The sequence below is a fragment of the Halomonas sp. JB37 genome, assembly GCF_002332255.1.
Lineage (GTDB): Bacteria > Pseudomonadota > Gammaproteobacteria > Pseudomonadales > Halomonadaceae > Vreelandella > Vreelandella casei.
Genome location: NZ_NRGW01000001.1, coordinates 2,123,283 through 2,180,953 on the forward strand (window position 1 = coordinate 2,123,283; position 57,671 = coordinate 2,180,953).

The following is a 57,671-nucleotide window of genomic DNA, read 5'->3' on the forward strand; positions in this document are numbered from 1 at the left end:
CCAGCCAAGGTCATTTGCTGGTCGCTGATGAGCAGCCCGCCCTGGACCGCGTTCTGGAGCAGGGAGCCTGGACGCCGGTCGCGCGCTTTGGCAATCAAAACAATAGCCAGTGGCAGCTGCGCTTAGAACGTGCTGATGCCAGCCGCTTTCAGGTCATCCACTGCGCGGATGAGCACGGCCAGGATGAAGATGCTGTCGTTGAGTGGCCGTTAACGGGAGAGCATAACGCGCGTAATGCGCTTGCCGCGCTAGCAGCCGCGCACCTGTGCGGGGTTGATTTAGCCCGTGGTTGCGCTGCATTGGCGCGGTTTGAAACGCCCAAGCGGCGCCAGGAAGTGCGTGGTGAAATCAATGGTATTCAGGTAATTGATGATTTTGCCCATCACCCCACGGCCATTGCCGCCACGCTCAAAGGGCTACGTGCCGCCACTACCAAAGGCCGCTTGCTGGCCGTTATTGAGCCACGCTCAAATACCATGCGTTTAGGCGCGCTACGCGAGCGTTTGCTTGAAAGCGTTGCTGATGCTGATGCCGTGTTTTGGTTTCAACCCAGCGGGTTGGACTGGTCGATGGAGGAGCTTGTCGCCGAACAAGATGGCCGTGGGCAGCTATTTAGCGAGATCACGGCGCTAGTAGAGGCCGTGGTTAGTCAGGCGTCACCGCTAGATCGTATTGTGGTCATGTCCAACGGTGGTTTTGAGGGCGTTCATGAGCGCCTGCTTGCCGCGCTAACAATCGCCAAGGAGAGCCAAGCGTGACAAACACAAGCGGTACATCGTTCAAAAAGCCGATTACGGTGGCGCTGACGGGCGCCTCGGGGGCGCAATATGGCTTACGCCTGATTGATGTATTGGTCGCCGCCGGTCATGAAGTATGGGTTATGGTGTCAAAAGCAGCCCACATGGTGATCGCAACAGAAACGCCTTTCTCACTCCCCGCGCAGCCCCAGCGTTTAGTGGAGGCGCTCAGTGAGCGCAGTGGGGCGCAGGCTGGGCAAATACGCTGCTTTGGGCGTGAGGACTGGATGGCACCCGTGGCATCCGGTTCAGGCGCGCCCTCAGCCATGGTCGTTTGCCCGTGCTCCACTGGATCGCTGTCAGCTATCGCAACAGGGGCCAGTAATAACTTGATTGAGCGGGCCGCGGATGTCGCTATTAAAGAGCGGCGCACGCTGGTGCTGGTGCCGCGCGAAAGCCCGCTGTCGCCCATTCATCTTGAGCACATGCTGGCGTTGAGCCGCCTGGGGGTGGTCATTTTGCCTGCTGCACCAGGATTTTATCATCGCCCTCAGAGCATTGATGATCTTATTGATTTTATCGTAGCGCGTATTCTTAACCAGCTGGGCATTGAACATACTTTGCTCCCTCGCTGGGGCGAAGCTGGTAGTGCGGCGACTCCTCCTTCTGCACAGGAAGATTTATAGATGATGTCTTGGGCGACACTTTCGGTTTTTGTGCCAACGTTTCTCTTTGTTTCACTAACGCCAGGGATGTGCATGACGCTCGCCATGGTGCTTGGGATGACCCAGGGCGTTAAGCGGACGCTATGGATGATGATCGGGGAACTGGCGGGCGTGGGCTTAGTCGCCGCCGCCGCCGGTGCGGGCGTTGCCGCGCTCATGCTGCGTCAGCCTGAATTATTTGTGCTGTTTAAATGGGTTGGGGGCGCCTATCTCGGTTATTTAGGCATCATGATGTGGCGCTCGCGTGGGCGTATGGCGATTCCTAGCGAGCTGGATGCCGGCCCACCGGCCAGCCGCCTTCAATTGGTAACGCAAGGGTTTGTCACGGCCGTAGCCAATCCTAAAGGATGGGCCTTTTTTATGGTTTTGCTGCCGCCATTCTTGGACGGTGGCCGCCCTCTGTTTGGCCAGCTCAGTCTTCTGATTGCAGTGATTTTGACTATCGAGTTTGCGAGTATGCTGGTCTATGCCACTGGCGGCAAAACGTTGCGCAACGTGCTGGGTAAAAGCGGCAACGTGCGTTTGCTAAATCGCATAGCCGGTACGCTGATGATTGGCGTGGCCCTGTGGCTGGCGCTGGGTTAGCTAATACCTGGTCGCTAAACCGGTGGCAGCAGTCCTACGCGGGCGCTAATAAGTACTAAAGATGCCACACATAGCAGCAGCCATGGGCAGGGGCGTAAACACGCTCGAGGCTGCTGCTGCCAATGAAGCAGTGTCAGTGCACATACCACCAGCCCTAATAATGCCCCGCCAACAAGATCGCTAAACCAATGCACCCCCACCACCAACCGCGATAGTGCCATCGGTAGCGCAAAAGAGAGGGCTACCCAGTAGGCCCAAAAACGTTGTTGTCGCGGTAGTTCGGCAGCAATAAAAGCTGCCGCCAGACCCAACAGAACCACGGCCGTTGATGTATGGGCGCTGGGATAAGAAAACGAGCCCATTAAGTAGTCCGGGGTGCCTGGGCGAGGACGAGCAAACAGCTCCTTAATCAGTGTGTTGAGCATCGCTACGCCGCCTAATGCGCCGCTCCAATGCAATAGAGCATCCCACCTATTGCGCACCAGCATCCAGATTGCCCAGGGCAGCGTTAACGCGATAATACCGTAGGTGTCGCCGATTCGAGCAAAAACATTCGCGATTATGTAGGTGATATCGCTGTGCAGCCATACGAACATGCGCTGAACGAGTAAATCCATTTCCAGCGGGCCGTGATGATTGATAACCAGCAATGTCCAGCCAGACAAGCTGCCTAACGCGATCACTAGCAGCAGCAACGACGCCAGCGGGACATCGCCCGCTTGGCTCATTGCAAGCCAAGGACGTCGTAATAGCGGGATGCGGCGAATACTTCCGGCAATGATGCGATAAAGCCGACCATGGCGCGACGCCTGATGCCGGCCCCAAGAGAAAATAACCGCCAATACAATAATGATAAACGCGAGTATCACTAAGCCCGCTTCTAAGCCGGGCGGTAGATTTAGATGGTGCTGCCAAGCGCGCCCAAGCAAATAGCCGGGCAGTATATAGGCGGGCGCCCAAAGCGCTGCTGAGATTATGTTGGCCAACACAAAAGTGCGCGGCGGCATGCGCATCATGCCTGCCACTAATGGAATGATGGGCCTCACTGGGCCTACAAAACGGCCAATAAAAACGGATGAAACGCCATAGCGCTTAAAGAAGCGCGTACCCCGATCTAGCCATTCAGGGTGCTGCGACAGTGGCCAGCGCTGAGTCACCTGCTCGCGATGTTTAAAACCCAGTGAAAAGCTAATGCCATCGCCTAAAACGGCGCCGATGAAGGCCGCGCCTATCAACCATGCCAGGGCAATATCCTGATGGCCAGCTAATGAAGCCATCGTGGTTATTAACATAACGCCAGGTACTAGCAGGCCCACTAGCGCTAGAGACTCGACAAGTGCAATAACGAGAACTAGGCAAAGTAACAGCGGTGGGGATAACGTTAAAGACTGTAGCGTATCAGCGAAGGACACAAGCCTCTCCAGCTAAATGTTTGAATAATAAGTAAACGGAGGCTAAGCGTGCGCGATAGCCGCGCCGCGTGCTTCTAAACGGCTTAAATAACGTTCGAAACTTTCTACGCGAGCAGGTATGCAGGCTGCAATACGTACTTCAAGTTGCCCTGTTTCGACCAAAACACACCGAGAAAGTGCCCGCTGTAAGCGTTCACGGACCAATAGTGCACCGCTTTCACTGGTATCTGGCAGCACAAGCCAGAAAGTAGCATTGCTCGTACGCCCCAGAACATCATGGTCGCGGCAGCGGCTGTGAACCTCACTGCACAGAACGGCTAGCAGTGCTGTTTTGGTGCGCTGGCCAAACTGCTCCTCGGCCATATCTAGCTGGGGAAGGTGCAATACTAACAGGGCTAGCTGCTTATTAAGCATCTCTGCGCGCTGGTATTCACTATGCAGCCGCTCTTTAAGCGTATCAATATGGTAAGCGTTACAGTCGCTGTCGTTTGGGTCGGTGGCGCGTAGCAGTGCTTGGCGACGGGCATGCTCCCAGCGCGGTAAGGCGAGAAGAAGCGTTAATGTGACGTAGCCCACGACATTCGAAGGTGATGAATTAGCCACGGCAGGTAATAGCCACCACAGCGGCCCTGCGATTATGTTGATGGTAATCGCAGCCGACAGTGGCAATAGCAAAAATGCAGCGATAACAGGGAGGCCTAGCCAAATAGGTGACACCTGCGGCTGATAGTAAAATGCGCCAAGTACTACGGCGTAGACACTGCAGAGTAAAATCATGCGGGGTAGGTAAGCCGCTAGCTTTTGCCCCATGTGCATCAAAAGTGCCGATATGAGTAGCAGCGTTGTAAAGGTAGGAATTAATAAATCACGATATTCCCCCATCGCATAAAGCCAAAGCGCATAGCTTGCCATCAGTACAATGCTTGACCCGTAGGCTTGCGCCATTAAGCGTCTTGGGATGCGCTGCTGTGTCATGTTGTCTCTCGCGCTATCGATTGCTTGCTCATTTGCGCTAGCGTAGCGGCATCGATATCCGTTAATCCAAAATGTTCGCTCGTTGTAACATCTGGCAGCGCAGTTAGCAGTATGCGGCGCCGGTGTGCTGTCTCTTGCACAGAGCGGGCAAGCAGTATCGTGACCAACGTTGTGTTGTTGATGCGATAGACGTTTTCGAACGCGTGTGTCAGGTCGCACAGTTTATGTGCAGTGGGCCAAAGCTGGTGGCGTTTCACATGCAGAATAAATATTTCGGCGTGCGTTCCCTCGCGTTGACAGCGCCGCTGCTCCCGAGGGATATCACGAAGCAGCTGCTCCTCAGCCCATAGATTTAGACCTGGTATCAAGCGTAAGCGTTGGCGAATAGCCCCGTTCATATCGATAAGTTGCTGTGCCCGCGACAGGGCGATCAAACTGAGTATTATCACGCTAGCTAACAAGAGTATGAGAGTCGGGGTGTCCAACTGAGGTGCCACCATTGCCGTACTAATCAGCGCAGCACTTAGAGTAAAGGCAGTGCCCCATCTGCGTTGCGGTAACATCAGCATGGCAGCCCACGCCCAAATTAAAATGCTGCGCTGCTCTGGTGCTGTGGCTATTAACCCCATCAATAGTGCGCCGGGTACTATTTGCCATGACAGCCCTCGTGAGCGGCGGTGGCTAAAGTCGAGCACTAGCGCAGTGATACACAGCCAGCCGACGGAAAGCCAAAGCACTATGCTGGCAGCGTTGGACGGGGCGGGTGCCCAAAACGCTAAGGCGGCGGCAGCGGCGAATAGATTGGCTCGTAATAGGCCGATTTTGTACTTGCTTTGCATGGTGGCTTATTATTCGTCCTGAGTAACCTATCGTCCTGAATAATCTGGCGCGCTTAGGCAAATGGGTGAGCGCAGGATGGTAAACGTACGCTGTATACATTAGCGCCTTAGTCATCCTTAGCATAACGTCCAAAAGGCGTAACATCTTTATCAGCGTGAAAAACGGCAACGCGAGCATGCTTGCCGGCCTTGAAGAAGCAGTATTAGTTGACGACCCTAGCCAGTGCTTAGGGCACCTATAACCGAGTATGCGCGACGACGCGCGGAGACAGCATGAGCGTTTCAACACCGTTCCAAAGCGGGGCCCTTCAACACCTTTCTAGCGGTGATGTGCCCGCCTACATGCAGGCACTGGGGCAGGCGGCTCGGCACGCTGCCAGTGAGCTGCGGCGAGCGGATACTGGCTTGAAAAATCGTGCTTTATTCGCCATTGCCGATCGCTTAAAGGCTGCACGCGCACGCATTTTAGACGCCAATGCAGCAGATTTACAGCGCGGTCGTGAAAACGGTTTAGAGAGCGCGCTACTAGATCGTTTAGCGCTGGACGATGTGCGGGTTAGTAGCATGATTGAAGGCCTTCATCATGTGGCAGCGCTGCCTGATCCGGTGGGCGAGATTGACGATATGCAGTACCGACCCAGCGGTATTCAGGTGGGTAAAATGCGCGTGCCGCTAGGCGTTATCGGTATTATTTATGAGTCACGTCCTAACGTGACGCTGGAAGCCGCAAGCCTGTGCTTGAAGTCGGGTAATGCCTGTATTTTACGCGGCGGGTCGGAGGCTAGTGCATCCAACGCTGCCATCAGCGCTTGTATTCAAGCAGGGCTTGCGGATGTAGGGCTGCCCGCTGGAAGCGTGCAGGTGGTTGCCACGACTGATCGCGCGGCCGTCGGTGAAATGATCAGTATGCCCGAGTATGTTGATGTGATTATTCCGCGGGGCGGGAAATCATTGATTGAGCGTATCTCCCGTGAAGCGCGCGTGCCGGTGATCAAACATTTGGACGGCGTATGCCATGTGTACATTGATACAACGGCGGATCCCGCTAAAGCACTAGCGATTGCTGTCAATGCCAAAACACATCGTTATGGCACCTGCAACACGATGGAAACACTGCTGGTGGATGCGCCGATTGCAGACCTGCTGTTGCCTGAGCTAGCGCGCGCTTATGGCGAGCATGACGTTGAGCTGCGTGGCTGCCAGCGTACGCTGGCGCTATTGCCCCAAGCCATTGCTGCCACGGATGCCGACTGGACAGCGGAGTATTTAGCTCCGATTCTGGCCATCAAAATCGTTGATGGCATCGAGGAAGCCATTGCGCACATAGAGTTTTACGGCTCCCATCATACCGATGCGATTGTCACTCAAGATTACTCGCTGGCACGACGCTTTATGGCTGAAGTTGATTCCAGCTCAGTGATCGTCAATGCATCAACGCGTTTCGCCGACGGTTTTGAGTACGGCTTAGGCGCTGAGATTGGTATTTCAACCGATAAGCTTCATGCCCGTGGCCCGGTAGGGTTAGAAGGGCTTACAACACGTAAGTACGTGGTGTTTGGTGACGGGCAGGTGCGCGAGTGATTAGGTGGAATAATAAGGGGGTGAAATGAGCAGCCACGAACCTCGTGTTGGTATGCTTGGCGGCACATTTGACCCCGTTCATCTGGGCCATTTGCGTAGTGCCGTGGAGCTACACGAGGCGCTGGCGCTTGATCAGTTGCATATGATTCCAGCGCAGCAGCCACCGCTGCGCGGACGCCCGCAGGTATCTGCCCAGCAGCGCTTGTCACTGTTACAGGTGGGTATCGGTGACACCCCAGGACTTGTCGCGGATGACCGTGAGCTGCAGCGCGGCGGGCCTTCCTACAGTGTCGATACGCTGGCCGAGCTGCGAGCCCATTATGGCGAGCATGCCCGCTTAGTAATGGCCATTGGCTATGATGCCTTCCTGCGGCTTGCGCAGTGGCATCAGCCTGAACGCATATTTGCACTGGCCCACTTGGTGGTCATTGCGCGGCCTGGCTACAGTGACGCGTTGCCTGAATCATTAACGGAACTGGTGGGGCAACGTGGAGTCGATAGCGTAGAACAATTGATGCAGAGCCCCCGCGGGGGATATTTATTCCTTGAACTGCCTTCATTGTTGGCAATTTCCGCCACGGGCATTCGCGAGTGTTTATATCAAGGCAAAAGCGTGCGTTATTTGATGCCAGAGCCCGTTGAGCAGGCCATTAAGCACCACGGACTTTATCAGCAGTGAGATATAGCGCTGGCAGTCAGCAAAGAAGCCGTTACAATGGCCGGCTTTATTGACCGGTTATCGAACGAGGTTGTCTTTAGGAGTCATGCACATCGATACATTGAAAAGCCTAGCGGTTGACGCGCTAGAAGAGCTAAAAGCACGTGACATTACGCACTTGGATGTTTCCAAATTAACCGAGGTCACTGACCTCATGCTGATTGCCAGTGGTACATCTACTCGGCACGTAGCCGCGATTGCCCAAAACGTGGTTGAAAAAGCCAAAGCGGCCGGGCTGCGTCCTCTGGGTGTTGAAGGTGGCGATAATGCTGACTGGGTGCTTGTCGACCTAGGCGACATTGTAGTGCACGTCATGATGCCTGAAGCGCGGCTTTTGTATGATCTAGAGCGTCTTTGGGCTGATTTGCCGAGCGACTCTAACGCTATTGACGAATCGCTTGAACGCTTCCGCGAGCGGGCCAGTATGTCATGAAAATTCGGCTGTTAGCCGTGGGTAACAAAATGCCTGCCTGGGTAGAAGAGGGCGTGGAGACCTACCGCAAACGGCTGCCGCGAGATTTTAATCTCGAGATTGAAGAAATTGCGCTTGGGCAACGTGGCAAAAATGCCGACATTGCAAAAGCGCGTGCTCAAGAAGCACAGCGGATTCGCGATAAGCTGCGTGGTGATGAGTACGTTGTTGCATTGGAAGTGAAAGGTAAGCCGTGGACCACCGAGCAATTAGCCCAGGAAGCCGATGATTGGCGTATGACCGGGCGCGATATTGTTCTGCTGGTCGGTGGGCCCGATGGGCTTGAGCCTTCGCTTTCGGCGATGGCGGAAAAAGCCTGGTCGCTTTCCCCTTTAACGCTACCTCATCCTCTGGTTCGTATTATGCTGGCTGAGCAGCTATATCGTGCTTGGACACTGCTAGTGGGCCATCCCTATCACCGCTAAAGATTGAATGGTGGGCAACCACTGTTCTCGACTTGCGGCGCTCATTATTCGATTTGAGAGTCATTTTTGCCATGCTCAAGCGCCCCAACACGCTTAAAAACTCCGAGCAAGAGCTGCGTATTTTTCGAGTCAGGGCGCTGATCGCTATCTTAGCCGTGTTGTTACTTGCCTGCCTATTAACGAGCCGATTGGTCTACTTACAAATCGTTCAACATGATTTGTACAGCACACGCTCTGAAAATAACCGTGTACGCGTGGAGCCACTGCCGCCCAACCGAGGTTTGATTTACGACCGTAATGGCGTTCTGCTGGCAGAAAATCGTCCGACCTATAACTTAACGTTGGTGCGTGAGCGGGTCGATAATTTAGATGAAACGCTGGCGCTTTTAGTCGACCTGCTCGAGTTGCCTGAAGAAGAGATTGAGGCATTCAATGTTCGCTCGCGTCAGCGTCAACGACCTTATCAGCCCGCGCTATTGACCAGCGATCTTAGTGAAGAGCAAATTGCGCGTTTAGCGGTTAATCGCCATCGACTACCGGGTGTAGAAGTGGAGGCCCAGCCGCTGCGCTTTTATCCCGATGCTGAAGTCATGGCCCACGCATTGGGCTATGTGGGACGTATAAACGCCCAAGAAATGGAGACCCTGGATGCGGGCCGCTATGCGGGCACGCATTTTATTGGCAAAACGGGCATCGAGCGCTTTTATGAAGAAGAGCTTCACGGCCAGGCGGGCTTGCGCAAGGTAGAAACCAATGCCCGCGGTCGAGTACTAAGAGAGCTGGGGCGAACCGACCCTGTGCCAGGCGAAAACCTGACTTTAACGTTGGATAAATCGCTTCAAATGCTCGCGTATGAGCTGCTTGATGGCCGTCGCGGCTCTATCGTCGCTATCGCGCCTGCAACGGGCGAAATTCTGGCGATGGTGTCCACACCAGGGTTTGATAGTAACCAGTTTGTCACCGGTATCGATGTGGCTTCTTATCGCGCTCTGCAGGAAAATCTTGATCTGCCTTTGTTTAACCGCGCCATTCGTGGCCACTATCCACCTGGCTCTACAATTAAACCTTTTTTAGCGCTGGCGGGGCTTTCCGAGGGCGTGATTACACCTGACAGCACGATTAATGACCCTGGCTACTATCAATTGCCTAACGATACGCGCCGCTACCGCAACTGGCTGCGTTGGGGGCACGGGCGGGTAGATTTAGAGCGAGCGTTAGCGGTATCTAATAACACTTACTTCTATACCTTGGCCCATGACTTGGGTATTGATAGCCTGCATGATCGCATGAGTGACTTTGGTTTCGGTCGGCGCGTGGCGTACGACGTTCAGGGCGAAAGTGGCGCTCTAATGCCTTCTCGGGATTGGAAGCGTGGGCGCTTTAACCAGCCCTGGTACCCGGGTGAAACCCTGTCAGTAGGCATCGGGCAGGGTTATTGGCAGGTGACGCCTTTGCAGCTTGCTAGCGCCACTGCGACGCTGGCCAACCGCGGCCACTGGGTTAGGCCACGGCTAGCGCGCCAAATTGGCGATACACCTGTTCCCCGAGACCTCCCAGACACCTTGGACGATATAACGTTGGCCAACGATGGCTGGTGGGATCGCGTTTTCAGCGGTATGGAAAAGGTGTTAAGCGGTAGCGAAGGAACCGCTCGCCGCACCGGCGCTGGACTTGAGTATCGTATGGGCGGTAAGTCAGGCACTGCGCAAGTGTTTTCGCTAGGTCAAGACCAGCGCTATAACGCGGATGAGCTAGCAGAGCGGCTGCGTGACCACGCGTTGTTTGTGGCGTTTGCACCGTTAGACGACCCTCAAATCGCTGTTTCCGTTATTGTTGAGAATGCCGGTGGCGGTAGTACGCATGCTGCCCACCTGGCGCGGGCCATGACCGATGCTTGGCTTCTAGAGGATGAAGCGCCTGACGTGGAAGAAGTGCGCGAAGCGCTAGCGGATGATAATGCCAATGTGGAGGGAAACTAAGCCATGCCGTGGCATTTTATAGCTCGATCAATGCGTGGCCATCCCGTCCGTCCGCCGGATAGCGGTATTTCACGGCGTAAAAGTATTTGGGAGCGAATCCATCTTGACCCTTGGTTACTGGGGCTACTGCTCGTCTTGATGGGCGGTGGTTTAGTGGTTCTTTATAGCGCCTCTGGTCAGTCTCTTGACTCTGTCATTGCTCAAGGCGTGCGTTTTTGCCTAGCGCTGACGGTGATGGTGATTATTGCGCAGTTCTCTCCGTCGACTTTTCTACGCTGGGCGCCACTTGGCTACGGGATCGGTGTAGCAATGCTATTGGCGGTTGATTTAGTTGGCGATGTGGGGATGGGTGCCAAGCGGTGGTTGGAAATTCCCGGCGTGATTCGTTTTCAGCCCTCCGAGATGATGAAATTAGCGGCTCCTATAATGGTGGCGGCCTACCTTAGCCGCTGTGAACTACCGCCGCGCCTGCGCGATATCATCGTATGTGGTGTGATTATTGGGGTGCCGGTAGTGTTAACGGCGATTCAGCCAGACCTGGGAACCTCGCTTTTAGTCGCCAGCGCGGCGTTAATTGTGGTGCTGCTAGCAGGCTTGTCGTGGCGATTGATAGGATTTATTGCCGTACTGGGCGCCGCGGGCGTTCCGGTACTGTGGATGAATATGCATAATTATCAACGTCAACGGGTACTAACGTTTTTAAACCCTGAAAGCGACCCGTTGGGTTCGGGTTGGAATATTATTCAATCGACCACGGCCATTGGCAGTGGTGGAATATGGGGTAAAGGCTGGCTTCAAGGCACTCAGTCGCAGCTAGAGTTTTTACCCGAGCGGCATACGGATTTCATTATTGCCGTATTAGGAGAAGAGTTCGGGTTGGTGGGGATGCTGGTGCTGCTGTGTTTGTATCTGCTGATCGTGAGTCGCGGTTTATGGATGGCAAGCTCTGCTCAGGATACCTTTGGTCGCTTGGTCGCAGGCAGCATTATATTGACGTTTTTTATCTATGTGTTTGTCAACATGGGCATGGTGAGCGGAATTCTGCCTGTTGTAGGCGTGCCGCTACCGCTGGTGAGTTATGGTGGCACCTCAAGCGTGACCTTGTTAGCGGGTTTCGGTATTCTCATGTCTATACATGCCCACCGTCGGCTGCTGTCGCGTTAGAGATAATGTGCAAGGCTCCACTTGTGCTGTTCGCGCGCGTTGCTCGGGAATGGAGGCCTCAGGAATGAAATGTTCAGGAGTAGAAAAATGAACGGGATTCACGGCAGGACGAGCAGCTATTTTTTAGCAGCGCTGATGTGCTGGGTAACGCCAGCGGCGCTAGCCGACGAGCCTTCGCAGGCGTCTCAACAGCAGGTTGCTCCGCAGTACAATACGGATAGTCAAGCGCTGGTAGATGAACTCGTCGCAGAGGGCCTGCCAAAAGCGTGGGTGGAAGAAGCGCTGGGGCAGGCGAGTTACACGCAAAGCGTGCTAGATGCTATGGAAGGAGCGGCGGAGCGTCGCCTGCGTTGGTACGAGTATCGCAATATTTTTATGACCGAGCAGCGTATTCAAGAAGGCGCTGAATTTATTAACGCTCATGCTGATGCTTTAGCACGTGCCGAAAGCACCTACGGAGTTCCCGCAGAAGTTATCACCGCCATTATCGGTGTTGAAACGTATTACGGGCGTCATAAGGGGCAGCACCGTGTGCTAGATTCGCTTGCGACGCTGGCGTTTTATCACCCCACAAGAGGTGCGTTTTTTCGTGGTGAACTGGCCGCTTTCTTACGCATAGCGTATGAGCAGCATGTTGATCCCGCTGAGTTACAGGGCTCTTACGCTGGGGCTATGGGTTACCCGCAGTTTATTCCTACGAGTTATCAAGCCTACGCCGTCGATTTTGATGGCGATGGAATTCGTGACCTGTGGGAGAATCCAGTCGATGCTATAGGCAGTGTTGCTAATTACTTCGCCGTACATGGTTGGAAGCAGGACGCGCCTATCTATCACCTGGCCAGTGGCCCCGACGTATTGCCCGTCGAGCTATTGGATGAACTTTCGTTCAATCAAACCTCAGCGCCTACGGTGAGTGTTGCTGAGCTCTCCGCGCACGGCATTGAGCCTAACGAGCCGTTAGACAGCGATTTGCCGGTGATACCGCTGGCACTTGAGTTTGCTGATGGTGAAACGCACTATCGGTTTGGTGAGTATAATTTTTATGCTATTACCCGCTACAACCATAGTCACCTGTATGCAATGGCCGTGGCTGAGCTATCAGAAGCGATTGCTGAGCGATATGAGGACGAGGAATGAATGCTCATTTATCAGCGTTACGATTAGCGAAAATGCAGCTTACAGTGCCTCTGAGAGCGGGCGGTGTACTCGCCATAATGGCATTGGTTGGCGGCTGTGCGAGCAACAACGTTCAGCGTACTGATACGCCCAGCTCAGCCAATCAAGCTGCCGCTACGGCCCCAGCGCCAACGGCTGCCAATACGGCTGGAGGGCGCTACGCGTTAACGGGCGATGCTTACCCGATTGAGCCGCCGGATGTTGCCAAAGTGCCGGATGCAGAGCCGCGTATTGAGCAACCCTCAGCAGGTGGTAACCGTTCGACCTATGAAGTGTGGGGCAAAACGTACCACGTATTGCCTGATGCGACAGGCTACGAAAGACGCGGTACGGCGTCGTGGTATGGTGAAAAATTTCATGGCTATGCCACCTCAAACGGGGAAATTTACGACATGTATAAAATGTCGGCAGCTCACCGTTCACTGCCATTGCCTACCTATGCGCGCGTAACAAGTCTCGATAGCGGCCAGTCGATTATTGTCAGGGTTAACGATCGCGGCCCGTTCCACAGTGATCGTGAAATCGATTTGTCCTACGCGGCAGCGGCTCGGCTAGGCTTTCTCGATAACGGTACGGGGCTTGTGAAAGTGGAGGCTATTGATTCCGAACGTTGGGTCGCTGAACGTGGTGGGGCAACCCCGGAACGTGTCGTGAGTCAGGTGCCCGCGACTCGTCCGTCGCCTAGCGTTGCCACGCAGCAGCCCGCTGCACCCGTGCCCGCTGCTCCTGTTCAAACAGCGGTTGCTCAAGCGCCTGTTGTTCAAGAGCCATCGGCACCTACGACAGCCGGTGATAGCAGTGGGGCTATGTATCTACAGATTGCCGCTTTGGGTAGTCCCGAAGGTGCACAGCAGTTACAGCAACGGTTGGAAGGTGAACAACCGCACTCAGTGCGTATAATGAACGACGCGGATATGTATCGAGTGCAGGTGGGCCCTATTGCACCAGCGCAAGAATCTCAAGCACGTGAAGCGTTACGTCAAGCGGGCTTCCCTCAAGTGTTTGTTGTGCGATAATTCACTGCCTATCTATTTCTGGCGGCGCAACTGACGCGCCGCTGTTTTTTCCAAGTAAGCTTTCAAGTAAGTGAGAATGACGTTATGAACGTGTTTACATCCATTGGCCGCTCTGCACGGCTGTGCCTTTTTGCTGCCATGGCAACTGTTACTTTGCCTGCCGCTGCCCAGGTAATTCCTCAGCCACAAACAATTATTCCGGCGGCACCACAGTTAGCGGCAAGTTCGTGGATACTCATGGATGCCAATAGTGGTCGCATATTGGCCGAGCATAACTCGGATGAACGCCTTCCCCCGGCCAGCCTGACCAAGCTGATGACCGCTTACTTGGTTGAGCGCGAGCTTAATCGAGGCACCATCAATCTGACCGACATGGTTAATGTCAGCGAGAACGCTTGGCGCACCGGCGGCTCGAAAATGTTTATTGAAGTAGGCGACCAAGTTTCTGTCGATAACCTGCTCCACGGTATCATTATCGTTTCAGGCAACGATGCGAGTGTGGCCATGGCCGAGCATTTGGCCGGTGGCGAAGCGCCTTTTGCAGACCTGATGAATCAGCACGCCACGCGTTTGGGCATGAACGACACTAACTTCCAGAACGCTACTGGTTTGCCTGCTGAAAATCATTACTCAACCGCCCATGATCTGGCGCGCTTGTCACGCCATATCATCAATGATTATCCTGACCATTATGAAATCTACTCGCATCGCTCCTTCGCCTTTGGCGGCATTGATCAGCCCAACCGCAATCGCTTGCTGTGGCGTGACACCTCGGTAGATGGGCTTAAGACTGGCTGGACAACCGAAGCGGGTTTCTGTTTGGTATCTTCGGCAAAGCGTGACGACATGCGTTTGATTTCTGTTGTCATGGGCACCAATTCTGACGAAGCGCGTGCTCAGGAAACGCAAAAGCTGCTTAGCTACGGCTTCCGCTTCTTTGAAACGATGAAGCTTTACGAGCGTGGCGCTGTTCTCGCTACGCCGCGCGTTTGGGGTGGTGATATTAACGAACTGCGAGTCGGCGTTGATGAAGAAGTCTTCATGACTCTGCCGCGCAATCGTAATGAAGAACTTCGCGCTCGCCTGAATCTTGATCCAGACCTGAAAGCGCCGATTGCCATTGGCGACGAGGTGGGTACGCTAGAAGTGCACCTGGGTGATGAAATCGTGGGCGAGCGTCGTTTAGTCGCTTTGGAAAATGTTGAAGAGGGTGGGCTGTTCAAGCGTCTGTTTGATCAGGTTCAGCGCTTCTTTAGCGGTCTGATCAGTAACTTTACCGACTAGTTTGACGTTGGTATGTTCGCTGATTAGTCCAAACGTATATTGACGATGAAAGGTTTGCTATGAAAAAAGGTGTCCCTCAGGGAGTCCGCGATTTGCGCCAGCCGGCAGTGCTGGAGCCGCCTAAAATCACCTTTCCCTGTGATTATTCATTAAAAATCGTAGGAGACGCCGCGGACGATTTTCCGGCCAGCGTATGCCAAGTCATTGTGCAATACGCTGCTGATTTCGATGCGACCACGATGCAGGTGGTTGACAGTCGAAACGGGCGTTTCCAGTCAGTGCGTGTGGTGATTAGAGCAACGGGTGAGCAGCAAATAAAACAATTGTTTGATGCTCTAAAGGCTACCGGTCGTGTCCATATGGTGGTGTAATCGTGCAAGATTCGGCGCCGATTGAGCTACATCGTTTAGGTCGCCAGCCGTATCTTCCGATATGGGAGGCGATGCGCTCGCTGACCGATACCCGAGATGAGCATACGCCTGATCAATTCTGGCTAGTTGAGCACGACCCTGTATTTACTCAGGGCCAGGCAGGTAAGCCGGAGCATTTGCTAATGCCCGGCGATATCCCAGTTGTGCAGACTGATCGCGGCGGTCAGGTCACCTACCATGGCCCTGGCCAAGTGGTGCTTTATCCGCTTTTAGATGTGCGCAGGGGTAAGATCGGTGTGCGTGATTTGGTGACCGCGTTGGAGCGCGCGGTGATTGAGGTATTGAGCAGCTATGGTCTTAATGCATATGCCAAACCTGACGCGCCTGGCGTTTATGTTGCTGGCGGGGCAGGTGAGCAAAAAATCGCCTCGCTAGGGCTGCGTATTAGACGGGGTGCCAGTTTTCATGGGGTGGCGTTAAACGTGGATGGCGATTTATCGCCTTTTCTGCGCATTAATCCGTGTGGTTATGCCGGCATGCCGATGGCGAAATTGTCAGATTTTGTGACATTACCTGATGAGCACTGCGTAGGCGATCAGTTGGCGCAAGCGTTAGCGGCTCAGTTAAAGCGCCGTTTATTGCTCGTTGAGCCGTTGCCAGCACACTAATTTTTTAGGGCTTTTGTCTAGAACCGTTATGTTCTAGATACATGATTTCTCAATGCTATAAATTGCCGCTGTACCGGGAGCCTAGAGGTTAGCTTTCAGTACAGCGGCTTTTTTATGCCTAGCCTACATTGAACGTAGGAATACGATTGGGATCGGGTTCTTGATGCTGGCCGGGAATGGCTGCAGGTGAGGCAAGGCCTAGGTTATTCTTTTCAAAAACGCGGTCAGCGCGATAGCTTGAGCGCACGAGCGGACCTGATGGAACTTCCATAAAGCCCTTTTCAAGACCAATCTCACGGTAGCGATCAAATTCTTCTGGTGTTACCCAGCGCTCTACCGGCAAGTGGTTTTTGGTTGGGCGCAGATATTGCCCAAGCGTCACAATGTCGACACCTATTTCACGCAGGTCGTCAAACGTTTGTAAGATCTCTTCGTCGGTTTCACCTAATCCCAGCATTATGCTGGTTTTGGTGATGATGTCAGGACGGTAGCGCTTGGCATGAGCAAGCACATCAAGAGTTTTACGATAGCCTGCACGCCGGTCACGTACGCGCCCCGTTAATCGCTCAACGGTTTCAACGTTTTGGGCAAATACCTGTAGCCCGGAATCAACGACGCGCTCAATTGCCGTGAGTTCGCCATCAAAGTCGGGTGTTAACGCCTCAACGACAACGTCCGGCGTGCGCGCTTTAATAGCGCTTACGCAGTTGGCGTAATGCGTTGCACCACCATCGTCTAGATCATCACGATCTACCGAGGTCAGTACAATATAGCGCAGCCCCATCAGCTCGACTGACTTAGCCGTGTTTTCAGGCTCTTCAAGATCCAGCCATCCTTGTGGGTTGCCGGTGTCTACTGCGCAGAAGCGGCATGCGCGTGTGCAGACGGACCCCATCAGCATGATAGTGGCCGTGCCGTTGCTCCAGCACTCGCCCATATTAGGGCAGTGTGATTCTGCACATACGGTGCTAAGTCGATGCGTGGCGACGTTTTTCTTCACCGCTTCAAAGCGTTCGCCACCCGGGATCTGAGCTCGTAACCACTTTGGCTTGCGCTCAAGAGTAGGGGCTTCTGCCTGCTCTTTGCGCTGCTTCATGCCATCCTTGATTACCGACATGCCATGTTCATTGCGGAATTTTTCACCGCTAGACACGCGCTGCGAGGGAATCTTGCTCATAGGGACAGAGCCTCTCTATTGTGCGGTAGGCATGGTGACGGAGGGGGCGCTCACCTCTCACCCAGCCTGCCAGTTGATGCGTAACTCGCTGGATAATTCTTTAACCTAATGGGCGCTAATGTAACATATCTCGCCGTCAACAGGACACCGATAGGGACTACTGCCAGCTCAACCCCAATCGGCCTGCGGGCTGGCGTGCTAAGGGGCAGATGCCCAGTTGAAATAACCGGAATGCTGCACAGGATAGTCCTGAAAAAAGAGGCTTGAAAATAGCCTTAAAAATAGTGCCGGCATTTATTTTGGGCTAAAGATCGACGTCATACAGGTAGTGTCCTAAACTATGTTGCGTTGCAGCATCATTGCTTTCGGGTCTGATGCTTGTGCATCTACCCAATGGGGGAACCTATGAATTTTTTGGCAAATCCTTTGCTTTCTAGTTCCACGCTTACGCCTTTATTTGATCCGTTCGGATTTGGGCGTGCGGCCTTTGATTACTGGCGCGATAGCGTTGAGCGCAGCGTTTTGTATTTAGATGTAATGCGCGAACGCGGCAATCAATACCTTGAGCATATGGAGCAAACTAAGCCCAGTGTGCTGGGCTTCGATACTGAAGTATTAATGGATGGGCGCACGCTGCCACGGCCCACTAACTATGAACTACTGCGTGTACTACCTCACGAAGGTACCGAAGTTGATCTACAAAAGCGTCCCTTTGTCGTTGTAGACCCGCGCGCAGGGCATGGGCCAGGCATCGGTGGTTTTAAACCTGACAGCGAGCTAGGCGTCGCGCTGAAAGCTGGCCACCCCTGCTATTTTATTGGTTTTCTGCCGTTCCCTGAGCCCGGTCAAACCGTTGAGGATGTAGTCGAGGCAGAAATCGCTTTCTTGCGTCATGTTATAGAACTGCATCCGGAAACCACCGAAAGACCCATGGTCGTAGGCAACTGCCAGGCGGGTTGGCAGCTTATGATGGGGGCTGCCTTAGAGCCTGATGTGTTTGGGCCTATATTGATTGCCGGCGCGCCGCTTTCTTACTGGGCTGGCGAGCACGGTAAGGCACCCATGCGTTATACCGGTGGAATGTCGGGCGGCAGTTGGATTACCGCGTTAACGAGCGATATCGGCGACGGGATGTTTGACGGTGCCTGGCTGGTACAGAATTTTGAGCGCCTCAATCCAGCAAACACCCACTGGAAAAAGCAATATCACCTTTACGACAACATTGATACCGAGGCGGGTCGCTACCTTGATTTTGAACGCTGGTGGGGTGGTCACGTTGTGTTGGGCGGTGAAGAAATTCAATACATCGTCGATAACTTGTTTGTCGGAAATCGGCTTTCGACCGCACAGTTAGTGACTCACGACGGTCGTCGCATTGATCTGCGTAATGTTCGCTCACCGGTCGTTGTTTTCTGTTCAAAAGGCGATGATATAACGCCACCGCCTCAAGCCCTGGGCTGGATTCGTGATCTTTATGAAGACGAAGATGATCTTATCGCCAATGAGCAGACCATCGTCTATTGCCAGCACGACACTACGGGCCATTTAGGAATTTTTGTATCGAGCAGTGTCTCGCGTAAAGAGCATACCGAGTTCACCGCCAATATGGATTATATTGATGTGATGCCACCGGGGCTGTATGAAACCACGGTGACGCATACCGATGATCATCACGACCCGGCGTTAATCGAGCGCGATTATTTGCTGGAGTTTACACCCCGTAATTTTGCAGAGCTTGATCGGGACGTGATGCATAAGCCGGAGGATGACCGACGTTTTGCAACGGTTGCGCGTGTATCCGAAATTAATCTGGGCATGTACCGCCTTTTCCTTCAGCCTTGGCTAAAAGCGAGCATTACGCCGGAAGCCGCGCGCTGGATACGCCGCATGCACCCCATTCGTTTGGGCTATAAGCTATTTTCTGACCGTAACCCATTGTCAGTGCCGTTGCCGGTAATGGCGGAGGTGGTGCGCAAGAATCGTCACTCTGTCTCTCAAGACAATTTGTTTAAAGCACTTGAGACCATGGGCTCAGATCAGATTGTGACTAGCTTAAACAGCATGCGCGATTTACGTGACGCCAATACCGAAAAAATGTTCATGAATATCTACGGTCAGCCATTTTTGCAGGCAGCTGTGGGTCTTCATGGCGATGCCCACGTACACCGTCGCCGCCCTGGTGCAGAGCCTGAGCACCGACGCTTTGTTAAGCAGCGCCAGGAAGAGATTCGTGAAAAAATAGCGCAAGGTGGCGCTCATGAAGCAGTCATGCGCTCGCTTATTTATGTACTCGGCGGCGCACCCGCGACAGATGAACGTAATTTCAAGCGTCTGCGCGCCTCGCGATCTGAGCTTGAGCCCGGCATTAAGCTCAGTGAGTTTAAGCGTTTGGTACGCGAGCAGTTCTTCATATTGAAGCTTGATCGTGAGCAAGCGTTAAATGTGTTGCCTGGACTGCTCAACGGGCTGAGTAATGCCGATATTAGCGGCCATGTGAAGCAGCTTGAGCATGTTTTCGCCGCCAGCGGTGAGCTTTCAGAACGTGCAGCAGAGCGCTTCGCACAGATTAAAATGCTATTTGATAAAGCAAGGCCAGCCAAGCCCGCCGCCGCCCCGGCAAAAGCGCCCGCTAAAACGGTTGCTAAGCCCAAGTCTGCCGCTAAACCAGCCGCTGTGGCTGAGCCCACCACGCCAAAGCCAAGTGCCGCTGAGCGTGCACCCGCTAAATTGCAATCGGTTAAGCCATTAGCTAGTGCCGAGAAAAAGGCAGCCAGTAAATCAGTTGCGAAGCCTGCGAATGGCGCGGGTAAAAAGACACCGCCCAAACGCTAAATCAGTCGCTTAGCTCAACGCGCCCTCGCCTATTTGGTGGGGGCGCGTTGTTTGTTTCAGCACTTTTTGGGTTGCCGTAAAGCCGAGGGCAGTCTAGTGTCTAGCTACTCTTTATCTGAAATTTAAGGATTCACACCACTACTTAGTTGCTACTGGCGCTTAGCCAAGGGCTGGGGTAGGGTAGGCGCATTTTTTCATCCGTATCTTTTTAATGGCCTGTTTCCCGGCGATACGGCACCGAATTCAGAGCACGCGCTAGAGTCAGCCCGTGCATTAGGAAAGTGGAGCACTATGGGCAAGTCACTGGTCATCGTCGAGTCGCCAGCTAAAGCGAAGACGATTAACAAATATCTCGGCAACGATTTCATCGTGAAGTCGAGCGTGGGTCACATCCGTGACCTGCCGACCAGCGGCTCAGGTAAGGCAGCCTCCGACCCTAAGGAGCGCGCTCGCCAGGCCGCAGCGACACGCAAAATGTCGGCGGAAGAGAAAGTTGAGCATAAAAAGCGCAAAAGCCAAGATCAGCTAATTCGGCGTATGGGCATCGATCCTAATAACGGTTGGGAAGCTCACTACGAAGTGCTGCCCGGAAAAGAAAAAGTCGTTGCCGAGCTGAAAAAGCTGGCTGAGAAAGCTGATGCTGTCTATCTCGCAACGGATTTGGATCGCGAGGGGGAAGCCATTGCATGGCACCTGCGCGAGACCATCGGGGGCGATAACGACCGCTACAAGCGCGTGGTGTTTAACGAGATCACCAAAAACGCGATCCAGGACGCGTTCAAAGCACCTGGCGTGCTTAACATACCCCGTGTAGAGGCACAGCAAGCGCGACGCTTCCTCGACCGAGTGGTGGGCTTTATGCTCTCGCCGCTGCTATGGGCGAAAGTGGCACGGGGGCTGTCAGCTGGTCGAGTGCAGTCGGTAGCCGTGCGCTTAATTGTTGAGCGTGAGCGCGAAATCCGTGCGTTTATTCCTGAAGAGTTTTGGGATGTTCACGCTGACTTAGCCTCACCAGAGGGCGAGCTAGTGCGCTTCGCATTGGTGCGCCAAGACGGCAAAGCGTTTAGGCCTACCTCTGAAAAAGATACGCTGGCGCGTATTGAGCAGCTTAGGAAAGCCAAACTAGCGATTACCTCGCGTGAAGATAAGCCCACCAGTTCAAAGCCCACGGCTCCCTTTATTACCTCTACGCTGCAGCAAGCGGCGAGTGGGCGGTTAGGCTTTTCGGTTAAGAAAACCATGACCATGGCTCAGCGTCTCTACGAAGCTGGCTACATTACCTACATGCGTACTGATTCCACCAATTTGTCGAAAGACGCCGTGGAAAGCGTGCGTGAGTACATTAGTGAAGAGTTTGGTGAGCGCTACCTGCCGGAAGCGCCTAATCGTTATAGCAGTAAAGAAAGCGCCCAAGAAGCTCACGAAGCTATTCGCCCTTCAAGCGTTGAGCGCAAAGCAACCGATTTAGCGGGCATGGAGCGTGACGCAGAGCGTCTTTATGAATTGATTTGGCGCCAGTTTGTGGCTTGTCAAATGACCCCCGCGCAGTATCTTTCAAGCACGCTGAGCGTTGAGGTCGATGGCTATGAGCTGCGTGCCAAAGGCCGCGTGCTCAAATTTGATGGCTATACGCGGGTAATGAAGCCCGGCGGTAAAAATGAGGACCAGACCCTGCCTGACTTGCCGCAGGGGACGCCCATGGCGCTGGAAGCGCTTGATCCGCTGCAGCACTTTACTAAGCCTGCACCACGCTATACCGAAGCAAGCCTGGTTAAAGAGCTTGAAAAACAGGGCATTGGTCGACCTTCAACCTACGCCTCTATTATTTCGACGATTCAAGATCGCGGCTATGTGAAATTAGAAAACCGGCGTTTTTATGCTGAAAAACTTGGTGATATTGTCACCGAACGGCTAAAAGAATCGTTCCCGGATTTGATGGATTTCTCGTTCACCGCTCGTATGGAAGATAGCTTGGATGAAGTTGCCGAAGGTGAGCGCAACTGGCAGGGTTTGCTAGACGACTTCTACGGTGAGTTCCGTGAAGAGCTTGCTAAAGCAGAGAGCGATGATGGTATGCGGCCCAATCAGCCGGTGCCGACAGACATAGATTGCCCTAGCTGCGGTCGTCATATGCAGATTCGAACGGCTTCTACGGGCGTTTTCTTGGGCTGTAGCGGCTATAATCTGCCGCCAAAAGAGCGCTGCAAAACGACTATCGACCTTATTCCGGGTGAGGAGGCCGTTGCCGAAGACGCGGGAGAAGACGCTGAAACCAACGCGCTGCGGGCGAAGAATCGCTGTCACAAGTGTGGCACGGCCATGGACAGCTATTTAATCGATGAGACGCGCAAGCTGCATATCTGTGGCAATAGCCCAGACTGCGATGGCTACGAAGTCGAGAGTGGTAAATTCAAGATTAAAGGCTACGATGGCCCGGTGATTGAGTGCGATAAATGCGGCTCTGAGATGCAGCTTAAATCAGGCCGGTTTGGTAAGTATTTTGGCTGTACCAATGGTGACTGCAAAAATACGCGCAAGCTATTGAAAAGTGGCGAAGTGGCGCCGCCCAAAATGGATCCGATTCCGATGCCGGAGCTGGCCTGTCAGAAGGTTGACGACCATTACGTGCTGCGCGATGGGGCAAGCGGTCTATTTTTAGCAGCCAGCAAGTTTCCTAAAAATCGTGAAACGCGGCCGCCGTTAGTCAAAGAATTGAAAGCGCATGCTGATGAGCTGCCAGAGAAATATCACTTTATTCTCAAGGCGCCTAGTGAAGATCCTGATGGACGCCCGGCTCAGATTCGATACTCTCGCAAGAGTAAAGAGCAGTTTGTGATGACCGATGAGGAAGGTAAGGCCACTGGCTGGAAAGCCACGTTTGATGCCGGCAAATGGCACGTGGAGGATAAGCGTAAGTGAGTGCGCAGTCCCGAACCAATCAATTGCTCTATCAGGCTGAGCTGCTAGCCACGTTATCAGCCGGGGATGACGAACATGCCACGGCGAGACAGATGGCCCAGGAGGAGGGCGCGTTGGCGCTCTTTGAGCTGGCTTTAGAGTCGCTGTTGCGTGAAGTCACTGAGCATGCACGGTTGTCAGAACATGCTTGGCGTATTCTGCTAGCAGAAGATGGTGTGAATTTAGCAGAGCTGCAACGCCTGCGCGATTTAAGAGCCCATCCTGAGAGCTGGTTACACTGGCTCGTGGCCCAGCTTGAGCGCTTGCACAGTGACGATGGGGCCGCACGGCGTACGGCGCACAATCCCGCGATGATTGCAGTGGGTAGCCCAGTGAATTTACGCAAGCAGCTATTGGATAATCTCCAGGCAGCAAAGCGAGAAATAGGCGCTCTGCGGGAAACTAGCTTGGAATGGTAGGTCTACTAAAATAACGAAAAGCGCTCATTGCAGTAATGCCTTGGTGAGCGCGGTTATTCACTGCGCGTTAGCTGTATTGCGCGTATGACGAAAATACTAACGGCGAATGTGGGAATAATGTATAACAGCCACCAGATGAGCCTTGTGGGTCAACCACAGGCTAACGTGTTTCGAGAGCTACCATGATGCCTGTCAATCGCCGTCGTTTTCTCGCTATGGCGCTGAGCTTTCCCGCCGTTGCGAGCGCTGCTGTGAATTCGCCTAGTCCATCAGGCGTCCCGGATCTCGTTGAGGCGATGCTCACGCGTGCTCATGTACCTAGGCACAGCAACGAACTATGGGTGTTGATAGATGATCAAGAGTCTACGCTAAGCGTGTTTCGTGGCAATGCCTTACTAGAGCGCTTTGCGCCGATATCGTTAGGGCGGGCGGGGGCAAAAACGCAGCGCGTACGTGGCGATAGTGTGACCCCTTTGGGCGAGTTTCGTATCAATCGTTTTAATTACGAAAGCCAGTGGCGCACTTTTATGGCCATTGACTATCCAACGCCGGCCCATGCACGCATGGCATTGGAAAGTGGGGTTTACTCCCAAACGGATTATGAAGACTACTTCGAATACTACCGCCGTTACGGTCACCCATCCCAAAATACGGCGCTTGGCGGCGCTATTGGTATTCATGGGTTGGGTGGCGCGGATCCCGATATTCATGGGCGCTATAACTGGACTCAGGGGTGTGTTGCCGTTACCAACGAGCAAATTGATCGCCTCGCAGAGCTAGTGGGTGTTGGCACCCGTGTAGTGATCCGTTAAGCTAGCGCCGTTGTAAGGAAGTTCGAGGTTTTTAAATAAGTGGCTATAGACAAGCGCTGTGGACTATTATAAAACAGCGTTTGACTTGTGTGCTTAACAGCACAAGTCATTGAAAAGAACCTGCACCGCAGGTAGACAAATTTAAGCTAAGAGCTTAGCCTTACCTTTGTCATACCCTTAACGTAGTACCCAAGGACGACTCAAGGAGAACATTATGACTCTGAAAAATACTCTGAAAATGACTGCTGCTGCCGCTTCTCTGGCAATCCTAGCTGGTTGTGCTTCTACCAGCGCTCTGGAAGAAGTTCGCATGACTGCTGAGTCTGCACAAGCTGACGCTGCAGAAGCACGCAGCATGGCTTCACAGGCTATGAACACTGCAAACCAAGCCCAGCGCGATGCGCAGGCTGCTCTGCAGATGTCTGAGCAGAACCGTGAAGAAATGAACCGTATGTTCCAGCGTTCCATGCAGAAGTAATTCTGCCTGGACTGTTGGGGAGTCAATAGACTCTTTCAGCGGTTGCTGTATGTGTAGATTGTAATGCAAGAAGCTTTGCACACAGCTACACAAAAAAACCCCGCCTCGGCGGGGTTTTTTGTTGCTGCGCTATCAGCGCATCAAGCTTTTTCTTCGCTGCTAGGTGCTGCTGTGAGCTCAATTTCGTCGATAAGTTCGACAGGCTCGGGTTTTATTTCAGGTGCTCCGGGGCCAAAGAGGGCAATAAATTGGCCGTCTGGTGCGTCAACGGCACGCTCTATCTGCTCTGGGTCGATCTCTACTTGATCTTCAGTTAGCGCCGTAACGCGATCAATTGCGTTGCGTATCGGTTCGAAATCACCCACGTTTTCTTCAAGTTGAGGGAAGGACTGCACGAACAGTGTGCCGTCGGCTCCCCAGCCTGCTTTAAAGGGTGCATCCATCAGGTTGACCTGAGTGCCGCTAGGCAGGCGCTCATACAGCGAGGCGATATCTTCAGGGTACATGCGAATACAGCCACGGCTAGCACGCATGCCTACGCCGTCTGGCTTATTGGTGCCATGAATTAAGTAGCTAGGCATCGCCAGAAGGATGGCGTGCTCGCCAAGCGGGTTGTCAGGGCCTGAGGGCACAATTGAAGGCGCAGGATCGCCACGTTCAGCCGCTTCGCGGCGCATCGAAGCTGGCGGTGCCCATGCAGGATCTTTTACCTTAACGGTTGTGCGAGTGATACCAACCGGGGTTGCAAACTCTTCCCGACCTACGCTAATCGGGTAGGTTTCAACGATGCCCGGATTGTTGGCCGGGTAATAGTAAAGACGCAACTCAGATAGGTTGACTACGACGCCTTCACGAGGTGCTGGGGGCAAAATATACTGAGCCGGAATAACGACCTCGGTACCTGCGCCAGGAACCCATAGGCTTACGCCAGGATTGGCCATACGAATTTCTTCATAGCCAATATTGTGACGTCGAGCAATATCAAGGAGTGTCTGGCTAGAGTCTTCGACGACGACCGTATAGCGTTCCCCGACGATGTCGCCGGTTTCAGGTAGGCGGAAGTGGCCGCGGGGCAGCTCGTCTCGGCTAGCAACTTGTGATGCGCTGTCAACGGCATCGAGGTTGATTTCTTGCGCTTGTTGGCTGTCTACCTGCTCGTCAGCGGATTGCGCAAAAGCAGGGGTAGCCAGGCTAGCTGCAAACAGCACAGCCAAGCTGGTGGGGCCCCAGAGATTGAAAGTATGTCGAATGTTCATAGTCGTTCCTAATATGTTAATTTACTGCTGATGCGCGTTTTGGTGACCAGTAGGGCATAGCTATTGACAAGTTTGCCCCAAGGTTCACGCCGCCGCTACTTTTTGATTAAGCGTGCTGAGTAAGTTTTCTAGCTGCTGAAAACGCTTATCAACACTTTCCATAGGTAATTCAAATCTTAAGGTGTCTGCGCCATCCAGGCGGTAGTGTTTTGGTGAGCGTTGAATAAGTGTCACCAGCGTCATGGGGTCGACCTGAGTGCTGCTCTCAAATAGCACTCGACCACGGCTTTCGCCGGCTTCTATTCGGCTGATGCCTAGCTGCTCAGCGCGATGGCGCAGCTTGGTTTGCCGAATGAGGTTTTTCAATGGCGCGGGCAGCAAGCCAAAGCGGTCAATAAGCTCAACCTGCAGTTCTTTAAGCTCGCCATCGCTCTGCGTATTGGCAATCCGCTTATACATCACTAGCCGCTGCTGCACATCGTGAATGTAGTCGCTGGGAATGAGGGCAGGCAGATTAAGGCTAATTTCGACACCGGTATTGAAGGGAACATCGATATTGGGGGTTTTGCCGGCACGAATCGCCTTCACGGCTCGATCAAGCATTTCCATATAAAGCGTGTAGCCAATGGTTTCCATTTGGCCGCTCTGCTCATCGCCTAGCAGTTCACCTGCTCCGCGAATTTCCATGTCGTGGCTAGCCAGCGTAAAACCCGCCCCTAAATCATCCGAAGCGCTGATGGCCTCAAGACGTTTTATCGCATCGCGCGTCATGGCTTTTGGTGTAGGGGTCAAAAGATAGGCATAGGCTTGATGGTGGCTGCGGCCAACTCGTCCCCGTAGTTGGTGTAGTTGGGCCAGGCCAAATTTGTCAGCACGCTCAATGATGATGGTGTTTGCGCTAGGCACATCAATGCCTGTCTCAATAATGGTGGAGCAGACCAATACGTTAAATCGGCGATGGTAGAAGTCCGACATGATGCGTTCCAGGCTGCGCTCAGGTAGCTGGCCGTGGGCAACGCCAACGCGTGCTTCGGGTATCAGTTCGCGGATCTTTTCGGCGGTGTTTTCGATCGTTTTAACTTCGTTATGCAGCACATAGACCTGGCCACCACGCAATATTTCACGCAGCAGGGCTTCTTTTATCACGCTGTCGTCATGCTGCTGCACGAAGGTTTTGACCGAAAGACGGCGGGCCGGCGGCGTGGCGATGATCGATAGGTCGCGGATGCCGCTCATGGCCATGTTCAGCGTACGCGGAATAGGCGTGGCGGTCAGGGTTAATATGTCGATCTCAGCGCGTAACGTTTTTAGCTTCTCTTTTTGGGCAACCCCAAAGCGATGCTCCTCGTCGATAATGAGCAGGCCCATTTTAGGTAGCTCAACACTTTTCGAGAGCAGCTTGTGAGTGCCGATCACAATATCGGTTTGACCGTTTTTAATGCTTTCCAGCGTCTGAGAGACTTCTTTGGCACTGGTGAAGCGGGAAATCAGGCCAATATTGACGGCAGTATCGGCAAAGCGATCGCGGAAGTTCTCAAAATGTTGGCGTGCGAGCAGAGTGGTCGGCACCAGGACGACCACTTGCCGGCCGGACTGCACGGCTAGAAACGCCGCGCGCATAGCGACTTCTGTTTTGCCGAAGCCTACGTCGCCGCACACCACGCGGTCCATCGGCTGTGGCGACGTCATGTCGCTGATCACCGCCTCAATGGCCGCATGCTGATCGGGCGTCTCCTCAAACGGGAAGTTGGCTGAGAAACGTAGGTAATCCTCCCCGGGGGCTTCGTAGACCACGCCCTGCTGAGCTTCCCTGCGTGCGTAAACGTCCAGCAGTTCGGCTGCGGTATCACGAATTTTCTCGGCGGCTTTGCGACGCGCTTTTTCCCATTGATCTGAGCCCAGCTTATGCAGAGGCGCTAGTTCGTCGTCGGCGCCGCTATAGCGGGAGATCATATGTAGGCTATCGACGGGCACATACAGCTTGGCGCCATCTGCATAGGAGAGCGCAAGAAACTCATTTGCCTGCCCGCCTGCCTCTAATGTCTCAAGGCCTAAGTAGCGGCCCACGCCATGGGCTTGGTGAACAACCGGCGCGCCCTCACGCAGCTCTGATAGATGACGTACCGCTAGCTCATTGTCATCGGTGGCTTTTTCACGACGGCGACTTTGACGTACGACTTCGCCAAATAACTCGGTTTCGCTGATCACCGCCAAACTGGGGTTGTTAAGCCACAGGCCACTGTCGACTAGCCCTTCGGTAATCGCATACTGTTGGCTGCCAGCCAGAAACGCATGGAAACTCTCAGTGTGGGGCAGCGATAGCTTCAGCGGTGCCAGTATCTCTTCTAATGCCTCGCGCCGGCCGCGGGATTCCGCCACAAAAAGCGTGCGTGTTTTAGAGTGTGAGGTTAAAAACGCGGACAGATCGCTTAACGGCTTTTTCGCTCGTGAGTTGATCGACAGCGTAGGAAGCGATGTGGCGTCAGGCAGCTGCGCATGGCGTTGCTGGCTGTCTTCGGTCAGCTCAATGCGCGGATACGATTTGATGGCCGAAAATACGTCACTGACGGGAAAAAATGCCCGGTGCGGAGGCAGAAGTGGGCGCGTATTGTCCACGCCTAAGTTGACAAAGCGGGCGTCTATTGCCTGCCAATGCTGCTCGGCTGCTTGGAAAACGCCGGGCAGTAAAGCTACTCGCGTGTCATTCGTCAGGTGATCGAATAAAGAGGCGGTATGCTCAAAAAATAGCGGTAGGTAGTGCTCAAGGCCCGGTGATGGAATGCCTTTTAATGCATCGTTATACAGCGGGCACTGGCGCGGGTCGACGTCAAACAGTGTTTCAAATTTTTCGCGGAAACAGGCAATGGCACTACGGCTGAGTGAGTACTCATGAGCGGGTAATAGCTCGAGTGACTCAAGTTTATCCGTAGAGCGCTGGCTGCCTGGGTCAAAGTGGCGCAGCGTATCGATTTCATCATCAAACAAGTCGATACGGATTGGTTCATCCATACCCATGGCAAACAGATCAATCAGCGCGCCGCGCATGGCATATTCGCCGGGTTCGTAAACCGTTTCTACGGCACGGTAGCCCGCTCGCGATAATGATTCGCGAAAGGTCTCACGATCCAGCCGCTCGCCGGTTTTTAAGGTCATCACTCGCCCGGCAATATATTCAACCGGGGGCAGACGCTGCATCAGCGTATTGATTGGCACCAGCACAATGCCGCGCACGCCATCTTGCAGCTGACGAAGCGTGCGTAGTCGTGCCGAGACAATGTCTTGATGGGGTGAAAAGCTGTCGTAGGGCAGCGTTTCCCAGTCGGGGAAGGGCAGCACCGGTACGTCGCTGTAGAAATACAGGTCTTGCTCAAGGCGCTGCGCGCTGGCCGTATTGGGCGTGATGACCAATAGAGGCGCGTGGGTTGCAACGCGGGAGAGTGCCAGTGCAGTCGCACTGCCCGGCGGCGATGTCCAGTAGAGCGTATCGCGAGTCCCTTCGGGCTGGGGCGGTTCGAGCAGAGAAAAAGTCGGCATAATCAAGATATCGTTTTGCGCTGAAACGGAAAGCAGATCATACACGATCACCCGTTTCAGTTAGAGCGCTGTCGCTTATCGATAGTTACTAATCATTGGCCAAGCTTGTAGTCAAATCGACGATTCTGTAATACGCCTACACGTTGTGCGACCATCCTTTGATTGCGACGGCGGCGCTTGGCTAGGATAATGCAGCACGGAAATTGTTTTTTACTTATTGTTTTTACACTTTTTCACTACATTAATGAGGCCGCACGTGAGTCAGCAAGCTCTCGAAAACGTTTTTCAAGAATGGCAGGGTAACGAGGCTTTGGCGGAACAGATGATCCCTATGGTGGGTCAGCTCTATCGTCAAAATAACGTTGTTGCCACCATGTTCGGACGTTCGTTGATTAAGCGGTCGGTCATTCGCATTCTTAAAGACCATCGCTTCGTGCGCAAGCTGGAAGGGACAGAGCTGTTTGTCGACGATACGTACCCAATCCTAAAAGGCATGATTGCGCTTAACCTTGGGCCTGCGCATGTAGATGTCGGTAAGCTGGCGGTGATGTTTAAGCGCCAAGGTGGCGGTGACGTTGAGGCTTTCCTACGTAAAGAGCTTCACGAAATAATTGATGGTTATCAGTCGGGCGCAAGCACGGGCGAGCCTCAAGATGTAGTGCTTTACGGGTTTGGTCGTATTGGCCGCTTGCTAGCGCGAGTGATGGTTGAGAAAGCCGGAGGCGGTAACCTTCTGCGCCTACGTGCCATCGTGGTGCGCGGCCGTGGCGACGTGGCGAAAGATCTTGAAAAACGCGCCAGCCTGCTGCGCCGTGATTCTGTTCATGGCCCTTTCGATGGTACGATTATCGTCGATGCGCAGGCGCGCACGTTGACGGTTAATGGCAATGTTATCCAGGTTATTTACGCCGATTCTCCTAGTGAGATTGATTACACCGAGTACGACATCGACAACGCTGTGATTGTTGATAATACCGGTATCTGGCGCGATGAAGACGGCCTGGGTCAGCATTTGAAATGTAAAGGTGCCGCTAAAGCTCTGCTAACCGCACCGGGCAAAGGCGACATTAAGAATATTGTTTATGGTATTAACCATGCGTCGATTGGTGACAGCGATCTTATTGTCTCTGCTGCGTCATGCACGACCAATGCGATTGTGCCGGTATTGAAGGTGCTCAACGACGAATACGGCGTTGTGAATGGCCATGTTGAAACCGTCCATGCCTACACTAACGATCAGAACCTGATCGATAACTACCATAAAGGCGATCGTCGTGGCCGTAGCGCGGCGCTCAACATGGTATTGACTGAAACGGGAGCCGCTAAAGCTGCCGCGAAGGCATTGCCTGAGTTAGAAGGCCGGCTGACAGGCAACGCCATTCGCGTGCCCATCCCCAATGTTTCCATGGCTATTCTAAACCTGACGCTGGATAAAGAAGTCAATGCCGTTGAGCTAAATGATTACTTGCGTCGGATGTCAATTGAGTCCGCTTATCAGAAGCAGATTGACTTCGTTGATTCCGCCGAAGTGGTGTCATCTGATTTCGTTGGCAACCGCCATGCAGGCATTGTTGATGCTAAGGCGACGATTGCTAGCGGTCATCATGCTGTCGTTTATGTGTGGTACGACAATGAGTTTGGCTACAGCTGTCAGGTAGTGCGTATTTTGCAGCAGATGTCTAATGTGCAGTTCTTAAAGTTACCACGCTAAGTAATTAGTCGTAGGAAAGTCCGTGCGTTGGACGTTCATGCGAGCAGGACTAGCGGGCGCTACCTTTGGGTGGCGCCTTTTTTTGGTCCCAATTCACCTTCTTGTGTATGTATATAGCACTTTTGAAGGTCATAAGGGATGTGGTCATTGGACGCGCTTGTCTTTATAATAAGAGGGATTTTTCGGGGTGGTTCAAGTGCTGCTTGGGCCTGACTGGTAACAATCTGAGCAGAAAACAAGAATTCACTGAGCAGAAAAGAAGCATTCGAACCCCATACCTTCGTATATCCGATCCAACAACTGGGCGAGACTATGATCGAAGTCAAAAAAGGCCTGGATCTCCCCATCACGGGAGCGCCCGAGCAGCGTATTGAAGATGCGCGGCCTGTGCGCCACGTGGCAATCCTGGGTACTGACTACGTTGGCATGAAGCCAACAATGGAAGTTCAGGAAGGGGATAAGGTCAAACTAGGCCAATTGCTCTTCACCGATAAGAAGATTGATGGCGTGCGCTATACAGCGCCTGCTGCCGGTGAAGTGCTTGCAATAAACCGTGGCGAAAAACGTCGTTTGCTATCTGTTGTGATTAAAGTTGATGAGACTGAGGAGGCGATTGAGTTCGCAGCTCATGATCGTAATGCCATCGCACAGCTTGATCGTCAGATCGTAGTTGATCAGCTGGTGGAATCTGGGCTGTGGACAGCGCTACGCACGCGTCCATTCTCGCGTACGCCAGCTATCGACAGCACGCCGGTCGATATTTTTGTGACTGCCGTGGATACCCATCCGCTGAGCCCTGACCCTGCGCTGATCATAAATGAGCAGCCGCAGGCATTTGAAGACGGCCTCAAGGTGTTAGCGCGCCTTACCGAGGGCAACGTTTTCCTATGTACAGGTGAAAAGGGTGCAGGTGAAAAGGGTACAGGCGAAAATGCCTCTATTCCGGGCGGCGATATTGACGGTGTGAAGATTGAAAGCTTTGGGGGGCCTCATCCTGCCGGCTTGGTCGGGACCCATATTCATTACCTTTCCCCGGTCGCACTGCATAAAAAAGTGTGGCACATCGGCTATCAGGACGTGATTGCGTTCGGCAAGCTGTTTGTAGAAGGTAAGCTGGATGTGAGCCGTGTTATTGCCATCGGTGGTCCGCGTGCGGAGAATCCACGTCTTATTCGTACACGCCTAGGTGCTAATACGGATGAGCTGCTGGACGGCGACGTTATCAAGCCTGATGACACTCGCGTCATTTCTGGCTCTGTTTTTTCTGGTTTTGCTGCAGAAGGCAAGTTGACCTATCTAGGCCGCTTTGGCAACCAAGTGAGCTTGCTAGAAGAAGGCAATAAGCGCACATTCATGGGTTGGATGTCTCCCGGTGTTAATCGCCACTCGGTTTTGGGAATTTATATCTCCAAAATTAAAGGGCTGAGCAACTATGCACCGACGACGTCAACGAATGGTTCTGAGCGTGCGATGGTGCCCATCGGTGTCTACGAGAAAGTGATGCCACTAGACATTATGCCTACTCAACTTTTGCGTTCGCTGATCGTGGGTGACATTGAAGCTGCCATGCAGCTTGGGTGTCTTGAGCTGGACGAAGAGGATCTGGCGCTGTGCACGTACGTTTGCCCTGGCAAATACGAATACGGCCCTATCCTGCGTGACAATCTCTCCATGATCGAGAAAGAGGCGTGATGATGGGTATTCAACAGACACTCCAAAATATCGAGCCGCATTTCCACAAGGGCGGAAAATACGAAAAGTTCTATCCGTTATTTGAAGCGGTAGATACTATTTTCTACTCACCGCCTAGCGTTGCTAAAACGACGGCCCACGTGCGCGATGGTATTGATCTTAAGCGTATGATGATCACCGTTTGGCTGTGCACTTTCCCTGCCATGCTATTTGGTATGTGGAATGCCGGCTGGCAAGCTAACGTCGCCATTGATGCGGGTTACGCGTCAATGGGTGGCTGGCGCGAAGCGATCATGATGACCTTGGCGTCGGGTCATGATTCCAGCAGCTTATGGGCTAACTTTGTTCTTGGTGCTACCTACTTCTTACCTATCTATTTGGTAACGTTTGCAGTGGGCGGTTTCTGGGAAGTGTTGTTCGCGATTAAGCGTGGCCACGAGGTGAACGAAGGTTTCTTCGTGACGTCAGTGCTGTTTGCGCTGATTCTTCCCGCCACTATCCCGCTTTGGCAAGTTGCTTTAGGCATCACCTTTGGTGTGGTCATTGGCAAGGAAATCTTCGGTGGTACGGGCAAGAACTTCTTGAACCCCGCACTGACGGCGCGTGCATTCCTATACTTCGCTTATCCGGCGCAAATCTCGGGTGACTCTGTATGGGTCGCAGCCGATGGCTATACGGGAGCCACTGCGCTTTCCTTAGCATTCCAGGACGGCATGACGGCGTTGACCAATACCTTTAGCTGGTGGGATGCCTTCCTTGGCTTTATCCCAGGCTCTGTGGGTGAGGTTTCCACGCTGGCCATCTTTATGGGGGCGGCGGTTCTGCTGTGGACACGTATTGCCTCCTGGCGGATCATGCTGGGTGTATTCCTGGGCATGGTGGCCACCAGTACACTCTTTAACCTGATAGGCTCCGATACCAACGCCATGTTCGCCATGCCTTGGTACTGGCATCTGGTTATTGGCGGGTTTGCCTTCGGTATGGTGTTCATGGCGACTGATCCGGTGTCAGCCTCGATGACTAACCAGGGCCGCCTTATATTTGGTGCGCTGATTGGTGTGATGACTGTCTTGATTCGTGTTGTGAACCCGGCCTTCCCAGAAGGCATCATGCTTGCGATTCTGTTCGCGAACCTGTTTGCACCGCTGATTGACCATTTCTTCGTCCAGGCCAATATCAAGCGCCGCGTTAAGCGTACCGGTGTACCGGCCGAGGAGACTGCCTAATGGCACAAGGTAATAACTCCATCAAGAAAGTCCTGATTGTGGCCTTTGCACTGTGTATTGTGTGCTCGGTCATCGTCTCGACGGCGGCGGTTGCACTGCGCCCCGCTCAGCAGCTCAATCAGGAACTTGACCGTAAAACCAATATCCTCAACGTTGCCAAGCTCTATGAGCCCGGTATGGACGTTGAGGAGGCCTTTAGCGAGCAAATCACCGCCCGCGTTATCGATTTGGATAGCGGCGAATACACTGATGAGTTCGATCCCGATACGTTTGATAGCTTTGAGGCTGCGCGGGATCCCGCTACCGGCCGCACGCTGTCAGGCGATCAGGATATTGCAGGCCTTTCGCGGGTAGAAAACTACGCGACGGTATATCTGATTGGTGACGAAAACGATCCAGAGCAAATTGTGCTACCTATTCGTGGCCAAGGGCTTTGGGGACTGATGCGGGGCTTCTTAGCGGTAGAGGGTGATGGCAACACGATCGTTAGTATCACCTACTACGAGCACAGCGAAACGCCAGGCCTAGGTGGGGAAGTAAACAACCCACGTTGGCAGGCCCAGTGGGAAGGTAAGAAAATTTACGATGAAGAGGGCGACCTCTCACCGGCAATTCACCTTACTAAGGGCGGCGCGAGCGACGACTATGAAGTGGACGCGTTATCTGGCGCTACGCTAACCAGTAATGGCGTGACAAACATGCTGCGGTTCTGGTTAAGCGAGGAAGCATTCGGGCCGTATTTGGCGAAATTCCGCAGCGGTACTGAGCCGGAAGATGCCGAAGGCACCGATACTGACTTCGAAGACGTTGAGGGGGCTTAATCATGGCGGACGTAAATGCAAAAGGCGTTTTAACGGCGCCGATTTTTAGAGACAACCCCATCGCACTGCAGATTTTGGGGATTTGTTCAGCACTGGCAGTAACGACAAGCATGAGCGTGTCGCTGGTAATGGCGCTGGCGGTTATCTTTGTGACTGCGTTCTCAAACTTGTTCGTTTCGTTGATCAGGAATCACATTCCGTCATCGATTCGTATCATTGTGCAGATGACCATTATTGCATCATTGGTTATCGTGGTAGATCAGATTCTCAAAGCCTACGCTTATGAGATGTCCAAACAGCTTTCTGTGTTTGTAGGCCTGATCATTACCAACTGTATCGTTATGGGCCGTGCAGAAGGCTTTGCGATGTCTAACTCGCCAGGTCTGTCGTTCTTAGACGGTATCGGTAACGGCTTAGGCTACGGCTTTGTACTACTGATTGTCGGTTTTGTACGTGAGCTGCTGGGCGCTGGAAGCATCTTTGGCTTCACCGTCCTCCAGACGGTTCAAGACGGTGGCTGGTACGTTCCTAACGGCTTGCTGCTGTTACCGCCTTCGGCGTTCTTCATTATTGGTCTGCTGATTTGGGTTATGCGTTCGGTTAATCCAGAGCAAGTAGAAAGTAATGAGTTCAAAATGAAGGAAAACACCCAGCCCAAGGAGGCCGTGTAATATGGAACATTATCTGAGTCTTTTTGTTGCCTCGGTGTTTGTTGAGAACATGGCGCTGGCCTTCTTCTTGGGCATGTGTACCTTCTTGGCTGTTTCCAAAAAGGTTTCTTCTGCGATTGGTCTCGGTATTGCCGTTATCGTTGTATTGACCGTTACGGTACCCATCAACAACTTGGTGTTCACCTACTTGCTGCAAGAAGGCGCACTAACGTGGACGGGTATCAGCGGTGCTGAAAATATTGATCTTTCGTTCCTTGGGCTGCTTTCCTATATCGGTGTTATTGCTGCACTAGTACAGATCATGGAGATGTTCCTTGATAAGTACGTGCCTTCGCTCTACAACGCGTTAGGTGTATTCCTGCCGCTAATCACCGTTAACTGCGCCATTTTAGGTGGCGTACTGTTCATGGTTGAGCGTAACTACAACTTTGGCGAATCAGTGGTCTATGGTTTTGGCGCAGGCACGGGCTGGGCGCTGGCGATTGCCGCTCTGGCGGGTATTCGTGAAAAGTTGAAGTACAGCGATGTGCCGGGTGGGCTGCAAGGACTGGGCATCACTTTCATCACCGTGGGTCTGATGTCGTTAGGCTTTATGTCTTTCTCTGGCATTCAGCTTTAATCGGAGCCGGTTTTTCTCGGCGATGCTCGCGTCGCCGGGTTATACAAAACCTTCAGCAATAGGAAACCGACATGGTTGATACAACAGTCATCTTGCTCGGTGTTGTCATGTTCACGGTCATCGTTATTAGCTTAACGGCGATCATTCTGGCAGCGCGCAGTAAGCTAGTTAGTAGCGGGGACGTGACCATTGAAGTCAATGGCGACCCTGAGCATACGTTGAGTACGCAAGCCGGTGGTAAGCTGCTAAACACGCTTGCTGCTAACGGTATTTTCCTCTCTTCAGCTTGCGGTGGCGGCGGTTCCTGTGCGCAGTGCAAGTGCCGTGTAGAAGAGGGCGGTGGCTCCATCCTGCCAACCGAAGAATCGCACTTCACTATGCGTGAGAAGAAAGACGGCTGGCGTCTATCTTGTCAGGTACCTGTGAAGCAGGACATGAAAGTAGAAGTGCCTGAAGAAGTCTTTGGCGTTAAAAAATGGGAATGTGAGGTTGTTGCTAACCCCAACGTTGCCACCTTTATCAAAGAACTGAACTTGAAACTGCCTGAAGGTGAGGAAGTTGCCTTCCGTGCAGGTGGCTATGTGCAGCTAGTCGCACCGCCTTACGACATCAAGTTTTCTAATTTTGATATTGAGGAAGAATACCGCGGTGACTGGGAAAAATTTGACATGTTCAAAGTTTCCCACAAGAGCAACGAGGAAGTTATTCGCGCTTACTCGATGGCTAACTACCCTGATGAAAAGGGTATCCTTAAGTTCAATATTCGTATTGCAACGCCGCCTCCCGGTACTAGCCATGCGCCTGGTTTGATGTCTACGTTCGTCTTCAACTTAAAAGAAGGCGACAAAGTGACTGTCATGGGGCCATTTGGTGAGTTCTTCGCCCGCGATACTGATGCTGAAATGATCTTTATCGGTGGTGGTGCAGGTATGGCGCCAATGCGCAGCCATATCTTTGACCAGCTAAAGCGTTTGAAGTCGGATCGCAAGATCACCTTCTGGTACGGTGCGCGCTCTTGGCGTGAAACGTTCTATAACGAAGAGTACGATCAGTTAGCCGAAGAGTTCCCTAACTTTGAGTGGCACTTGGCGCTTTCTGATCCACAAGACGAAGATAACTGGGAAGGCCCTACAGGCTTCATCCATAACGTGCTGTACGAAAACTATCTAAAGGATCATCCCGCGCCTGAAGATTGCGAGTACTACATGTGTGGGCCGCCGATGATGAATGCCTCTGTTATCAAGCTGCTGCTGGATATGGGTGTCGAGCCAGAAAACATCTTACTGGATGACTTTGGCGGCTAATCAATCATCAAGATTGTAAGTCGACAGCCTCGATAGGCCGTAGTAGATATAGACGTGATAAGCGGGGCTGGCCTTTTGGGCTGGCCCCGTTTGTTTATGGATTACCCTCAATAGGCGGGCGCTTATAACCTCTGATCCGCTGATGTATAATGAGTGTACAAAATAAGCTTGTAAGGCACTTCTTGGCAGGTAAGCTGTCGACAGTTACCTGTAGAGAGAGCTACTTGTAGAGAGGACTACTGGCAAGCGACAGTTTAGGTGCAAGCAAAGCATCACTATGAAAATAAGCAGTGTTGGGAGATTGATATGACTATTTGGCTACTGGCATTTGGTTTTATGGCACTGATCATGTGCGCCATGGCCGTGGGTGTGCTTATGGGCCGTAAACCCATAGCGGGCACATGCGGCGGCTTGAATCAGCTTGGATTAAAAGAAGGCTGCGATATTTGTGGCGGTAAAGACGACGTGTGTGAAGAAGAGAATCGCAAGCAAAGCAGTATTCGCCGCCGCAGCGACGAAAGTCGCGGCGCTGATCTAGGTTACGATGTGACCCGTCGATAGCCAGGTATGTACTAGGCGAAAAGCGTATGTTTAAAACGTGCAGCGCTTATTTCGTGAGACGAGTATAACGGGAAGAGGGAGACGCAGAGAGTATGGCGGTTCATAATTACGATGTCGTGGTAATCGGTACGGGGCCTGCAGGGGAAAGCGCAGCCATCAATGCTGCAAAGCATGGCAAGCGCGTAGCGATTGTTGAGAAACAAGCCCAGGTGGGGGGGAATTGTACTCACTGGGGGACGATCCCTTCTAAAGCATTGCGCCATCAGGTCAAACAGATCATGGCGTTCAACACAAACCGAATGTTTCGCGATATTGGTGAGCCGCGCTGGTTCTCTTTTCCTAAAGTGATGGAGCGCTCACGCGGAACCATCGACAAACAGGTAGAGATGCGCACCACGTTTTACGCGCGTAACCGTATTGACCTGTTCCATGGCGTTGCCCGTTTTAAAGACGAACACACCTTAGTGGTACGTGATCGCCAAGAAGGCATGGAAGAACTAGTCGCTAAGAAAATAGTTATTGCCACTGGTTCACGCCCCTATCGTCCGGCGGATATTAACTTCCGTCATCCGCGCATTTATTGCTCTGATACTATTTTAAGCCTCTCGCACACGCCGCGTACGCTAGTGATTTTCGGGGCTGGTGTCATTGGCTGTGAATACGCGTCGATATTTTCAGGCTTAGGCGTCAAAGTTGATCTCATTAATAACCGGGACAGCCTGCTGTCGTTCTTGGACGATGAGATAAGCGATGCCCTGTCTTATCATCTGCGTAAGCACGGTGTCTTGATTCGCCATAACGAAGAATACGCCAGCGTGGAAGGTGATGAGTCTGGTGTAGTAGTGCATTTAAAGTCAGGTAAAAAACTGCGCGCTGATGCTTTCCTATGGGCGAACGGTCGTACCGGTAATACGGACAGCTTGGGCCTGGAGAACATTGGCCTGAGTGCGAATGGCCGGGGGCAGCTAAGTGTTGATGAACATTATCGTACCGAGGTTTCGCATGTCTATGCGGCGGGCGATGTAATAGGTTGGCCAAGTCTTGCCAGCGCCGCTTACGATCAAGGCTTGAACTCGTGTAATGAGCTGCTCGATAAAGAATATCGGTTTGTCAGCGATGTGCCGACAGGCATTTATACTATTCCTGAAATCAGCTCATTCGGGGCCAATGAGCGCGAATTGACGGAAGCTAAAGTGCCCTATGAAGTCGGCAAGGCTTTCTTTAAAGATACCGCCAGGGCACAGATTACGGGCGATATCGTGGGCATGCTTAAAATCCTTTTCCACCAAGACACCCTGGAAATACTCGGTATCCACTGCTTTGGCGATCAGGCTTCTGAAATTTTGCATATCGGCCAGGCGATTATGCAGCAGAAGGGCGAAGCCAATACCCTGAAGTACTTCGTTAACACGACCTTCAACTATCCGACGATGGCTGAAGCTTATCGAGTGGCGGCTCAGAATGGCTTAAATCGCGTTTTCTAAGTTTTTGTCTAGCCAGTCAGGCTGCCTTTTCCTTTGAGAAGGCGGCCTGATGGATATGCCTTAGCAACTACTCAATTCTAGCAACGCTCCAATCTCAGTAACTATCCAATCTCAGTAATTATCCAATCTCAGTAATTATCCAATAACTGCTGGGCCTTTTTTTGCCAGCTACCTGGTAATGAAGCCGCCTGAGTTAATGCGTCTCTAGCTAATTCAGTCGATCCTTGTTGAACAAGTAATAGGCCGCGATTTAGCCAAGCCGCGCCCATCTCAGGGTCAATGTCGGTTGCCTTCTCAAATGCCTGAAGCGCTTGGTCGGGTTGCTGGTCTGCGTAAAGAGCGTTGCCTAGCGCAAACTGACCTATTGCGTTAGCAGGGTGGTGCTCTACGAACGTTTGCCAGCTTGAAAGTGCTGCCCGAGGCCCGTGGCTCTCTTCATAGGCACTAATGGCTTCTAACGCATTGCGTGCGGTAATGCCGGCAGGCAGGGAGCCTGGCTCTGCGACCACAAATCCCCAGCGCTGGGTGCGTGCCCAGGTCGCGTCAAAGCGGCTAAAGGACAGGGTATGACGTTCAATTTCGCCGCTGCGCAGAATAAGCGTTTCGCTAGGGAGGTCATAGCCAATCGCGATAGCGTAGTGCCACATAGGGTAAATCGGCAGAGATAAATTTTGCATTACGACTACTGGATCGCCTGCCGCTAAGTGGCCGAGTAACGCATCCATTGTGCCACGAATAGGATATGCCAACTGCTCATAGCGTCTAACGGTTGCCAGCATTTCGGGCTGTACGCTGCCATCCCGCCCGGGTAAGAATACCTGAGGAATGAGCTTATCAACCTCTGCATCCACGTCTTGGTAATTGAGCGCCATGGCCAGCGTGGCAGGCCCACATTGGAATTCCGTTTGAGCGTAAAAAGGCACGCTTTCAATTTCGGCGTGCGCCGGCAGGTTGCTGTAACTGCTTTGTAGCAATACCGGATTACGGGCACAGGCGCTGAGTAGCAGAAGGATCATAAAAACGCCCGCAAAGCGGGCGTAAAAAAACGTGTTGGTCATGTGCTGCCTATCAACGAGTAAACGGATAAACGTCTGTCAGGCCGAGAATGTCGGTAATCAGCAGAATGATAAATACCGCAAACAGTACACCGATAACACCGCCACCCGCACCAGCAGGCATTAGTTCTAGCTGATCAGCCATCTGCTGTGCTTCAGAATCGCTAAGCGCCGCAACACGCGCATCTACTTCGTCTAGGTCAACACCCTGCTTTAGTAGCTGATCCTGCACGTCTGCGCGGGCTAACACTTCATTGATACGCTCGCGATCAGTGCCAGCACGATCACCTGCTAAAACAGATTGGGTAGAGACTAGATCCATTGAGTGAGGCGTAACAGGTGCTGCAGCAACGGGCAAGCTGGTAATAACGAGCGCTGCAATCAGCAGGGTAGAGAGGTAAGCACGCAATGTTTTCATCGTCTTGTTCCTTAGACTAGTCAGGGGGAGTACAAGCTTTTTTGTCGCTTGAATCAACAGTATAGAAATAATTTGCCAAATTTTTAAGCCCAAGAGCAAAAGTACTCATTATTTGCACTAACGTGGCTAGTGTTCATCATCGTATTTACGCTGCCGATTAACCGTGCGCATTAACGCGATAGGTCCAGGCTGTTTCTGCAAGCAGCCCACGCCCACCGGCAATGGTCATGGCCAAATCATGCAGCCCGGGCCATAGGGGGACTGCCGCGGCGCCTTTTACGGCCAGATCTAGCCGCTGGGCCATTAGCAGCAGTTTGTGAAGACGCTTCATGGGCAGGCGGGCAATAGCTTTCTGGTAAGCAGGGCGTCGCTTGTCAAAGATCATCGGCTTTTGGGTTTTGCAGGCGTGCTCAAAGCTTTGCCCTTGATCCAAATGTTGATGCAGCGAAAGCAGCGTTCGCAGCTCGCGACTCAGTGCCCAAAGTACAATCGGGGCTTCGACGCCTTCACTCTTTAATCCATTAACAATGCGAGACGCGCGACTGGGCTCACCTTTCAAACAGGCGTCGGCTAAATTAAATACATCGAACCGAGTGCTGTCTTCGACGCCTTGGGCAATGCTTTCTACATTTAAGCGCGTGCCCTGAGGATGAATCAAAGCCAGTTTTTGCAGCTCTTGATCAGCGGCGAGCAAATTGCCCTCAGTACGTTCGCCCAGTAGGCGGGCCGCATCCAGCTCTATTTGCAAGCCGTGCCTTGAGGCGCGATCACGCAGCCAATAACCCAACCGCGAGGCATCGACGGGCCATACCGGTACAAACAAGCCCTGCTTATCTAATGCTTTAAACCAGGCGCTTTTTTGCTGCTTGGCGTCTAGCTTCCCCATGCTGATGAGCAGTACGTCGTCACTGTTATCCAAGGTTTCGGCGTACTGTGCCAGCGCTTTGCTACCATCCTGCCCAAGCTTGTGATTGCCTACCCGTAATTCCAGCAGCTTATTGGTCGCAAAGAGCGATAGGTTGCTGGCCACTTCAATCAAGCGCCCCCAGGCAAAGTTCGCTTCAACGTCCAGCACTTCGCGCTCTTCGATACCAGATTGCCGCGCTATCATTCTTACCGCATCGCAGGCATCGCGGTGCTGTAGCGGCTCGTCGCCGGCTACAATGACCACGCGCGGCAGTTTTTTTGCCAAAGCAGCGGGTAGCTGGTCGGCAAATACTTTCACTGCATGGCCTCAATGTTGGCAAGGCGTTCTATTATCCGCTGCGACAGCTCGCGAGCAAGCGTTTGCTCAGCCTCGGCAAACAGCGATTCGCGATTTAGCAGGTCATCATCATTAACGCGAATACGACTGCTAGAGGATAGCGTCGCGTTATTAATGTGGTAAGCGTTAGAGGCTCGTTCTTGCACGGACAGCGATATGCTTAGGGTGAGTTCATGCTCGCGACTTGCGCGGCCATCACCACCCAAACGACGGTCAACGAGCGACGGCGTGCCAAGCGTTACACGCCAAGGGGCGCCAGGTTCTACCTGGGTACCTAGTTGCCGCAGGCGAGTTGTTAGCTGCTGGGCAACCGCGCTGTTGTTATCGCCTTCCAGTGCTAGCGTGGGCAGGGTGGGCAATGAATCACGACCACGTAACCGAAAGCCACAGCCGCTTAAGAGCACCGCCGCTGAGGCGGCGATGCTTGTGGTTAAAAACGTACGTCGGTTCATCCGCTCACCACAATGTTGACCAATTTTCCGGGCACCACGATCACTTTACGCACGGTGTTACCTTCAAGATAACGCTGGACGTTTTCGTGTTCCATGGCGAGTGTTTCGATAGACGCCTTATCGGCACTGGCGGGCACTTCAAGGCGAGCGCGCAGCTTACCGTTGACTTGCACGACGAGCTCAATACTATCGCGGGTAAGCGCCGCTTCATCAACCACCGGCCACGTTGCTTCAATAGCAGGGCCGCTATGTCCCAGCGTCTCCCACAGGCTATGGCACAAGTGTGGCGTAATCGGTGCTAGCAGCAAGACGCCCGCTTCCAAGGCTTCGCGGCTTACCGCTAACCCCAGCTCAGACGTATCGTCGAATTTGCTGATGGCGTTGGAAAGCTCCATAACGGCGGCAATCGCGGTATTGAACGTGGTGCGTCGGCCGATATCATCGCTGGCTTTCTTGATGGTCTCGTGGGTTTTGCGTCGCAGCGTTTTCTGGTCGTCATTGAGCGCGTCAATATTCAGCGAGCCCGGCGTACCGGCGGCTATATGCTCATTGACCTGGCGCCATAGGCGCTTCAAGAAGCGATGGGCGCCTTCAACGCCGGAATCAGACCACTCCAACGACTGCTCAGGCGGGGCGGCGAACATCATGAATAGCCGCACGGTATCCGCACCGAATTTGTCTATCATCGACTGCGGGTCAACGCCGTTGTTTTTCGACTTGGACATCTTCTCGATGCCACCCATCTCTACCGGCTGTCCATCGCTCATGAGAATGGCGCTTAATGGGCGGCCTTTCTCATCGCGCTTAACGTCAACATCCGCTGGGTTAAACCACTCTTTACCGCCGTTATCTTTTATGCGGAAGAACGTTTCCGCAATGACCATGCCTTGGGTCAGCAGCTGTTGGAAAGGCTCGTCAGAATCCACCAGACCAAAATCACGCATTAGCTTGTGGAAGAAACGGGCATACAGCAGGTGCAAAATGGCGTGTTCGATGCCGCCGATATAAAGATCAACGGGCAGCCAGTAGTTGGCGCGCTCATCCAGCATCGCCTCTGTATTATCAGCACAGCAGAAGCGCGCGTAATACCAGGATGACTCCATAAAGGTGTCAAAGGTGTCGGTTTCACGTGTCCATCCATCGCCTAGATCAGAGAACGCCGGCATTTTTTTCAGCGGCGAACCAGAAGCGTCAACGGTGACTTCCATGGGCAGCGCGACCGGCAGCTCAGCATCGGTAAGCGGTACCGTTTGGCCCTCTGGGCCGTATTTAACCGGGATGGGTGCGCCCCAATAACGCTGGCGGGCAACGCCCCAATCACGCAGACGGAAGTTGGTTTTTACTTCGCCGCGGCCAAGCTCGGCAAGTTTTGTGGCAATGGCGTCGAAGGCTGCTTGAAACTCAAGGCCATCAAACTCGCCTGAATGGATCAGGGCGCCATGTTCGGTATAGGCGCTTTCGGAAAGATCAGGCGCTTGGCCATTTTCATCGGCAATCACCGCTTTGATCTCAATCCCGTACTTAGTCGCAAACTCCCAGTCGCGCTGGTCGTGGGCAGGTACCGCCATGACCGCGCCGGTACCGAATTCCATTAACACGAAGTTTGCGACAAACACCGGCACTTCATCGCCCGTCAGCGGATGAATTGCTAAATGGCCGGTCGCCATGCCCAGCTTCTCTTTCGTGGCCATTTCGGCTTCTGAGGTGCCGCCTTTGGCGCACTCGTCACAGAAGGCCGCAAGCGCCGCGTTCTGCTCAGCCGCCTGTTTGGCCAGCGGGTGGCCGGCGGCTACCGCTACGTAAGTCACACCTAACAGCGTATCTGGGCGAGTGGTGTAGACCGCTAGCGGCTCGTTGGCGTTGCCATCAGCATTCTTCACATCAAAGGTCAGCTCGACGCCGCGAGATTTACCAATCCAGTTGCGCTGCATGGTTTTAACCTGCTCCGGCCACTCGACTTTATCGAGGTCCGTGAGCAACTCTTCAGCGTAATCAGTAATCTTCAAGAACCACAGCGGGATCTCTTTACGCTCTACCAGCGCACCGGAACGCCAGCCACGGCCGTCAATGACCTGTTCATTAGCGAGCACGGTTTGATCAACCGGGTCCCAGTTGACCGTTGACATCTTTTTATACACCAAGCCTTTGTCGACTAACTTGGTGAAGAACCACTGCTCCCAGCGGTAGTAGCTGGTATCGCAGGTGGCGAACTCGCGGCTCCAATCGTAGGCAAAGCCCAGTGCCTTCAACTGGTTACGCATGTAGTCGATGTTTTGATAAGTCCACTCGGCCGGCGGGACCTGGTTTTGGATGGCGGCGTTTTCCGCCGGCATACCGAACGCATCCCAGCCCATGGGCTGCATGACATTTTTGCCCTGCATGCGGTGGAAACGCGATACAACGTCGCCGATAGTGTAATTACGCACGTGCCCCATGTGCAGCTTACCGCTGGGGTAGGGGAACATGGAAAGGCAGTAAAACTTCTCGCGATTCGCGTCCTCTACTGCTTTGAAGCACTGATGTTTGTCCCAGTACTGCTGGGCGTCGCGTTCAATTTCACGAGGGCTATAATGTGCGTCCATCGGTTTATTCATGCCTTGGCGTATTCGCCCAAAAGGGGCGCAAAGTGAATGTGAGATGACATCTGTCAGATAAGTAAGGCTGATTGTATCCTATGCAGGTGTATCCTTGAACGGTAAGCCGATGATAGGAAACCGCATGCGTCGACAAAAGGAGAGGCACCATGAGTGAACATCAGAATGACAATCGCCTACGCGAAGGCTATGAACGACTGTTAGAGCGGATGCAGGGAGGCGCAAACGACCTAACTTGGCAAAATTTACAGAAGGATTTGGACGATGCAGTTGAATTCGAATCAGACCTTGAAGAGTACACCAAAGACGAGCTAGCCCTGCTGCGAGCCTGGGTAGAGCGCGATTTGAAAGATATGCGCTACTACATGGCCGATACCGGTAAGCAGGTGGCCAGCTGGTTAGGTATCGACCTGGACGGCCTTTCCCGCCGCGTGGCTGAATCACTGCTGTCGGTTGCCGACCGCAGCGTGGTGGACCGTGAGCGCTTCGAGGATGATTTAGAAGCAGCCCGTGCCGATTACTGCGAAGGTGAAATGGCGGCGCCCGGTTTAATGGCCTGCGTGCATTGCGATGCCCAGGTCACGCTGCCCACCGTGGCGCGTTTAGAGCCCTGCCACGAGTGTGGCCATCGTTATTTCTATCGCTTCCCTAATAAAATTATCGAAACTTAAGCGGGCGCTATCTGACGTAAAGGCTTTGGCCTGGCAGCTCTTAATAGGGCTGCCAGGCTGAACTTGGTATGGCTTAAGGGCAACGATTAATTCACCAAGTAGCTCAATCCGGCAATCGAAGCCAGTGAAAGCAGGCTCATCACGCCTGCATAAAATAAATTGTTTTTCATCATGCGATAACCACTAACGCCATAGCGACCTTGCAGGGATAGATTGATACCCGACAGTGGCCCCACGCTAGTGCCTATTGCCCATGAGCACAGCCCCGCAAATGCAAAAAGGGTATGTTCGCTGCCTTGCAAACTCACCATAGAAGCCAGTACCGAAATCCCGATGATCGGGTGAAGGCCCGCCAGCGCACTTAGCACAATCGCGAGAAAACTGATCATGCCTTGTGCAGCCCCAAACGATGCAAACAGTGTCCAATCGTTGCCTGCTATTGAAGCGACCAATGTCGACAGGCCTAGCGTTAAAAGCCCGGCTGCTAAAAATAGCGAAATCTCTCCGCGCATTGCCGGTAAGCGCGTAGTGGTATGCTGGCGAATGCGGCGAAATGTGTAGCGTGGCCCATCACGCAAGTTATAGAGCAAGGCCACCATTGGGATTAAAAAGGTAATAATGCCTACAATGGATAGCCTAGGTGTGAGCCAAAAGTGAAACACCATCACCAGAAGCGCCATTATCCCCGGCATTAGCAGGCTGCTCGGCGCGAGGGAAAAACCATACACCTCACGCAGGTCAAACCGGCGGCCAAGTTCAAGCGTGGTTAATAACCCCGATAACAAAGCTAGCGGCAAGCCAAACATTGCCACATAGGAGTACTGCATCTCTGGGGCTAGGGCGATCACGATGCCCATTGAAGCAAAGAAGGGTGACCACGTGGCGGCACTTGAAAGCCCGCGATTAAGCGCTAAAAACTGGGGCATGGAAAGCGGGCCTGAACGTGCCAGCCGGTCGCCCACCATAATAATCGTCGACATGTTCAAAATCGTGCCCAGAAAATGCACGCCTAGCCATGTCCGTAAAATGCCGCCGTAGCCTGTTAACTTTTTACCCGGCGCTTTTTTTCGCCCCTGCTGTTTGCCCACCAAAGTAATAAAGCTAACGCCTACCAGCATGGCCGCCACAAAGGCATTCCCTTGTAGCATGGCAGGCCAGTCCACCTCGGCGTCATACACAACGCGCGCCACTAACAGCATTAATAGGCCCAAGCCCATCAATACTCCGGCTTGAATGCGCGAGCGTTTAGGAATATCCCGCCAAAGCAGCGCCACTGCCAGCCACAGCAAATAGCTCACCGCGTGCGCCGTATGTAATAAGCCCGTAAAACCGATAATCTGAGCGATTAATCCAAACAAAATCAGCACGCCCGCTAAACGCTGCTGAGAAGTGGTCTCTTGCATGCCAAGCCCTTAGTAATGAATTAGCAGGCTAATCGGATTTGCGGAAGAAGGCCAGCAGTAAGCTAAGAGCGAGGCACCTGCGAAAGTACCGCACAGCGGTGCCAGATCAATGCAACCAGCAAGCTGTTGTCCTCAAAGGCAACGCTTTTATAAAACGGCATTATCACAGCATGGGCGGCTTGCAGAAAACAGCCATTGCCAACCCGAGGAAATACCCGCGTTTAGATACTGCGATCCAGCGCACGGGCGAAAGTGACTGGTATGCGACCCAATGCTAGCCGATAAACAAGTTTCCTGCCCTGACGGTGATGATATGGCATTCGGTATCAATATCTCTGATGCGCAAACGACATGTTTCGATGAGCCGCAGTCCTCAGCCATACATCAAAGTAGCCATTAAATTCATCGAGCCAGATAAGTGGTTTAATAGCAAATGGGGAGTCGATGTGGGCGTTTTGCTTGGAAAAAAATGCCAATATCGCCCAGTGGCTTATCGAGTACATGGCGATAGATGAATACAAGCGCGGTAAGCGCTTAGTTCTCTGTTGATGCTGCTACGTATCGCTCAACGGCAAGGTGTTCAAGAAAAGCCTGCACTTCGGCAGGGCCCATAGTGGCAGGGGTGACGCACCCCATGATAGCGAATGAGGTAGCGCATCCAATAACAGTAGGTTTTTTTTCAGTACGTGGACTGTAGCGCTTTACCCGCATCACTACCTTGACACGATCCATCAGCTTCGGTGGCTTGTTTTGCATATCCATATGGTCATTGCTCCATGATGGTGTATGGATATACAAAATTATTGAGTTTGGCAAAGCGCGCAAACTCTGCAAATACAGCCTAATTATTATTAATTTAAAGTCATATGGTTATATGGGAACAAGTAGGCTACCTTTGCTAAGGAATCATGCTAGCGCGTTCATCCAATCATGGGATGCGCCGTCTTGAATCGCCCCGGATATTCTAGACACCCGTTAGGCTCTTAAAGTAACGCCTTTCATACTCAACCGGTGATAAGTTATCACTTGTCCCGTGTCGGCGCTTTGGGTTGTAGAACATTTCAATGTAATTGAACACGTCACGTCTAGCCGCTTCGTGTGTCGAATAAATCTGTCGCTTGATTCGCTCTCGCTTGAGGAGTTGAAAGAAGCTTTCAGAAAGCTTTGCCAGTCTCCACTGCTGAACTGGCTTCCTTGATCCGAACACACCCTCACTGTTCGTCGCCAGACTGCCGATAACAAAGCATCCAGCACTCATTCTGTGGTCATAGGAGACTTCATCGACCAGCCAACCACTTGACGAGAAAACAGGTCGATAACCACCGCTAAGTAAAGCCAGCCTTCGTACGTTCAGATGTACGTGATATCCGTCACCCAAGCAATATTTGGCGCTGCTACTTCAAACTGACGGTCTAAATAGTTGAGTGATACAACAGCCAGTTTTCCACCGCCATAGCAGCCAGGGCGTCGTCGATAGCCCGTCTGAGAGCGTAAACCTTCCCTGCGCATCAGGCGGGCTACTCGGTGCTTACTGCAGGCTTCACCAGCCTCATGCAAGTCCTGATATACCTTGCGATAGACATATAAACCGCCGCTTTCAAGTCACGCATGCTTGATCAATCCCAAGAGATGCTGATCACACCGATCTCGATTAGACAGTGCTTTTTTGCACCATGCGTAGTAGCCGCTATGGTGCACAGCCATCATGCGGCACAAACGCCGTATCGGATATTGGCTCGCATGCTTTTGAATAAACGCGTACCTCAGTCGGACTCCCTGGCGAAGTACGCGGTGGCCTTTGTTAATATATCTCGCTCTTCTGACACGCGTTTTAGTGCAGCCTTCAAACGACGGTTTTCAGCTTGGAGATCATCATCTTCATGCCGTTGTTCTACCGGCTTATCGTAGCGCTTGATCCACTGGTACAAGGTGTGGCCTGGCACGCCTAACCGCTCAGAGACCTCGGCAACGCGATGGTCGCGTTCTACCACTGTTTGATGGCTTCGATTTTTAATTCTTCAGTGTAACGGGGAAGGTTCATGGATCCTCCTAGATGCCGTCAGTATAAGGCCAGAAGGTGTCTACGAAACCTGGGGCGATTCAATTTATTCAGGCTGATCCACATAATAGCCAGAATTATAATCGGTACAGTTATGTGTTAAATCACCCGATGAGTCATATCGATCCGAGTAGATATTTTTTCAAAAATCTTGGAAAGTTTGCTAAGAATAATTGGCGTACAATGGAAGCCATCGCGATTACGGCAGTAACGGGATGCGGAGCTGATTTATTTACTGCGTTTGAAGCTTGGGTCAGATAAAAATATCTACTAAAACGATGATCTTGTGCAAAGGGAGAAGCGTGCGGACCGCTGTCGCGGTCCGCACGGGAGGGCTGTTCTAGTTCACCGCCTTGGCGGCCTGCGCGATCACCTCGGCCACCTCATCGGGGCTCGTCATCGGCAGCATATGGCCGTTCTTGATCTCAATTATTGTCGAACCGGCGCGCTCTGCCATACGGCGCTGCAACTCCGGTGAGATGAGAAGGTCCTCGGTAGCGACCGTCATCCAGCTCGGTTTATCCTGCCATGCCGCAGAAGTAACTTTGTGAGCAAGATTCCCCGCGTTGGCCCATGCTTGGGACCTTGCCAAAAAGAGTGCGTCTTCTTCTGAAAGACCGTTACCTGCCAAGGAGAGGAACGCGTCGTCATTGACCAAAAGAAAGCCATCGTCGGTGACCGTCAGCTTGTCGGCCGTGAAATCGCTGGCCGCTGAGGCTAGCAGGTCGCCGCCGCTTTCCCCGATATCAGGCTGGAATGCTGTGACGTAGACGAGACCTTTGACGTCTGGGTCGATGCCGGCTTCGGTTACAACCACGCCGCCATAAGAATGCCCCACGAGCAGAACCGGGCCGTCCTGCACGTCCAGGCTTCGCTGGACCGCCGCGACGTCATCCTCGACGGATGTCATTGGCAGTTGAGTAACTGTGACCTTTAGGCCTTCGGCAGTCAGCCGGTCGTAAACCCCTCTCCAAGTACTGCCATCGACGTTTCCGCCGTGAACCAGAATGATGTTCTGTACGTCAGCGATAGCCATGCCCGGCAGCGCAATTATGGCGCCTAGCGTGACGCTTACGGACAAGGTTAGAGTGCGGAGATTGATCATGTTGACTACCTCTGTTGAGAGTTGAAATCGGTGTGAGTATGCCATTGCAATGTGGAGGATTCCTCCACATTGGAGAGGAGGGGGTGGGGGGCCAAATGAAAATTAATGCAATTACTCTGAGAGCTAATCTTCATCTGACTCCAATATCTTTAGAACTGAACGAGACTTGCCCGGGGCCTAAACTGCGGCTGCACCGCCATCGACAAAAAGTTCATGTCCAGCGACAAAACTGCTCTCGCTTGATGACAGGAAGAGGACTGCTCGTGCTATCTCGTTCGGTTCCCCCAGCCGCCCAAGCGGAACGCTTTTATTTAGTGCCTTTTCGACCTCCGGTTGCGAGTCAAGGTAGCTCCTTATCAGGCGAGTTTCTGTTCCACCAGGCGAAACCACGTTCACGCGGATGCCTCGCTCCTTAAGGTCATTCGTCCAGCTTCGAGCGAAAGAGCGCACTGCTGCCTTGCTGGCGTTGTAAAGAGACTGGCCTGGCAGGCCTTTGCTGCCAGCGATGGAGCCGTTGAGCACGACAGCACTTCCCGCTGTCATCAGCGGTAGTGCTTTTTGCACAGTGAACACCATGCCTTTCACATTGGCGTTGAAGGTCGAGTCGAAATGCGTATCCTAGATCGCATCGAGTGGAATGACCTCGTAAATGCCCGCATTGGCGAACACGACATCGACCTTTTGGTGATCGCGTTGGATCCGTTCGTAAAGCCGAGTGACGTCGGCAGAGTTAGTGACGTCACCTTGTACGCCGACCGCCCCTTGGCCGATCTCTTTCACAGCTTCGTCGAGTAGTTCTCGCCGACGCCCTGTGATGTAAACGTGTGCACCTTCGATGGCAAAAAGTTTCGCCGTTGCGAGACCGATGCCGTCGCTGCCTCCCGTTATCACCACAACTTTGTTTTCGAAGCGTTTCGTCATTTTCTAGTACCTCTGTTATAAGTGGAGAATTGCTCCACTTATAATATGGAGGTAGACTCCACTTAACAAGCGAAAGAGGAAAAAAATTGAGTAATAAACCTGCCCTCCGGGCTGACGCACAGAAGAACCGCGAACTTATCCTTTTTGCCGCCGAGGAGCTTTTCTTAGAAAGAGGAGCGGGGGTTCCGCTGGAGGAAGTTGCCAAGCGCGCAGGCGTTGGTATAGGTACGCTTTATCGTCGCTTTCCCACGCGTGAGGCACTCTTGGCCGCGACTAGCAATGAGCGTTTCTTGTCGCTTGCACAGACCAGCCATGCGCGCGACCCTCATGTCACACCAGGTGACGCGATACGAGCTTATCTTGAAGAACTTGCTATGAACATGAGCATTTACCAGAGCCTTGCTGCTTCGATTGGGACCATTATCCAATGCGGTACGCCCGGATGTAATGCGATCACCGCAGAAGGGCATCGGCTGCTTCAGCGTGGACAAGAAGCAGGTGCCATCCGCCGCGATGTCACTTACGAGGATTTAATTTACGTGGTAACGGCGATTTCCATCGCAATCGAGAATGACCGTTCATCGAAATCGCGTATTGGGCATCTTGTAGGCTTGTTCCTGAATGGCATAAGCGTAAAAGATTGAGCGCAGATTTAGATGACGACTCTTTAAAGCTCCAGCAAAGTAGACGTTTTGGAAAGCTTTCATTCAAGAGGAGTGGAGTACCTACTAGACGAGAGCGGCACGCTTTTAATTCTTATCGATCAAGTTGATTTTTCTGAAATTACTCAATACAAAAAACACGGATGCAATGGTGCTGCGAGACTAATATCATTTTCAAAGCGCTCTCCTGCGCTACCGTTCCCCACTTCACCACACTGGCAAGTTTTGTCAGCCGCCATGCTGACGAGATTGAAGCGCTTTTCGAGCAAGTGCTGTTGGTGTGCCATGAACAAGGCTTGTTGGGCAACGAACTCTTTGCCATTGACGGCTGCAAAATGTCATCTGATGCCTCTAAAGAGCTGTCTGGCACGTTCAAAGAGCAAGGCGAGAAACGTGAGAAACGGAGAGGTCTGATTCGGCATCACTTAGTGGAACACTACGCGCATTATGAAGCTGAAACGGAAGCCAATCTGGATCGAGATATCCGCCGCGCCAAGACGATTCTCTCGCTAGATGCCGCTATGAACAAAGTGGATCGTTTCCTAAAGACGCACAGCCCAGGCCTTTGGCGAAGGACAGGAATACCGCACCTTGCAACTCGTACTGGAAACGGTCGATGCTCGCTTTAAGAAGCTAGGTATTTCGGAAAATAGCTATCAAAAGGGCACTGTCGTTACCGCCGGTACTGGCTTCACCAATGACAAATTCGGGGTTTTCTACAGCCTCGTTAGTCAGTCTTGGAGAGGTTCCTTATGCCATACCTAAGCTTCCATATCTCTGCCGATGTATCGCAAGATCAGTCAGATCAAGTCGCAAGTGCCCTTACTGAAATTACTGCAACCGCTCTTGGCAAGAAGCACGAGCTTGCTTCTGTCGAGGTCAATGCCACATCGGCTAAAAGCTGGTACATAGGGGGCAAGAGTCTTGCCAGCCAGTCGCTAGTGACTTTTTACTTGGACATCAAGGTTACTGAGGGCACAAATGCTAAAAACGAAAAGTCTGGATACATCCGACAGGTGTTTGATGCGGTTGCCAACATATTTGGGCCGTTGGCACCTGTGAGTTACATTGTAATCCATGAGGTCCACGCGGACGCCTGGGGTTACGAGGGGCATACGCAAGAGTATCGCTATATACGTGGCAAGCCGCTGTGAGAAAGACTAATCAGGCATTCAAGCCACTCGCTGCGCTCGTTGGGACCGGCTAAAGCCGGCCTGTTAATTTAGCGTTGGCCACTTGAGGAGAAGGTTTACTAAATGACCAGATTTTGCGGCGGGTGCATATGTAAAGCTGTTCGTTACGAAACGACTGCTGATCCATTAAATCAGAGAGTGTGCCACTGTAAGGAATGTCAAACAGCTATCGGGGCTGCTTTTAACGCCCGTGTATTAATGCGGATTGAAGATGTGTCTATCACAGGCCCAATTAGCACATTTTACTCCTCAGAAACTCTAGAGCGAGGATCTTGTTCGCGTTGTGGTTCAAGCATATTTTCTCGGCGTACCTCCGCCGGAGTTATTGGATTGACGGCTGGCAGCCTTGACGATTCGTCACTTTTTAATCCTGATATGCACTTTTGGATATCATCTAAGCAGTCTTGGCTAGAGATAGCCGATGAACTCCCGCAGTATCCAGAAGCTCCGCCATATAAAGGTTATTCAAATCATATGTGTCTATGAGTACTTGCCTAACAAGGCGATTAAATTCGCTCCCTTCGGTCGCCGGACGCTCAAAAGCCCGCGCCGTTTATGACAGGGTTATGAGTTCACGAGAGGATTGAAATGGCGGCGAGTGCTGGCGAGCTTTACGAGACGATGAAAGTTCGATTGGGGATGCAGGAAGAAGGCATCACTAATCCACGTTCAGCAGTTAAGATCGCGACTCGAGAGTTGGTCAAAAAGCTGTCTAAAATTGATTCAAACGAAGAGATCGAGGTCAGTTTCAGCGAAGCCTCAGCAGCAAAGTACGTTCGCGTGTTGACTGGGGAAGTTCTTGCTGAGATCCCGAGAGAATGAAACTCATCCTCTGAAAAGGAGGGATTACCATATCACAGCATGCTCATACGCCACTTCAGAAACGCTTCAGATGAATGTCCAGGCCAATATCCTCGTCATCTTATTTCCCTGCGTCATCTCTATTTCCCGTATATCAACGGCACCGAGCTTACGCATCAACTTCGTGGCAGGTTTCACATTGTCGGCTTTTGAAATCAGGCTGCTAAACCACTGGCATTGAGTGGAATACACTTGGCTTTCTTTTATTAGCTTTTTAAGAAACAGCTGTTCGCCTCCCTTGCACCAAAGCTCTGCCCCCATCCCGCCAAAATTCAGCGTAGGAGATTTGGTCTTTGCTTTTTTTTCACCGCGACTACGCGCAAGGTTATTGAGTTTAAGCTGGCTGCCTTTCAGTGCTTCATCAAGCGAGGCGTGGAAGGGTGGGTTGCATACGCTGACGTCAAAGAACTCCCCAGCTTGAATGATCCCTTCAAACATGTGGTTTTTATCGTGCTGCGTGCGCAGCGTGAAGCGATCTTTGAGCGTGGGGTTGTTGGCGATAATCGTGGCGACGTTCTCAAGTGACTGAGCGCTAATCTCGCTACCGACACACTGCCATCCGTAAATTTGGCAGGCCAGTAGCGGGTAGATTCCATTCGCCCCCGTTCCTATATCGAGTAGCTTGATGCTGGGATTTTTACGTCCAAGCCCGAGCTCAATTAAATCGGCCATGTAATGGATATAGTCAGCCCTGCCTGGGATGGGAGGGCAAAGCGCGCCCTCTGGAATATCCCAATCGGTAATGTTGTAGTAGCGATTTAATAACGCGGCGTTGAGCGTTTTAACTGCCAACGGGTCTGCGAAATCGATAGAAAGCTCGCCATGAGCGTTCGGTTTCACATGGGGGGCTAGTGCAGGGTGGCTTTCTACGAGCGCTGGGAAGTCATAGCCTTGGTTATGTAGATTCTTCGGGTGCAGGCCTTTGCGAACAGACTTGGCTCGGCTTTTTTCACTTCTATGCAGGGTGGTCACAGTAATAGGCCTGGGGCTTGGCGTTCGATGGATTTACATTACAGGTAAATGCACTTGATAACGCTTGCTTATGCTAGGCGCATCGCTATTAACACTTTCCTTCCGCCACCAGCCCTGCGCGATACTCTCGGCCATGTTGATCCAACCAAGCGTCCGCTTGGGCTTTACCCTCTGTTGCTAGCCGTTGCTCATATTCTGCTTCCATGGCGCGGCGCTCGGGGCCTGGGCCGGAGTTCGCGAAGCAGCGGCTTGACACGGAATTAGATCCCGTGGTTCCGCTGGCAATATCTCCTGAAAGCTTATTGGCCATTACGCTTGTAGAGGACTGCCCCAGCGGCATAGGATCGACAGGGGCATATTGAGCAAAAGCGGTGCCCAATGGAAAAAGCACCCATGCAGTGGTGATACTAAGAAGAGTACGCTTCATGTCGTTTCATCTCACATTTTTATCTAAATGAGTGCCGCTGCCTTGGCGGTATTGCCACTAATACGTCGCTCTTAAAAGGTACTCAACCGGCGGAAGGTAGTCCAGTGGTAATCTTCTTTCTTACAAAGCCGCTATTCGTAGACATTCAGCTCGCACTGAGTAAGTGCCCGTTACTTTTTAGCCCATTGCTTTTAATTAAGAAATACGCAGATGTTTCAGCGTGACCGTATTGCTAAGCCGCTATAGCATTGCTGCATGGCTTGATGCCTTTTCTAGCTGTTCAACCATGCGACGAGCGGCGTTAGAAGGCGTGCGGTTGGTATGTACTAAATAGCCTAATGAGCGATAGATGGGCGCCGTGTCGACATTGAGTTCTACGAGCTCACTGTCGATCATCTTCTCTGGTAGCAGGCTCCAGCCTAAGCCAACGCTGCACATCATCTTAAGCGTTTCTAAATAGTTGGTTGCCATACTGACCGGTAGCTGTAGGCCGGCTTCATGGAACCGCTGAGCAATGAGCGAGCCGGTAAATGTCTTGGCCCCGGGCATCACGCAGCTATAGTCACACAGCGCCGCGAGTGAAAGGCCTTTATGACCTGCCGATTTATGATGAGACTGGGGCTGATTGGCAAGAGGGTGGTCCGTCGCGCACACAAAACACAGCCGGTCACGCCATAACTCGACAACGTGTAGCTGTGCATAGGGGTGAGGTGCCAGCGTCACCACTGCCATTTCCAGGGTGCCGTCTAAAACACCTTGATACGCCTGTTCAGAGTCAAGAAAGTGCAGGTCTAGCTCTACCTCTGGATGGCGCTGAGTGTACTGCTTGAGTAGCGGCGGTAAACGGTGCAAACCGATGTGATGGCTGGTCGCAAGCGTTAAACGCCCACCTACCTGGCCTGAAAGATTGGCTAGCGCACGGCGACTATCTTCTACGGTAAATAGAATGCTTCGGGCTTGGGGTAGCAGCACGCTTCCGGCCTCGGTCAATGCAATGCGCCGCCCTATGCGATCGAATAAACGCGTGCCCACCTGGGATTCCAGCGTCGCAATGCGCTTGCTCACCGCCGGCTGGGTTAAGTGGAGCTGTTCGGCCGCGCGCGAGAAACTTTGCGTATCGGCCACGGCCAGAAAAGCCTGTAGGCTTTGAGTATCCATTTTGGTATTCCTGATTGGAATCTAAACTATGAATAACATGAATTGCTTTTATGCGCAGCCCGCGTAACACTCTAACCATCACTGGCACAGAGATGCCAGCAAGACCCATTAGCACGACCAACTAGCAAGAAAAGGGCGCAGCCCGGGAGAACCACATGTCAGGTCAAACGCTTTACGACAAACTCTGGAACCAGCACTTGGTCAAACAACGCGATGACGGCACCGCGTTGATTTATATCGATCGCCAGCTGCTTCACGAAGTGACTTCGCCTCAAGCGTTTGAAGGCCTGCGCTTAGCTAATCGCAAGCCATGGCGTTTAGATGCCAACCTAGCCACGCCCGATCACAACGTGCCAACCACGGTGAAAGAACGTGCCGAGGGTAATAGTGGGATTAAAGACCCTGTGTCGCTTATTCAGGTGCAAACCCTGGACGACAACTGCCTTGAGTATGGCATTGAAGAGTTCAAAATTAACGATCCACGCCAAGGCATTGTTCACGTAGTGGGCCCTGAGCAGGGTGCAACACTGCCGGGCATGACCGTGGTGTGCGGCGACTCTCATACGGCCACTCATGGTGCCTTTGGCGCATTGGCTCACGGTATCGGCACGTCGGAAGTTGAGCACGTGATGGCAACTCAGTGCTTGCTGGCGCAAAAAATGAAGAATATGCAGGTGCGCGTCGAAGGCGAGCTAGGTCTAGGCGTTACTGCTAAAGACGTTGTGCTAGCGATTATCGGCCAAATCGGCACCGCTGGCGGTACTGGCTATGCGA

The 57,671-nt window shown here is 52.7% G+C and carries 51 protein-coding genes and 2 pseudogenes (2 of these 53 cut by a window edge); 34 read left to right on the forward strand and 19 right to left on the reverse strand.

Annotated features, from left to right (window positions below; genetic code table 11):
* The 3 genes in view from mpl to CIK78_RS09885 are tightly spaced (each overlapping or abutting the next) and all read left to right on the forward strand, a layout consistent with a single transcriptional unit that may run on beyond the window.
* Positions 1-758 carry the 3' portion of a UDP-N-acetylmuramate:L-alanyl-gamma-D-glutamyl-meso-diaminopimelate ligase gene (gene mpl / locus CIK78_RS09875; RefSeq protein ID WP_096279561.1) on the forward strand. It extends 637 nt beyond the left edge of the window, so 758 of the gene's 1,395 nt are visible here — the last part of the coding sequence; its start codon lies beyond the left edge, outside the window; it ends in the stop codon at positions 756-758.
* A complete protein-coding gene (locus CIK78_RS09880; RefSeq protein ID WP_096279563.1) occupies positions 755-1,423 on the forward strand; it encodes a flavin prenyltransferase UbiX in 669 nt (222 codons plus the stop codon). The genes mpl and CIK78_RS09880 overlap by 4 nt, the downstream gene beginning before the upstream one ends.
* Positions 1,424-2,047, forward strand: a complete 624-nt coding sequence (locus tag CIK78_RS09885; RefSeq protein WP_176483389.1) for a LysE family translocator — start codon at positions 1,424-1,426, stop codon at positions 2,045-2,047. It begins immediately after the preceding gene.
* 14 nt (positions 2,048-2,061) lie between these two features.
* On the opposite strand, the gene CIK78_RS09890 is transcribed toward CIK78_RS09885, so the two are convergent.
* From CIK78_RS09890 to CIK78_RS09900, 3 genes are read right to left on the reverse strand one after another with little or no spacing between them, the layout of a single operon-like run.
* Entirely contained in the window at positions 2,062-3,459 is a 1,398-nt protein-coding gene (locus CIK78_RS09890; RefSeq protein ID WP_096279565.1) for a bifunctional DedA family/phosphatase PAP2 family protein, read from the reverse strand.
* Between the two features lie 42 nt (positions 3,460-3,501).
* Positions 3,502-4,434, reverse strand: a complete 933-nt coding sequence (locus CIK78_RS09895; RefSeq protein ID WP_096279567.1) for a diguanylate cyclase — start codon at positions 4,432-4,434, stop codon at positions 3,502-3,504.
* The gene (locus CIK78_RS09900; protein ID WP_096279569.1) at positions 4,431-5,273 is read right to left on the reverse strand and encodes a hypothetical protein; all 843 of its coding nucleotides are present in this window, start codon (positions 5,271-5,273) and stop codon (positions 4,431-4,433) included. The genes CIK78_RS09895 and CIK78_RS09900 overlap by 4 nt, the downstream gene beginning before the upstream one ends.
* Before the next feature lie 273 nt (positions 5,274-5,546).
* Between CIK78_RS09900 and CIK78_RS09905 the strand changes: the two genes are divergently transcribed.
* The 11 genes from CIK78_RS09905 (at position 5,547) to lipB (ending at position 16,127) form a co-directional block, all read left to right on the forward strand.
* Positions 5,547-6,854 (forward strand): glutamate-5-semialdehyde dehydrogenase, encoded by a 1,308-nt coding sequence (locus CIK78_RS09905; RefSeq protein ID WP_096279571.1) that lies wholly within the window; start codon positions 5,547-5,549, stop codon positions 6,852-6,854.
* A 25-nt stretch (positions 6,855-6,879) separates the two neighbouring features.
* Positions 6,880-7,533 (forward strand): nicotinate-nucleotide adenylyltransferase, encoded by a 654-nt coding sequence (gene nadD, locus CIK78_RS09910; RefSeq protein WP_096279573.1) that lies wholly within the window; start codon positions 6,880-6,882, stop codon positions 7,531-7,533.
* A gap of 85 nt (positions 7,534-7,618) precedes the next feature.
* On the forward strand, positions 7,619-8,005 hold the full coding sequence (gene rsfS / locus CIK78_RS09915) for a ribosome silencing factor (RefSeq protein WP_096279575.1): 387 nt from the start codon (positions 7,619-7,621) through the stop codon (positions 8,003-8,005).
* Complete coding sequence (rlmH, locus tag CIK78_RS09920; protein WP_096279577.1) at positions 8,002-8,469, forward strand: 23S rRNA (pseudouridine(1915)-N(3))-methyltransferase RlmH; 468 nt, start codon at positions 8,002-8,004, stop codon at positions 8,467-8,469. Before rsfS ends, rlmH begins: the two co-directional genes overlap by 4 nt.
* Before the next feature lie 71 nt (positions 8,470-8,540).
* A complete protein-coding gene (gene mrdA / locus CIK78_RS09925; protein WP_096279579.1) occupies positions 8,541-10,448 on the forward strand; it encodes a penicillin-binding protein 2 in 1,908 nt (635 codons plus the stop codon).
* Positions 10,449-10,451: 3 nt separating this feature from the next.
* Positions 10,452-11,612, forward strand: coding sequence for a rod shape-determining protein RodA (rodA, locus tag CIK78_RS09930; protein ID WP_096279581.1), 1,161 nt, complete (start codon positions 10,452-10,454; stop codon positions 11,610-11,612).
* Between the two features lie 87 nt (positions 11,613-11,699).
* A complete protein-coding gene (mltB, locus tag CIK78_RS09935) occupies positions 11,700-12,749 on the forward strand; it encodes a lytic murein transglycosylase B (protein WP_096279583.1) in 1,050 nt (349 codons plus the stop codon).
* A gap of 32 nt (positions 12,750-12,781) precedes the next feature.
* Positions 12,782-13,804: a septal ring lytic transglycosylase RlpA family protein gene (locus CIK78_RS09940; RefSeq protein ID WP_096282345.1), complete on the forward strand. Its 1,023-nt coding sequence runs from the start codon at positions 12,782-12,784 to the stop codon at positions 13,802-13,804.
* An 84-nt stretch (positions 13,805-13,888) separates the two neighbouring features.
* Entirely contained in the window at positions 13,889-15,088 is a 1,200-nt protein-coding gene (locus CIK78_RS09945; RefSeq protein ID WP_096279585.1) for a D-alanyl-D-alanine carboxypeptidase family protein, read from the forward strand.
* Positions 15,089-15,147: 59 nt separating this feature from the next.
* The gene (locus CIK78_RS09950; protein ID WP_096279587.1) at positions 15,148-15,459 is read left to right on the forward strand and encodes a DUF493 domain-containing protein; all 312 of its coding nucleotides are present in this window, start codon (positions 15,148-15,150) and stop codon (positions 15,457-15,459) included.
* A gap of 2 nt (positions 15,460-15,461) precedes the next feature.
* Positions 15,462-16,127, forward strand: coding sequence for a lipoyl(octanoyl) transferase LipB (gene lipB, locus CIK78_RS09955; protein ID WP_096279589.1), 666 nt, complete (start codon positions 15,462-15,464; stop codon positions 16,125-16,127).
* Positions 16,128-16,245: 118 nt separating this feature from the next.
* On the opposite strand, the gene lipA is transcribed toward lipB, so the two are convergent.
* Positions 16,246-17,304, reverse strand: coding sequence for a lipoyl synthase (gene lipA / locus CIK78_RS09960; protein ID WP_096279591.1), 1,059 nt, complete (start codon positions 17,302-17,304; stop codon positions 16,246-16,248).
* A gap of 405 nt (positions 17,305-17,709) precedes the next feature.
* On the opposite strand from lipA, the gene CIK78_RS09965 reads away from it, so the two are divergent.
* The 5 genes from CIK78_RS09965 (at position 17,710) to CIK78_RS09985 (ending at position 24,803) form a co-directional block, all read left to right on the forward strand.
* Positions 17,710-20,136 (forward strand): DUF3141 domain-containing protein, encoded by a 2,427-nt coding sequence (locus CIK78_RS09965; protein ID WP_096279593.1) that lies wholly within the window; start codon positions 17,710-17,712, stop codon positions 20,134-20,136.
* A gap of 291 nt (positions 20,137-20,427) precedes the next feature.
* A complete protein-coding gene (gene topA / locus CIK78_RS09970; RefSeq protein ID WP_096279596.1) occupies positions 20,428-23,055 on the forward strand; it encodes a type I DNA topoisomerase in 2,628 nt (875 codons plus the stop codon).
* Positions 23,052-23,513 carry a DUF6586 family protein gene (locus CIK78_RS09975; RefSeq protein ID WP_096279598.1) on the forward strand — a complete coding sequence of 154 codons (462 nt, stop codon included), beginning with the start codon at positions 23,052-23,054 and terminating at the stop codon, positions 23,511-23,513. The genes topA and CIK78_RS09975 overlap by 4 nt, the downstream gene beginning before the upstream one ends.
* 182 nt (positions 23,514-23,695) lie before the next feature.
* Positions 23,696-24,325: a L,D-transpeptidase gene (locus CIK78_RS09980; RefSeq protein WP_096279601.1), complete on the forward strand. Its 630-nt coding sequence runs from the start codon at positions 23,696-23,698 to the stop codon at positions 24,323-24,325.
* A 214-nt stretch (positions 24,326-24,539) separates the two neighbouring features.
* A complete protein-coding gene (locus CIK78_RS09985; RefSeq protein WP_096279604.1) occupies positions 24,540-24,803 on the forward strand; it encodes an Lpp/OprI family alanine-zipper lipoprotein in 264 nt (87 codons plus the stop codon).
* A 140-nt stretch (positions 24,804-24,943) separates the two neighbouring features.
* Here the strand turns inward: CIK78_RS09985 and CIK78_RS09990 are convergent, their stop codons facing one another.
* Positions 24,944-26,059 carry a L,D-transpeptidase family protein gene (locus tag CIK78_RS09990; protein WP_096279606.1) on the reverse strand — a complete coding sequence of 372 codons (1,116 nt, stop codon included), beginning with the start codon at positions 26,057-26,059 and terminating at the stop codon, positions 24,944-24,946.
* Positions 26,060-26,143: 84 nt separating this feature from the next.
* Entirely contained in the window at positions 26,144-29,593 is a 3,450-nt protein-coding gene (gene mfd / locus CIK78_RS09995; protein WP_176483390.1) for a transcription-repair coupling factor, read from the reverse strand.
* A gap of 256 nt (positions 29,594-29,849) precedes the next feature.
* Here mfd and CIK78_RS10000 point away from each other — a divergent pair, with 256 nt between their 5' ends.
* From CIK78_RS10000 to sthA, 9 genes are all read left to right on the forward strand, one after another.
* Positions 29,850-31,304: a glyceraldehyde-3-phosphate dehydrogenase gene (locus CIK78_RS10000; protein WP_096279610.1), complete on the forward strand. Its 1,455-nt coding sequence runs from the start codon at positions 29,850-29,852 to the stop codon at positions 31,302-31,304.
* A 312-nt stretch (positions 31,305-31,616) separates the two neighbouring features.
* The gene (locus CIK78_RS10005) at positions 31,617-32,996 is read left to right on the forward strand and encodes a Na(+)-translocating NADH-quinone reductase subunit A (RefSeq protein WP_096279612.1); all 1,380 of its coding nucleotides are present in this window, start codon (positions 31,617-31,619) and stop codon (positions 32,994-32,996) included.
* Positions 32,996-34,222 (forward strand): NADH:ubiquinone reductase (Na(+)-transporting) subunit B, encoded by a 1,227-nt coding sequence (locus tag CIK78_RS10010; RefSeq protein WP_096279614.1) that lies wholly within the window; start codon positions 32,996-32,998, stop codon positions 34,220-34,222. The genes CIK78_RS10005 and CIK78_RS10010 overlap by 1 nt, the downstream gene beginning before the upstream one ends.
* A complete protein-coding gene (locus tag CIK78_RS10015; RefSeq protein WP_096279616.1) occupies positions 34,222-35,043 on the forward strand; it encodes a Na(+)-translocating NADH-quinone reductase subunit C in 822 nt (273 codons plus the stop codon). Before CIK78_RS10010 ends, CIK78_RS10015 begins: the two co-directional genes overlap by 1 nt.
* A 2-nt stretch (positions 35,044-35,045) precedes the next feature.
* Entirely contained in the window at positions 35,046-35,714 is a 669-nt protein-coding gene (locus tag CIK78_RS10020; RefSeq protein ID WP_096279618.1) for an NADH:ubiquinone reductase (Na(+)-transporting) subunit D, read from the forward strand.
* A gap of 1 nt (position 35,715) precedes the next feature.
* Positions 35,716-36,333, forward strand: coding sequence for an NADH:ubiquinone reductase (Na(+)-transporting) subunit E (gene nqrE, locus CIK78_RS10025; protein WP_096279620.1), 618 nt, complete (start codon positions 35,716-35,718; stop codon positions 36,331-36,333).
* A gap of 71 nt (positions 36,334-36,404) precedes the next feature.
* Positions 36,405-37,637 (forward strand): NADH:ubiquinone reductase (Na(+)-transporting) subunit F, encoded by a 1,233-nt coding sequence (gene nqrF, locus CIK78_RS10030; RefSeq protein WP_096279622.1) that lies wholly within the window; start codon positions 36,405-36,407, stop codon positions 37,635-37,637.
* 306 nt (positions 37,638-37,943) lie between these two features.
* A complete protein-coding gene (gene nqrM, locus CIK78_RS10035) occupies positions 37,944-38,198 on the forward strand; it encodes a (Na+)-NQR maturation NqrM (RefSeq protein ID WP_096279624.1) in 255 nt (84 codons plus the stop codon).
* 92 nt (positions 38,199-38,290) lie between these two features.
* Entirely contained in the window at positions 38,291-39,682 is a 1,392-nt protein-coding gene (sthA, locus tag CIK78_RS10040; RefSeq protein WP_096279626.1) for a Si-specific NAD(P)(+) transhydrogenase, read from the forward strand.
* Between the two features lie 128 nt (positions 39,683-39,810).
* Here the strand turns inward: sthA and CIK78_RS10045 are convergent, their stop codons facing one another.
* The 5 genes from CIK78_RS10045 to leuS form a co-directional block, all read right to left on the reverse strand.
* A complete protein-coding gene (locus CIK78_RS10045) occupies positions 39,811-40,740 on the reverse strand; it encodes a PA2778 family cysteine peptidase (RefSeq protein WP_096279628.1) in 930 nt (309 codons plus the stop codon).
* A gap of 10 nt (positions 40,741-40,750) precedes the next feature.
* On the reverse strand, positions 40,751-41,155 hold the full coding sequence (locus CIK78_RS10050) for a PA2779 family protein (protein WP_096279630.1): 405 nt from the start codon (positions 41,153-41,155) through the stop codon (positions 40,751-40,753).
* Between the two features lie 157 nt (positions 41,156-41,312).
* Positions 41,313-42,380 carry a DNA polymerase III subunit delta gene (gene holA / locus CIK78_RS10055; RefSeq protein WP_096279632.1) on the reverse strand — a complete coding sequence of 356 codons (1,068 nt, stop codon included), beginning with the start codon at positions 42,378-42,380 and terminating at the stop codon, positions 41,313-41,315.
* Complete coding sequence (lptE, locus tag CIK78_RS10060; protein ID WP_096279634.1) at positions 42,377-42,871, reverse strand: LPS assembly lipoprotein LptE; 495 nt, start codon at positions 42,869-42,871, stop codon at positions 42,377-42,379. Before lptE ends, holA begins: the two co-directional genes overlap by 4 nt.
* A complete protein-coding gene (gene leuS / locus CIK78_RS10065) occupies positions 42,868-45,453 on the reverse strand; it encodes a leucine--tRNA ligase (protein WP_096279636.1) in 2,586 nt (861 codons plus the stop codon). The genes lptE and leuS overlap by 4 nt, the downstream gene beginning before the upstream one ends.
* Positions 45,454-45,614: 161 nt before the next feature.
* Here leuS and CIK78_RS10070 point away from each other — a divergent pair, with 161 nt between their 5' ends.
* On the forward strand, positions 45,615-46,136 hold the full coding sequence (locus CIK78_RS10070) for a zinc ribbon-containing protein (protein WP_096279638.1): 522 nt from the start codon (positions 45,615-45,617) through the stop codon (positions 46,134-46,136).
* 86 nt (positions 46,137-46,222) lie between these two features.
* Here the strand turns inward: CIK78_RS10070 and CIK78_RS10075 are convergent, their stop codons facing one another.
* The 5 genes and pseudogenes from CIK78_RS10075 to CIK78_RS10100 form a co-directional block, all read right to left on the reverse strand.
* Positions 46,223-47,539 carry a hypothetical protein gene (locus CIK78_RS10075; protein WP_096279640.1) on the reverse strand — a complete coding sequence of 439 codons (1,317 nt, stop codon included), beginning with the start codon at positions 47,537-47,539 and terminating at the stop codon, positions 46,223-46,225.
* 534 nt (positions 47,540-48,073) lie between these two features.
* Entirely contained in the window at positions 48,074-48,301 is a 228-nt protein-coding gene (locus CIK78_RS17795) for a phage integrase N-terminal SAM-like domain-containing protein (RefSeq protein WP_141393036.1), read from the reverse strand.
* Positions 48,302-48,503: 202 nt separating this feature from the next.
* Positions 48,504-49,580 (reverse strand): annotated as a pseudogene (locus tag CIK78_RS10085) (IS3 family transposase).
* 358 nt (positions 49,581-49,938) lie between these two features.
* Positions 49,939-50,703, reverse strand: coding sequence for an alpha/beta hydrolase (locus CIK78_RS10095; RefSeq protein ID WP_217990283.1), 765 nt, complete (start codon positions 50,701-50,703; stop codon positions 49,939-49,941).
* A gap of 177 nt (positions 50,704-50,880) precedes the next feature.
* Positions 50,881-51,624: pseudogene (locus CIK78_RS10100) on the reverse strand (SDR family oxidoreductase).
* Between the two features lie 86 nt (positions 51,625-51,710).
* Between CIK78_RS10100 and CIK78_RS10105 the strand changes: the two are divergent.
* The 4 genes from CIK78_RS10105 to CIK78_RS10125 all read left to right on the forward strand — a co-directional run bounded on the left by CIK78_RS10105 (position 51,711) and on the right by CIK78_RS10125 (position 54,301).
* Positions 51,711-52,268 (forward strand): TetR/AcrR family transcriptional regulator, encoded by a 558-nt coding sequence (locus CIK78_RS10105; RefSeq protein WP_096279644.1) that lies wholly within the window; start codon positions 51,711-51,713, stop codon positions 52,266-52,268.
* A gap of 161 nt (positions 52,269-52,429) precedes the next feature.
* Complete coding sequence (locus CIK78_RS10110) at positions 52,430-52,915, forward strand: hypothetical protein (RefSeq protein ID WP_225734428.1); 486 nt, start codon at positions 52,430-52,432, stop codon at positions 52,913-52,915.
* 123 nt (positions 52,916-53,038) lie between these two features.
* Complete coding sequence (locus CIK78_RS10115; protein WP_096279646.1) at positions 53,039-53,440, forward strand: tautomerase family protein; 402 nt, start codon at positions 53,039-53,041, stop codon at positions 53,438-53,440.
* Between the two features lie 627 nt (positions 53,441-54,067).
* Positions 54,068-54,301, forward strand: a complete 234-nt coding sequence (locus CIK78_RS10125; protein ID WP_096279650.1) for a hypothetical protein — start codon at positions 54,068-54,070, stop codon at positions 54,299-54,301.
* Between the two features lie 66 nt (positions 54,302-54,367).
* Here the strand turns inward: CIK78_RS10125 and rlmF are convergent, their stop codons facing one another.
* The 3 genes from rlmF to CIK78_RS10140 all read right to left on the reverse strand — a co-directional run bounded on the left by rlmF (position 54,368) and on the right by CIK78_RS10140 (position 56,897).
* Entirely contained in the window at positions 54,368-55,312 is a 945-nt protein-coding gene (gene rlmF, locus CIK78_RS10130) for a 23S rRNA (adenine(1618)-N(6))-methyltransferase RlmF (protein ID WP_096279652.1), read from the reverse strand.
* Between the two features lie 88 nt (positions 55,313-55,400).
* Positions 55,401-55,739, reverse strand: coding sequence for a hypothetical protein (locus CIK78_RS10135; protein WP_096279654.1), 339 nt, complete (start codon positions 55,737-55,739; stop codon positions 55,401-55,403).
* A gap of 240 nt (positions 55,740-55,979) precedes the next feature.
* Positions 55,980-56,897 (reverse strand): LysR family transcriptional regulator, encoded by a 918-nt coding sequence (locus tag CIK78_RS10140; RefSeq protein ID WP_096279656.1) that lies wholly within the window; start codon positions 56,895-56,897, stop codon positions 55,980-55,982.
* Positions 56,898-57,052: 155 nt separating this feature from the next.
* On the opposite strand from CIK78_RS10140, the gene leuC reads away from it, so the two are divergent.
* Positions 57,053-57,671 carry the start of a 3-isopropylmalate dehydratase large subunit gene (gene leuC, locus CIK78_RS10145; RefSeq protein ID WP_096279658.1) on the forward strand. 833 nt of this gene lie beyond the right edge of the window, so the window shows 619 of its 1,452 coding nt (coding positions 1-619); the start codon lies at positions 57,053-57,055; its stop codon lies off the right edge, out of view.

Excerpts from the sequence above, each read along its gene's own strand:
- mrdA (WP_096279579.1), top strand. The coding sequence starts at position 8,541 with ATGCTCAAGCGCCCCAACACGCTTAAAAACTCCGAGCAAGAGCTGCGT.
- rlmH (WP_096279577.1), top strand. The coding sequence starts at position 8,002 with ATGAAAATTCGGCTGTTAGCCGTGGGTAACAAAATGCCTGCCTGGGTA.
- CIK78_RS10005 (WP_096279612.1), top strand. The coding sequence starts at position 31,617 with ATGATCGAAGTCAAAAAAGGCCTGGATCTCCCCATCACGGGAGCGCCC.
- CIK78_RS09940 (WP_096282345.1), top strand. The coding sequence starts at position 12,782 with ATGCAGCTTACAGTGCCTCTGAGAGCGGGCGGTGTACTCGCCATAATG.
- CIK78_RS10135 (WP_096279654.1), bottom strand. The coding sequence starts at position 55,739 with ATGAAGCGTACTCTTCTTAGTATCACCACTGCATGGGTGCTTTTTCCA.
- CIK78_RS09985 (WP_096279604.1), top strand. The coding sequence starts at position 24,540 with ATGACTCTGAAAAATACTCTGAAAATGACTGCTGCTGCCGCTTCTCTG.
- CIK78_RS10015 (WP_096279616.1), top strand. The coding sequence starts at position 34,222 with ATGGCACAAGGTAATAACTCCATCAAGAAAGTCCTGATTGTGGCCTTT.
- CIK78_RS10070 (WP_096279638.1), top strand. The coding sequence starts at position 45,615 with ATGAGTGAACATCAGAATGACAATCGCCTACGCGAAGGCTATGAACGA.
- topA (WP_096279596.1), top strand. The coding sequence starts at position 20,428 with ATGGGCAAGTCACTGGTCATCGTCGAGTCGCCAGCTAAAGCGAAGACG.
- CIK78_RS09895 (WP_096279567.1), bottom strand. The coding sequence starts at position 4,434 with ATGACACAGCAGCGCATCCCAAGACGCTTAATGGCGCAAGCCTACGGG.
- CIK78_RS10020 (WP_096279618.1), top strand. The coding sequence starts at position 35,046 with ATGGCGGACGTAAATGCAAAAGGCGTTTTAACGGCGCCGATTTTTAGA.
- leuS (WP_096279636.1), bottom strand. The coding sequence starts at position 45,453 with ATGGACGCACATTATAGCCCTCGTGAAATTGAACGCGACGCCCAGCAG.
- CIK78_RS10010 (WP_096279614.1), top strand. The coding sequence starts at position 32,996 with ATGATGGGTATTCAACAGACACTCCAAAATATCGAGCCGCATTTCCAC.
- CIK78_RS10095 (WP_217990283.1), bottom strand. The coding sequence starts at position 50,703 with ATGATCAATCTCCGCACTCTAACCTTGTCCGTAAGCGTCACGCTAGGC.
- CIK78_RS09900 (WP_096279569.1), bottom strand. The coding sequence starts at position 5,273 with ATGCAAAGCAAGTACAAAATCGGCCTATTACGAGCCAATCTATTCGCC.
- nadD (WP_096279573.1), top strand. The coding sequence starts at position 6,880 with ATGAGCAGCCACGAACCTCGTGTTGGTATGCTTGGCGGCACATTTGAC.
- rsfS (WP_096279575.1), top strand. The coding sequence starts at position 7,619 with ATGCACATCGATACATTGAAAAGCCTAGCGGTTGACGCGCTAGAAGAG.
- CIK78_RS09945 (WP_096279585.1), top strand. The coding sequence starts at position 13,889 with ATGAACGTGTTTACATCCATTGGCCGCTCTGCACGGCTGTGCCTTTTT.
- nqrM (WP_096279624.1), top strand. The coding sequence starts at position 37,944 with ATGACTATTTGGCTACTGGCATTTGGTTTTATGGCACTGATCATGTGC.
- CIK78_RS09980 (WP_096279601.1), top strand. The coding sequence starts at position 23,696 with ATGATGCCTGTCAATCGCCGTCGTTTTCTCGCTATGGCGCTGAGCTTT.
- rodA (WP_096279581.1), top strand. The coding sequence starts at position 10,452 with ATGCCGTGGCATTTTATAGCTCGATCAATGCGTGGCCATCCCGTCCGT.
- CIK78_RS10110 (WP_225734428.1), top strand. The coding sequence starts at position 52,430 with ATGCAATGGTGCTGCGAGACTAATATCATTTTCAAAGCGCTCTCCTGC.
- nqrE (WP_096279620.1), top strand. The coding sequence starts at position 35,716 with ATGGAACATTATCTGAGTCTTTTTGTTGCCTCGGTGTTTGTTGAGAAC.
- lipA (WP_096279591.1), bottom strand. The coding sequence starts at position 17,304 with ATGAGCAAGATTCCCTCGCAGCGCGTGTCTAGCGGTGAAAAATTCCGC.
- sthA (WP_096279626.1), top strand. The coding sequence starts at position 38,291 with ATGGCGGTTCATAATTACGATGTCGTGGTAATCGGTACGGGGCCTGCA.
- CIK78_RS09885 (WP_176483389.1), top strand. The coding sequence starts at position 1,424 with ATGATGTCTTGGGCGACACTTTCGGTTTTTGTGCCAACGTTTCTCTTT.
- CIK78_RS10075 (WP_096279640.1), bottom strand. The coding sequence starts at position 47,539 with ATGCAAGAGACCACTTCTCAGCAGCGTTTAGCGGGCGTGCTGATTTTG.
- CIK78_RS10050 (WP_096279630.1), bottom strand. The coding sequence starts at position 41,155 with ATGAAAACATTGCGTGCTTACCTCTCTACCCTGCTGATTGCAGCGCTC.
- mfd (WP_176483390.1), bottom strand. The coding sequence starts at position 29,593 with ATGCCGACTTTTTCTCTGCTCGAACCGCCCCAGCCCGAAGGGACTCGC.
- CIK78_RS09990 (WP_096279606.1), bottom strand. The coding sequence starts at position 26,059 with ATGAACATTCGACATACTTTCAATCTCTGGGGCCCCACCAGCTTGGCT.
- CIK78_RS10045 (WP_096279628.1), bottom strand. The coding sequence starts at position 40,740 with ATGACCAACACGTTTTTTTACGCCCGCTTTGCGGGCGTTTTTATGATC.
- CIK78_RS10115 (WP_096279646.1), top strand. The coding sequence starts at position 53,039 with ATGCCATACCTAAGCTTCCATATCTCTGCCGATGTATCGCAAGATCAG.
- CIK78_RS09965 (WP_096279593.1), top strand. The coding sequence starts at position 17,710 with ATGAATTTTTTGGCAAATCCTTTGCTTTCTAGTTCCACGCTTACGCCT.
- CIK78_RS09905 (WP_096279571.1), top strand. The coding sequence starts at position 5,547 with ATGAGCGTTTCAACACCGTTCCAAAGCGGGGCCCTTCAACACCTTTCT.
- nqrF (WP_096279622.1), top strand. The coding sequence starts at position 36,405 with ATGGTTGATACAACAGTCATCTTGCTCGGTGTTGTCATGTTCACGGTC.
- CIK78_RS09950 (WP_096279587.1), top strand. The coding sequence starts at position 15,148 with ATGAAAAAAGGTGTCCCTCAGGGAGTCCGCGATTTGCGCCAGCCGGCA.
- CIK78_RS10140 (WP_096279656.1), bottom strand. The coding sequence starts at position 56,897 with ATGGATACTCAAAGCCTACAGGCTTTTCTGGCCGTGGCCGATACGCAA.
- CIK78_RS17795 (WP_141393036.1), bottom strand. The coding sequence starts at position 48,301 with ATGGATATGCAAAACAAGCCACCGAAGCTGATGGATCGTGTCAAGGTA.
- CIK78_RS10125 (WP_096279650.1), top strand. The coding sequence starts at position 54,068 with ATGGCGGCGAGTGCTGGCGAGCTTTACGAGACGATGAAAGTTCGATTG.
- lptE (WP_096279634.1), bottom strand. The coding sequence starts at position 42,871 with ATGAACCGACGTACGTTTTTAACCACAAGCATCGCCGCCTCAGCGGCG.
- mltB (WP_096279583.1), top strand. The coding sequence starts at position 11,700 with ATGAACGGGATTCACGGCAGGACGAGCAGCTATTTTTTAGCAGCGCTG.